Origin of the sequence: Pseudomonas pudica (assembly GCF_015680405.1) — a bacterium.
Lineage (GTDB): Bacteria > Pseudomonadota > Gammaproteobacteria > Pseudomonadales > Pseudomonadaceae > Aquipseudomonas > Aquipseudomonas pudica.
This window is the reverse complement of the sequence record NZ_JADLJS010000026.1, coordinates 1-57,120: the sequence shown is the minus strand read 5'-3', so window position 1 is coordinate 57,120 and position 57,120 is coordinate 1. Positions and strand designations below refer to the sequence as shown.

49 protein-coding genes and 1 riboswitch (1 of these 50 only partly in view) are annotated in these 57,120 nt (G+C 65.5%); of the genes, 11 read left to right on the top strand and 38 right to left on the bottom strand.

The window, feature by feature from the left end; genetic code table 11:
• From IRZ77_RS17965 to mdcA, 30 genes are all read right to left on the bottom strand, one after another.
• Positions 1-302 carry the 5' portion of an ABC transporter ATP-binding protein gene (locus IRZ77_RS17965; RefSeq protein ID WP_196174044.1) on the bottom strand. 1,432 nt of this gene lie to the left of the window's left edge, so the window shows 302 of its 1,734 coding nt (coding positions 1-302); the start codon lies at positions 300-302; its stop codon lies beyond the left edge, outside the window.
• Between the two features lies 1 nt (position 303).
• Positions 304-2,214 carry a sigma-54-dependent Fis family transcriptional regulator gene (locus IRZ77_RS17960; RefSeq protein ID WP_153670850.1) on the bottom strand — a complete coding sequence of 637 codons (1,911 nt, stop codon included), beginning with the start codon at positions 2,212-2,214 and terminating at the stop codon, positions 304-306.
• A gap of 773 nt (positions 2,215-2,987) precedes the next feature.
• Positions 2,988-3,836, bottom strand: a complete 849-nt coding sequence (locus IRZ77_RS17955) for a CsgG/HfaB family protein (protein WP_015270587.1) — start codon at positions 3,834-3,836, stop codon at positions 2,988-2,990.
• Between the two features lie 33 nt (positions 3,837-3,869).
• Positions 3,870-4,283, bottom strand: coding sequence for a curli assembly protein CsgF (locus IRZ77_RS17950; protein ID WP_046614342.1), 414 nt, complete (start codon positions 4,281-4,283; stop codon positions 3,870-3,872).
• The gene (gene csgE / locus IRZ77_RS17945) at positions 4,280-4,681 is read right to left on the bottom strand and encodes a curli production assembly/transport protein CsgE (protein WP_013972855.1); all 402 of its coding nucleotides are present in this window, start codon (positions 4,679-4,681) and stop codon (positions 4,280-4,282) included. Before csgE ends, IRZ77_RS17950 begins: the two co-directional genes overlap by 4 nt.
• Positions 4,678-5,205: a type II secretion system protein gene (locus IRZ77_RS17940; protein ID WP_196174043.1), complete on the bottom strand. Its 528-nt coding sequence runs from the start codon at positions 5,203-5,205 to the stop codon at positions 4,678-4,680. Before IRZ77_RS17940 ends, csgE begins: the two co-directional genes overlap by 4 nt.
• Positions 5,180-5,554 carry a type II secretion system protein gene (locus tag IRZ77_RS17935; protein WP_024087221.1) on the bottom strand — a complete coding sequence of 125 codons (375 nt, stop codon included), beginning with the start codon at positions 5,552-5,554 and terminating at the stop codon, positions 5,180-5,182. The genes IRZ77_RS17940 and IRZ77_RS17935 overlap by 26 nt, the downstream gene beginning before the upstream one ends.
• Positions 5,555-5,559: 5 nt before the next feature.
• Complete coding sequence (locus IRZ77_RS17930) at positions 5,560-6,039, bottom strand: type II secretion system protein (protein WP_046614344.1); 480 nt, start codon at positions 6,037-6,039, stop codon at positions 5,560-5,562.
• Positions 6,036-7,901 carry a secretin N-terminal domain-containing protein gene (locus IRZ77_RS17925; RefSeq protein ID WP_196174042.1) on the bottom strand — a complete coding sequence of 622 codons (1,866 nt, stop codon included), beginning with the start codon at positions 7,899-7,901 and terminating at the stop codon, positions 6,036-6,038. The genes IRZ77_RS17930 and IRZ77_RS17925 overlap by 4 nt, the downstream gene beginning before the upstream one ends.
• A complete protein-coding gene (locus IRZ77_RS17920; protein ID WP_085600770.1) occupies positions 7,898-8,410 on the bottom strand; it encodes a hypothetical protein in 513 nt (170 codons plus the stop codon). Before IRZ77_RS17920 ends, IRZ77_RS17925 begins: the two co-directional genes overlap by 4 nt.
• Entirely contained in the window at positions 8,410-8,973 is a 564-nt protein-coding gene (locus IRZ77_RS17915) for a GspMb/PilO family protein (RefSeq protein ID WP_153670849.1), read from the bottom strand. The genes IRZ77_RS17920 and IRZ77_RS17915 overlap by 1 nt, the downstream gene beginning before the upstream one ends.
• Positions 8,960-9,502 (bottom strand): PilN domain-containing protein, encoded by a 543-nt coding sequence (locus IRZ77_RS17910; protein WP_108481599.1) that lies wholly within the window; start codon positions 9,500-9,502, stop codon positions 8,960-8,962. Before IRZ77_RS17910 ends, IRZ77_RS17915 begins: the two co-directional genes overlap by 14 nt.
• A gap of 1 nt (position 9,503) precedes the next feature.
• Complete coding sequence (locus IRZ77_RS17905; protein WP_196174041.1) at positions 9,504-10,295, bottom strand: hypothetical protein; 792 nt, start codon at positions 10,293-10,295, stop codon at positions 9,504-9,506.
• Positions 10,279-12,084: a GspE/PulE family protein gene (locus tag IRZ77_RS17900; protein ID WP_230386509.1), complete on the bottom strand. Its 1,806-nt coding sequence runs from the start codon at positions 12,082-12,084 to the stop codon at positions 10,279-10,281. The genes IRZ77_RS17905 and IRZ77_RS17900 overlap by 17 nt, the downstream gene beginning before the upstream one ends.
• A 60-nt stretch (positions 12,085-12,144) precedes the next feature.
• The gene (locus IRZ77_RS17895; protein WP_046614351.1) at positions 12,145-12,678 is read right to left on the bottom strand and encodes a response regulator; all 534 of its coding nucleotides are present in this window, start codon (positions 12,676-12,678) and stop codon (positions 12,145-12,147) included.
• Between the two features lie 248 nt (positions 12,679-12,926).
• Complete coding sequence (locus IRZ77_RS17890; RefSeq protein WP_108481597.1) at positions 12,927-13,568, bottom strand: SurA N-terminal domain-containing protein; 642 nt, start codon at positions 13,566-13,568, stop codon at positions 12,927-12,929.
• 12 nt (positions 13,569-13,580) lie between these two features.
• Positions 13,581-15,071, bottom strand: coding sequence for a cytochrome c/ABC transporter substrate-binding protein (locus tag IRZ77_RS17885; protein WP_196174039.1), 1,491 nt, complete (start codon positions 15,069-15,071; stop codon positions 13,581-13,583).
• A 239-nt stretch (positions 15,072-15,310) separates the two neighbouring features.
• The gene (locus tag IRZ77_RS17880; RefSeq protein ID WP_046614353.1) at positions 15,311-15,976 is read right to left on the bottom strand and encodes an SCO family protein; all 666 of its coding nucleotides are present in this window, start codon (positions 15,974-15,976) and stop codon (positions 15,311-15,313) included.
• On the bottom strand, positions 15,973-16,629 hold the full coding sequence (locus IRZ77_RS17875; RefSeq protein WP_046614354.1) for an SCO family protein: 657 nt from the start codon (positions 16,627-16,629) through the stop codon (positions 15,973-15,975). Before IRZ77_RS17875 ends, IRZ77_RS17880 begins: the two co-directional genes overlap by 4 nt.
• Entirely contained in the window at positions 16,626-18,602 is a 1,977-nt protein-coding gene (locus IRZ77_RS17870) for a cytochrome D1 domain-containing protein (RefSeq protein ID WP_196174038.1), read from the bottom strand. Before IRZ77_RS17870 ends, IRZ77_RS17875 begins: the two co-directional genes overlap by 4 nt.
• Positions 18,603-18,622: 20 nt before the next feature.
• On the bottom strand, positions 18,623-24,463 hold the full coding sequence (gene mnxG / locus IRZ77_RS17865; protein ID WP_196174037.1) for a manganese-oxidizing multicopper oxidase MnxG: 5,841 nt from the start codon (positions 24,461-24,463) through the stop codon (positions 18,623-18,625).
• A 359-nt stretch (positions 24,464-24,822) separates the two neighbouring features.
• Complete coding sequence (gene madM / locus IRZ77_RS17860) at positions 24,823-25,587, bottom strand: malonate transporter subunit MadM (protein WP_196174036.1); 765 nt, start codon at positions 25,585-25,587, stop codon at positions 24,823-24,825.
• 2 nt (positions 25,588-25,589) lie between these two features.
• On the bottom strand, positions 25,590-26,012 hold the full coding sequence (madL, locus tag IRZ77_RS17855) for a malonate transporter subunit MadL (RefSeq protein ID WP_085600757.1): 423 nt from the start codon (positions 26,010-26,012) through the stop codon (positions 25,590-25,592).
• Positions 26,013-26,204: 192 nt separating this feature from the next.
• The gene (gene mdcH, locus IRZ77_RS17850; RefSeq protein ID WP_046614358.1) at positions 26,205-27,125 is read right to left on the bottom strand and encodes a malonate decarboxylase subunit epsilon; all 921 of its coding nucleotides are present in this window, start codon (positions 27,123-27,125) and stop codon (positions 26,205-26,207) included.
• Positions 27,122-27,736 (bottom strand): malonate decarboxylase holo-ACP synthase, encoded by a 615-nt coding sequence (locus IRZ77_RS17845; protein ID WP_108481591.1) that lies wholly within the window; start codon positions 27,734-27,736, stop codon positions 27,122-27,124. Before IRZ77_RS17845 ends, mdcH begins: the two co-directional genes overlap by 4 nt.
• Before the next feature lies 1 nt (position 27,737).
• A complete protein-coding gene (mdcE, locus tag IRZ77_RS17840) occupies positions 27,738-28,529 on the bottom strand; it encodes a biotin-independent malonate decarboxylase subunit gamma (protein WP_196174035.1) in 792 nt (263 codons plus the stop codon).
• Complete coding sequence (locus IRZ77_RS17835) at positions 28,526-29,374, bottom strand: biotin-independent malonate decarboxylase subunit beta (protein WP_085600748.1); 849 nt, start codon at positions 29,372-29,374, stop codon at positions 28,526-28,528. Before IRZ77_RS17835 ends, mdcE begins: the two co-directional genes overlap by 4 nt.
• Entirely contained in the window at positions 29,367-29,666 is a 300-nt protein-coding gene (locus IRZ77_RS17830; protein ID WP_024087234.1) for a malonate decarboxylase subunit delta, read from the bottom strand. Before IRZ77_RS17830 ends, IRZ77_RS17835 begins: the two co-directional genes overlap by 8 nt.
• Before the next feature lies 1 nt (position 29,667).
• On the bottom strand, positions 29,668-30,612 hold the full coding sequence (locus tag IRZ77_RS17825) for a triphosphoribosyl-dephospho-CoA synthase (protein ID WP_196174033.1): 945 nt from the start codon (positions 30,610-30,612) through the stop codon (positions 29,668-29,670).
• On the bottom strand, positions 30,612-32,273 hold the full coding sequence (mdcA, locus tag IRZ77_RS17820) for a malonate decarboxylase subunit alpha (protein ID WP_015270609.1): 1,662 nt from the start codon (positions 32,271-32,273) through the stop codon (positions 30,612-30,614). The genes IRZ77_RS17825 and mdcA overlap by 1 nt, the downstream gene beginning before the upstream one ends.
• A 394-nt stretch (positions 32,274-32,667) precedes the next feature.
• On the opposite strand from mdcA, the gene IRZ77_RS17815 reads away from it, so the two are divergent.
• On the top strand, positions 32,668-33,738 hold the full coding sequence (locus IRZ77_RS17815; RefSeq protein ID WP_196174032.1) for an enoyl-CoA hydratase/isomerase family protein: 1,071 nt from the start codon (positions 32,668-32,670) through the stop codon (positions 33,736-33,738).
• Positions 33,739-33,754: 16 nt separating this feature from the next.
• A complete protein-coding gene (locus tag IRZ77_RS17810) occupies positions 33,755-34,906 on the top strand; it encodes an acyl-CoA dehydrogenase family protein (RefSeq protein ID WP_196174031.1) in 1,152 nt (383 codons plus the stop codon).
• A gap of 167 nt (positions 34,907-35,073) precedes the next feature.
• Here IRZ77_RS17810 and IRZ77_RS17805 read toward each other — a convergent pair whose 3' ends face one another.
• Positions 35,074-36,006, bottom strand: a complete 933-nt coding sequence (locus tag IRZ77_RS17805) for a LysR family transcriptional regulator (RefSeq protein WP_046614367.1) — start codon at positions 36,004-36,006, stop codon at positions 35,074-35,076.
• Between the two features lie 125 nt (positions 36,007-36,131).
• Between IRZ77_RS17805 and IRZ77_RS17800 the strand changes: the two genes are divergently transcribed.
• Positions 36,132-36,395, top strand: coding sequence for a DUF2790 domain-containing protein (locus tag IRZ77_RS17800; protein ID WP_085602298.1), 264 nt, complete (start codon positions 36,132-36,134; stop codon positions 36,393-36,395).
• Position 36,396: 1 nt separating this feature from the next.
• Here IRZ77_RS17800 and IRZ77_RS17795 read toward each other — a convergent pair whose 3' ends face one another.
• On the bottom strand, positions 36,397-37,089 hold the full coding sequence (locus tag IRZ77_RS17795; protein ID WP_046614369.1) for a tRNA (adenine(22)-N(1))-methyltransferase: 693 nt from the start codon (positions 37,087-37,089) through the stop codon (positions 36,397-36,399).
• A 136-nt stretch (positions 37,090-37,225) separates the two neighbouring features.
• Between IRZ77_RS17795 and IRZ77_RS17790 the strand changes: the two genes are divergently transcribed.
• Together IRZ77_RS17790 and IRZ77_RS17785 are read left to right on the top strand one after the other, a co-directional pair.
• The gene (locus IRZ77_RS17790) at positions 37,226-37,606 is read left to right on the top strand and encodes a RidA family protein (protein ID WP_046614370.1); all 381 of its coding nucleotides are present in this window, start codon (positions 37,226-37,228) and stop codon (positions 37,604-37,606) included.
• 204 nt (positions 37,607-37,810) lie between these two features.
• Positions 37,811-39,811 (top strand): peptidase U32 family protein, encoded by a 2,001-nt coding sequence (locus IRZ77_RS17785; protein ID WP_196174030.1) that lies wholly within the window; start codon positions 37,811-37,813, stop codon positions 39,809-39,811.
• A gap of 119 nt (positions 39,812-39,930) precedes the next feature.
• Here IRZ77_RS17785 and IRZ77_RS17780 read toward each other — a convergent pair whose 3' ends face one another.
• Positions 39,931-41,256 (bottom strand): sigma-54 dependent transcriptional regulator, encoded by a 1,326-nt coding sequence (locus IRZ77_RS17780; RefSeq protein WP_108481843.1) that lies wholly within the window; start codon positions 41,254-41,256, stop codon positions 39,931-39,933.
• Positions 41,257-41,597: 341 nt separating this feature from the next.
• On the opposite strand from IRZ77_RS17780, the gene IRZ77_RS17775 reads away from it, so the two are divergent.
• Positions 41,598-41,864, top strand: a complete 267-nt coding sequence (locus IRZ77_RS17775) for a hypothetical protein (protein ID WP_013972506.1) — start codon at positions 41,598-41,600, stop codon at positions 41,862-41,864.
• 106 nt (positions 41,865-41,970) lie between these two features.
• Here the strand turns inward: IRZ77_RS17775 and IRZ77_RS17770 are convergent, their stop codons facing one another.
• The 4 genes from IRZ77_RS17770 to cobW all read right to left on the bottom strand — a co-directional run bounded on the left by IRZ77_RS17770 (position 41,971) and on the right by cobW (position 48,495).
• Positions 41,971-42,537 carry a vWA domain-containing protein gene (locus IRZ77_RS17770; RefSeq protein ID WP_108481847.1) on the bottom strand — a complete coding sequence of 189 codons (567 nt, stop codon included), beginning with the start codon at positions 42,535-42,537 and terminating at the stop codon, positions 41,971-41,973.
• 101 nt (positions 42,538-42,638) lie between these two features.
• Positions 42,639-43,661 (bottom strand): ATP-binding protein, encoded by a 1,023-nt coding sequence (locus IRZ77_RS17765; protein WP_108481844.1) that lies wholly within the window; start codon positions 43,659-43,661, stop codon positions 42,639-42,641.
• Position 43,662: 1 nt separating this feature from the next.
• Complete coding sequence (cobN, locus tag IRZ77_RS17760; protein ID WP_108481845.1) at positions 43,663-47,424, bottom strand: cobaltochelatase subunit CobN; 3,762 nt, start codon at positions 47,422-47,424, stop codon at positions 43,663-43,665.
• Between the two features lie 3 nt (positions 47,425-47,427).
• A complete protein-coding gene (gene cobW / locus IRZ77_RS17755; RefSeq protein ID WP_085602303.1) occupies positions 47,428-48,495 on the bottom strand; it encodes a cobalamin biosynthesis protein CobW in 1,068 nt (355 codons plus the stop codon).
• A 100-nt stretch (positions 48,496-48,595) separates the two neighbouring features.
• Positions 48,596-48,808: riboswitch (cobalamin riboswitch) on the bottom strand.
• 97 nt (positions 48,809-48,905) lie between these two features.
• On the opposite strand from cobW, the gene IRZ77_RS17750 reads away from it, so the two are divergent.
• From IRZ77_RS17750 to IRZ77_RS17740, 3 genes are all read left to right on the top strand, one after another.
• A complete protein-coding gene (locus IRZ77_RS17750) occupies positions 48,906-49,265 on the top strand; it encodes a hypothetical protein (protein ID WP_108481646.1) in 360 nt (119 codons plus the stop codon).
• A gap of 325 nt (positions 49,266-49,590) precedes the next feature.
• The gene (locus IRZ77_RS17745) at positions 49,591-51,168 is read left to right on the top strand and encodes an ATP-binding cassette domain-containing protein (protein ID WP_108481645.1); all 1,578 of its coding nucleotides are present in this window, start codon (positions 49,591-49,593) and stop codon (positions 51,166-51,168) included.
• Between the two features lie 136 nt (positions 51,169-51,304).
• A complete protein-coding gene (locus IRZ77_RS17740; RefSeq protein ID WP_046614378.1) occupies positions 51,305-52,324 on the top strand; it encodes a branched-chain amino acid aminotransferase in 1,020 nt (339 codons plus the stop codon).
• Between the two features lie 251 nt (positions 52,325-52,575).
• On the opposite strand, the gene IRZ77_RS17735 is transcribed toward IRZ77_RS17740, so the two are convergent.
• Positions 52,576-53,004, bottom strand: coding sequence for a multidrug/biocide efflux PACE transporter (locus tag IRZ77_RS17735; RefSeq protein ID WP_046614379.1), 429 nt, complete (start codon positions 53,002-53,004; stop codon positions 52,576-52,578).
• 92 nt (positions 53,005-53,096) lie between these two features.
• Between IRZ77_RS17735 and IRZ77_RS17730 the strand changes: the two genes are divergently transcribed.
• Both IRZ77_RS17730 and IRZ77_RS17725 read left to right on the top strand, forming a co-directional pair.
• On the top strand, positions 53,097-53,951 hold the full coding sequence (locus IRZ77_RS17730) for a LysR family transcriptional regulator (protein ID WP_196174029.1): 855 nt from the start codon (positions 53,097-53,099) through the stop codon (positions 53,949-53,951).
• A gap of 181 nt (positions 53,952-54,132) precedes the next feature.
• On the top strand, positions 54,133-57,120 hold a 2,988-nt coding region (locus tag IRZ77_RS17725), incomplete at its 3' end, for a T6SS effector BTH_I2691 family protein (RefSeq protein WP_196174028.1).

Genomic DNA, 57,120 nt, shown 5'->3' with positions numbered 1-57,120 from the left:
GACAAGCGCGTGTGCAGGTAGCGGTTTACCCCGGCCAGCACGGTACCCAGCAGGCCCGCGCCGATCATGATCGCGGCCATGTGCCAGAGGGTCTGGTAGTCCTTGGCCAGCAGCCCCTCGTCGATCAGCGTCTTGACCAGCCAGGGTTGCGCCAGCGCCAGCAACGAGGCGCCCAGCGACAAGCCAAGCAACAGGCCGATGGCGCGTCGATGGGGGCGCACGAAACCATACAGCCAGGCCAACGCCTGGCGCATGAGCACAGGGTCGCTGGATTCCACCAGCCGGGCGAACAGGCCGCCCACGTCAGCCGCGCAACTGCTTGAGCTTGCGGTACAGCGTCGCCCGGCTGATACCCAGCGCCTCGGCCGCCGCGGACACGTTGCCCTGATGGCGCGCCAAGGCGCCACGGATCAGCTCCAGTTCGTTGTCCTTGAGGCTGCCGGAAGGTGCCGTGCCACTGGCCAGGTCGTCCAGCAGGCAGTCGGTGAGGTGGTCGAGGGTCAGCACCTGCTCGCCGTCCTCGCGCATGGCCAGCGCGGTGCGCACGACCATTTCCAGCTGACGGATGTTGCCCGGCCAGTCGAAGCCTTCGAGCAGCGCGGTCAGGGCAGGGTCCAGCGTCACGCCCCGGGCATCTGACTTGTCCAGCAGCCCCTGGATTATCGCCGCCAGGTCATCACGCTCGCGCAGTGCCGGCAGGCGCAGCGACACGCCGTTGACCCGGTAGTAAAGGTCTTCGCGGAAGTGCTGCTCCTGCACCAGGCGCTTGAGGTCGCGGTGGGTGGCACAGATCAATGCCACGTCGATTTCCTGCTCGTCGCCCGCCCCCAGCGGGGCCACTCGCCGTTCCTGCAGTACCCGCAACAAGCGCGCCTGCAGTGCTAGCGGCATGTCGCCGATTTCGTCGAGGAACAGCGTGCCGCCATGGGCCTGCATCAGCCGGCCGACCATGCCGCCCCGGCGCGAACCGGTGAACGCGCCTTCACGGTAGCCGAACAGTTCGGACTCGATCAGCCCTTCGGGGATGGCCGCGCAGTTGACGGCCACGAACGGTTTGTCGGCACGCGGGCTGGCCTGATGCAGAGCCCGGGCGACGACCTCCTTGCCGGTACCGGTCTCGCCCAGCAACAGCACCGGCAGGCCATTGCCCAGTCCCTGGCGGGCCATGCGCAGGTTGCGCGCCAGGCGCGGGTCGCCACCGGCCAGGGCGTCGAGGGCTGGCGACTGCTTGCCCGGCGCCGGCTTGCTCACCGGCGTGCTGCCGTTGACCCGGCCATGGCGCGGCAGCTGCAGGGCGCGGAAGTAGAACTCGCCCTTGGCCGTTTGCACGCTGCTCACCCCGCCCTGCCACAGGCGGGCGATGAAGGCCGGTGACCGTTCACCCAGCAGGTCGCTGCTGCGCCGGCCCAACAGCTCATGGCGCGGCACCTGCAACAGCTGGCAGGCACTGTCGTTGGCAGCCAGCACCTCGCCGTCCAGGCTCAGCGCCAGCAGGCCATGCCAGGCACTGTTGAGGTATTGCGGGCGGCTATGGAAGGCCAGCACCAATTGCTCTGGGTGGCACAGGCCGAACATGCGGCTTTCGATGTTGCCGGCCGCCAGCATCAGCGTCGACAGGCTGTCCTGTGGTTGCGCCATCACCCCTTCACGGGTGATGTCGAGCACGCCGATCACCTCGCCGCGCGGGTCGCGCAGGGGTACCGAAGTGCAGGAGAACGGGCTGAGGCGGTCGAGGTAATGTTCGCCGCAGTTGATCAAGGTCGGTCGGCCTTCTACCACTGCCGTGCCGATGGCGTTGGTGCCGCGCAATGACTCGCTCCAGCAACTGCCCGGGTGCAGGTCACGCAGGCCCTCGCGTTGCAGCACGTGCTTCTGCCCTTCTATGGCCAGCACGTTGGCCTGGGCGTCGCCGAGGATGACGATGCCGGCCTTGCCCTGGCGCGCGACCAGGTAGTCCAGTTCGGGGGTAACGGCGTCGACCAGCAGGCGATTGCGCTCCAGCAGCATGCGCAGGTCGTGGCCCTGCTCCAGGCCCAGGCCGACCTGCTCGCCCTGCAGGCAATCCAGGCCATGGCCCAGGCTGCGGCGCCAGGAGGCATCGATCTCGTCGCGCAGCATGCCCAGTGGCAGCTCGCCTTCGCTGGCCAGCCTGAGGCGGGCCTGGCGGGATTCGTGCAGCGGGTCGTGGGCGTTTGTTATTAGTTGTCGCGCCATTTTCTACTCCGGCTGTGCCCCGCCAAGGTGGCGGGGAACGGGCTTGGGAATTTTCCGCAGTTTGCGGGAGAAATCCCTGGCCGTCATCAGGCTGCGGTAGAAGGTGGCATATGGTGACGTTTACGTAAAGGGACACGCAGGAGCGCCGCCTTGCTCAAGATCTGGAAGCTTGCGCAATATTTGTGGGAGCGGGCGCGCCCGCGAAGAGGCCCACGAGGTCAATCACAGCTGCCGCTTGATTTCAACAAAGCCCAGGTACCCGCCAGACACCCGGCACCGCCCCATTCGCGGGTAAACCCGCTCCCACAGGGCCGGCGTCGCACTTGAGATCACACGGTACCTGTGGGAGCGGGCATGCCCGCGAACACCGGCAAAGCCGGTGCCATCCACCGCGTCGTCTGCTTCGCGGGCGGGCCCGCTCCCACAGGTACTGCGCTGGCTTTGAGTTGGCGCTGAACCTGTGGGAGCGGGTTCACCCGCGAAGAGGCCCTCAAGCTCAATCACGGCTGCCGCTTGATTTCAACAAAGCCCAGGTGCCCGCCAGACACCCGGCACCGGCCCATTTGCGGGTAAACCCCACAGGGATGGCGTCGCACTTGAGATCACGCGGTCCCTGTGGGAGCGGGCAAGCCCGCGAACACCGGCAAAGCCGGTGCCATCCACCGCGTCGTCTGCTTCGCGGGCGGGCCCGCTCCCACAGGGACAGCGCGGGCTTCGAGTTGAAGCTGTACCTGTGGGAGCGGGTTCACCCGCGCAGAGGCCCTCGTAGCCAATCACGGCTGCTGATTCTGGCTCAGGTACTTGTCCACCGTAGCCTGCCCTTCCCCCGCATCCCCCGCCACCTGCCACAGCCGCCGTTCAATCCCCTGCGCCAGCAGATGCCCCACCGCCGCCTCGATCGCCGACAGCACGCACAGCTGCGCCGGTTCGTTGGTGGTGTACCCCACCTCGGCCTCGAGCAGCTTCTTGAACTCGATGAACTTGAACACCCCGGCACTGCGCCCGACCGAGTAGATGGTCTTGCTGGTCATCACATTGGCCAGCACCTGCCCGGTGCGCACGTCCACCGCACGCAGGTTAACGGTCACCTGGTCGACGCGGTACTCGCGGGAGATGTCTATACCCAGGTAACGAGCACCCTCGCCGCCGCTGCGCACGTTGGTGTCGTAGGCGATGATACCGCCCTCCAGCATCAGGTTGGCGGCCTGCAGCGGAGGCAGCTCGCCCATGATGTTTTCCGGTACATCAGGCTTTTTCTGCGAAGCACGGATGATCTTGCGCTCGGTCAACAGGTTCTGCAGGCCTTCACGCTCCAGTACCACGAACCAGCCGCTGGCGTTCAGGGCGTCCATCAGCATGCTTGCCGCGCCCTGGGTGACGCTGGTGGAGAACGAGCTGGCCGGGGTCGGCTTGTACTGCCCGGTCTGGTCGCGGAAGCCGTACACCACCGCCATCAACCGGCCCTTGGGCCGTGGCATGTTGATCAGGTCGTAGTAGGTCGAGGCCCGGGGGGTCAGGGTCGGGGTTTCCGAGTCCTGTTCGGCGGGCATCGGTTCGCGCAGGCCACAACCGTGCAGGCCCAGGGCCGTGAGAATCAGCAGTGTGCTCAGCAGACGTTTCATGGTGTTCTCTCCCCAACAAATAGCCCTTCCCCCTCAAGGGTTCAGGCCGCTGACCTCAATGATCGAGATTTCTCCTGTGGCGCGATCGGTGACCTTGATGCTCAAGGCCCCGGAATCGTCGATGACGTCGATGAGAAACGCATCGGTCGCCATGCTGCCGGTGTTGCCGTTACTGATGTTGTCCAGCAACTGCGACAACATCCGCGACTCCAGCTGGTTGCTGAAGCGCTCCAGGGCCGTGGTGCCGGCAAAGGCCGAGGAGCGGTCCTTGAGGTCGGGGTCGTCGTGGTCGTTCTGCGCCTGGGCGTTGTTCAGCAACCAGGTGCCATTGAGCGGGTTGCCGCCAAAGGCCGGGTTGACCGGGGTGTACACCAGCTCGGTGGCCTGGGCGGCACATGCGCTGGCAAACAGGCAGGCGGCGATGCAACGGGGTATGTGGTACTTCATAGCTCGTCCCTCTCCAGATCGGTGGTGTCCTGCAGCAGGCGTTGCAACTTGCGTTGGATGATTTGCTGCTTGACCAGGTCGGCTGCTGCAACGGCCTCGTCCTTGAGCTCGGTGGTGTTCGGTGGCAGAAAGCGGCGGTACACCACCTCACGCTCGAATTCCACGGTGACCAGGCTGCCCCAGCGGGCATCCGGGCGTTCGCGCACCACCAGGTTGAAATCCAGCCGGCTGGTGGCGCGCAGGCGGTCGGCGAAGTAGTAATAAAAGTCGTGGCCGATGTGCGAGATGGTGTTGTCGACGATGAAACCTTGCATCTCGTCCTCGTCCCCTGCCCTGGCCGAGGTGGCCAGCACTGCCACCAGCAGCAGGCCCAGGCACAGCGCGGCCAGGCGGCTCATGGCGTGTCTCCCGGGCCGGCATGGGTCTGCACGCCACCGGCACCTTCGGCAAAGGCCTGCTCGGCGACGAACTGCCAGTCGCTGTAGTTCTCCAACCCGTCGAAACCGCTCCATTCGGCGCTGAAGCCACTGCGCTTGAACGGGGTGGCGTCCGAGCGGCTGTGCACGCCGGTGATGCGGCCATCGATCGAGCGCAGCAGGCCCCAATCGTCACTGTTGGTGATGGGGTCGGGGTACAGCCGGCGAATGTGCCGCCTGGCCTGCGGGAAGCGGTTGTCCTGCAGCAGGTCGGCCAGCTCCTGGGGATACTGGGCCAGCCCCGGCGAGGCGCGGTAGTAGCTGCGCAGGGCCTGGGCATATTGGCTGCCCACCCACAACAGTTGGCGTTCGCGGTCACGCTGGGCAGCACTGGCCCAGAGCGTGCCGGTGGCGGCCAGGGCCACGCTGCTGACCGCAATCAGCAGCAACACGCCCAGGTAGGTGAAGCCGGCGTCGGCCTTACCATTCCGCGAACAGGCTGCCATCGCGCGCCCTCCCTGTGGCACCGCTCTTGATATCGGCCACGCCGCCGGCCACGCCTTCGGGCGGTGGCACCAGCTGCCAGGCATCGCTGCGCTCGGTGATCGGGTCTATCGGGGTGTTGCGCAGGTAGCGCTGCTCCACCAGTTGCTCCAGCGAGTCGGGGTAGTGGCCGGTGTCGCCGTAGTAATGGTCCAGCGCCTCGCGCAACACCGCCAGGCTCTGGCGCAGGGTGGCTTCGCGGGAGCTTTCCAGGCTGTTGAAGTAGCGCGGCATGGCGATGGTCATCAGCGTGGCGATGATCGCCAGCACCACCAGCAGTTCGATCAGGGTGAAGCCTTTGCTGCGTTTCATGGCTGTCACCATTGCCCGTAGGGGATGTTGTTCAGGCCTTTGCCGCGGGCCTTGGAATACACGTCGAACACGTCTTCGCCTTCGCGCGGGTTGTCGGGGCTGCTGTCGTAGGCGCGCAGCCCCCACCCGCCTTCGTCCTCACCCTTGGCCGCCACCAGCGGGTCGTGCGGGATGCGCCGCAGGAAGTAGAACTTGGCGCCCTTGGCACTGCGCACATCGCGCACGCCGTCGACCAGCACCTGCAGGTTCGGCGGGTAGCCACTGGCGTCCAGGCGCTTCTCGATGTAGCCGGCATCGAACGCGCGCTTGTAGGCGTCGATGGCATCGCGGATCTGGTACAGCGCCTCGCGCAGCTGCTGCTCCTTGCCGCGGCGCACCACGGTTTCGGTCAACGGTGCGGCCATGCTGGCAAGCATCCCGAGCAGTGCCAGGGTCAGCACCACCTCGATCAGGCTGAAGCCCTGCATGCGGCGCTGCGCGATCATGGCCGCGGGCTCCCTTTGGCCGGGGCGATCGCCATCTGGCTTTCCACCACCGGAGCGTCGGTGGCCGGGGCATTGCCAGGCACATCTGCCGGCGGCAACGGCGCCATCTGCCGCACCTGCATGGCCGACTCGGTGCCGGTGGCGAACTCCATGTCCGACGGGCTCTGGTACGGCAGGTTGCGCACGATGCGCGGGGTGATCGCCAGCACCAGCTCCGACTTGCTCATGTCGTCCTTGTTGCTGCCGAACAGCCGCCCCAGGCCGGGGATGTCGCCAAGGCCCGGGATCTTGTTGCCGCTGGCGTTGTGGTCGTTGCGCACCAGGCCGGCCAGCACCTGGGTTTCGCCATCGTGCAGGCGCAGGGTGGTCTGGGCGTTGCGGGTGTCGACCTGGACCGGGATGGTGCCCTGACGCGTGGCCTCCAGCGGGGTGGCGTTGCTCACCTCCAGGGCTACCTTGATCGCCACCTCGTTGTTCAGGTGCACGGTGGGCTGCACTTCAAGCTTCAGGCCGACGTCCAGGTAGGTGACGCTTTCGGTGATCACCGGGCCCTGGGTGGACGGCACCGAGGTGGCGCTGATGATCGGCACCCGCTGGCCGATGTGGATGCGTGCCTGCTCACGGTTGCTGACGCGGATCACCGGGCTGGCCAGGGTGTTGATGTCCTTGTCCTGGGCGTTGATCTTGGCCTGCGGCGCCGGCGCGATGCTGATGCGGCTGGAGTCGATGCCCTTGAGCTGGTCGAGCACGCTCACCGGCTGGCCGTCGGAGCTCAGCACACCGAAGGTGTTCGGCCATTGCAGGCCGAGGTCGAGGATGCGCGAGGTGGCCACTTCCATCACCTCCACTTCCAGCACCACCTCGGGGTTGGACTGGTCCTGCGACTGCAGCAGCTTCTCGGCCATGCGCACGGCATCGGGGGTGTCGCGCATGGTCAAGGTGTTGAGGCGTTCGTCGACGAACACGTCGCGCGTCTTGAGCATGGTCTTGACCATGTTCAGCGCGGTGTTGGAGTCGATGCTGGTCAGGTAGAAGGTGCGCATGACCAGTTCCTGGTAGTCCTTGGTCTTCTGTGGCGAGTCGGGGTAGATCATCAGGGTGTTTTCGTTGACGATCTTCTGCCGCAGCTGGTTCTGCTCCAGCAGCAGTGCCACGGCGTCCTCGATGCGCAACTCGCGCACGAAGATGGTGGCCTTCATGTCCGGGCGCATGTCCTTGTCGAAGATGAAGTTGATGCCGGCGACCTGGGACAGCACCTCAAAGATGGTCTTCAGGTTGGCATCGCGAAACTCCAGGGTCACCGGCCGCTCCAGCTTGCTGCGCAGCTGCGGGAACGGTTGCGCGGTGCGCGCCTGCACGTTCTCGATGTCGCTGCGCAGGGCAATGCCCTTCTGGTTCTGCGGGTCCAGGCGCAGCACTTCGCGCATGTAGCGCTCGGCACCGAACAGGTCACCCTGGCGCAGCGCCGCCTGGCCCAGCGCCACGCGCTCGTCGAGGGTACGGATCAGCTCCAGCTGGCGGATACCTTCCTGGGCGCGGCGGTTGTTCGGCTCCAGGGTCAGCACACGGCCATAGCCCATGCGGGCGCCTGCGAAGTCGTGACGGATGCGGTCGGCGTCGGCCTGGGTCAGCAGCGCCTCGACCGCGGCCTGGCGGCTGTGGGCCAGGGCGATGTTCAGTTCGGTGTCACGCGGGTCCTCGCGCAGGGCTTCTTCCAGGCGGGCAATGCCGGCTTCGTACTGGCCCTCCTTCATCAGCCGGTCGCTGTCCTTGCGTACCGCGCTGGAGCCGCAGCCGGCAATGGCCACGCACAGCGCCACTAGCAGGAACGGAGCCGGTTTGCACAGCTTTGACGACTTCATGGTGCGCTCCCTACAGACAAAGTCTGCGACTGATGCAAAGGCAGGTAGACCAGATGCAGCTCGCTGGCCGATACCCGTTCGAGGCGGTAGGTGTCTTCGATCACGTCGCCCTGGCGCACGACGTAGAGTTTTTCTCCGCTCTGCAGAAAGATCTGCAGGTCGTCGCGGTCGCCGATGCGGCCAATGAACTGGAATGGCAGAGCCGGGGCGGTCGGGGCTGAGGGGGCGACCGGGGCGGCGTTCACGGGTTGTTCGGTGACGGTGGCAAGGGCCTGGGGTCTGGTCCATTGCTGGGTTGGGAAGAGATCACCAGAGGCCTGTTCCGGCCTATTCGCGGGTGAACCCGCTCCCACAGGGGACGGGGACGCAGCCGAATCCTTTGTGGGAGCGGGCGCGCCCGCGAAGGGGGCCACGCCGTCTTCCTGGCCAAACCAGTGGCCCGGGGCCCAGGCCAGCGCCGCGCTCACGCCGAGGAAGCCAACCCAGATGACAGCACGTTGTGTGTTCATCACGACCTCGACAGGTAAAGGGTCATGCGCAGGCGGGCGTTGAGCTCGCTGTCGCCAATGCGTTTGCGTTGCAGCTCCAGGTCTTCCAGTACCAGGGTCGGCAACTGCTTGAGCAGGCCCTTGAGGAAGCCACGAATCTGCGGGTAGCTGCCGCGCACCGGCAGCACGATCTGGTAACGCGCCAGTTGCGTCCTGGGGTCGATGCCCAGGGCGTATTCGCCACGCGCGAGGCTGATGTGCTCGGCGCTGGCCAGGTGGTACAAGCGCTCGATCAGCGCACTGGCCTGGGGCTGCCCCGGCAGTTGCTGGCGCAGGCTGTCGAGGGCCTGCTGCTCGGGTTTGATGGCGATCTTCAGCTCGCCACGCCTGACCCGCTCGACCTGCACGCTGGCGTCCGCTTCGGCGGCGCGCAGCTCGCGCAGGTTCTGCCATTGCGGCAACACCCCGACGCACAGCACGCCCACGGCCAGCAGGCCCACCGCAACTGCAGCCAGGCCGACCGGGCCGATGCGACGCAGACGTTCCTGGAGGATCAGGCTGTTCAGCGATTCACGGGCGCGCATGGCCGGTCTCCCAGGTGGCGGTGAGGGTGAAGCGCACCGGGTGCTCGGGCTGGGCGGCCAGCACCTCGTGGTTGAGCAGCGACACATCGCTGAGCTCGGCACTGCCTTCCAGGCGCTGGTGGTACTGCAACATCGCTTCCAGGTTGCGCGCCTCGGCGGTAATGCGCAGCTGGCCTTTGCGCGCGTCAGGGGCCAGGCTGAGCAGGGCCACGTCGTCCTGTGGCTGCGCTTCGAGCATGGCGAACAGCTGCTGCCAGGGCCGTTGCAGCTGCTGCGACACGCTTTGCATCTGCGCCAGGCGCTCGGCCTGTTCGCGACTGGCGGCGCTGCTCAGCAGTGCGACAGTGGCTGGGCGACGGCCCAGTTGCTGCTCCAGGCGGTGCACGCTGGCCTCCACTTCGACCTGCTCGGCCTGCAAGCTTTGTTGCACCAGCACCAGGCCGGCGACCATGGCACTCGCCACGGCCAGCAGCGACCAGGCCAACGGGCTGCTGCGCCGGGGCTGGAATTCCAGGTCGAGACGGCGCATGTCAGGCCACCGCCCGCCACATGGCGCAAAGCGGGTCAACATCGCTGGCCGGCTGGCACAGCTGCACCGCCGCCAGTTGCGGCACCTCGCCCCGGCCCGGGGCATGCAGGTAGACCCGTGGCAGGTGCTCACCGTACAGCTCGCAGGTGCGCTCGATTAGTGCTTGCAGGGCCTGGTCGCTATCGGCGCAGCCTTGCGCCAGCACTTGCTGCCAGGCCCCTCCGGCGGCCAGCAGCAGCACACTGCGGCGCGGTTCGGCCAGGACGAACAGGAAGTCACCCTGCTCCAGCTGTGCCGAACAGCGGTTGTAGGCGGCCATCAGGTACGGCTGCACCGAGCGCAGGCTCAGGTGGCTTTCCCGGCCCAGCGCCTGCAGCCGCTGCAGCAAGGCTTCGGGCAGCGCCGTGGCGATGCGCGCGGCACCTGCCGGCTCGGGCGACAGCACGATGCGCCAGTCGTCCAGCGGCTGCCCGTAGAGGTTTTCGAAACAGGCCCGGGCGTAGGCGTCCAGCTCGCGCGGGTGGCTGATGGCATCACTCCAGGGCACCAGGCAGAAGCGGCTGTAGCGGGCCGACAGCAGTACCCGCAACTGGGCACCGCGCACAGCATGCTCGGCCAGCAGCGTGGCCAGGGCGTCGGCGGCGGCCTCCCAGGCCGGCTGGGTGGCATCGCAGGTAAAGTCGCGGCTGCCCAGCCATTGGTGGTGATTGGCGTGCCAGCTACCCAGGCCCACACCTTCGGCACCGAGTACGGCGCTGTATCTGTAAGCGCCACGATCAGATGAATGTGACACGGTTGATCTCCTCGAGAGTGGTACGGCCATCCCGGACCAGATCCAGGGCCGAGGCCCGCAGCAGGCGCAGGCCGCGCTGGCAGGCGAGGTTCTTGATTTGCGACAGGGGGCGGCGCTCGACGATCATCTGCCGCAGGTCGTCGTCCAGGTGCAGCAGTTCGGCGATGGCACTGCGGCCGCGGTAGCCACTGCCGCGGCACTGACCGCAACCCTGGGCGCGGACGAACTTCCAGCCGGCCACGCCCTCACGGGTCAGGCCTGCGCCGTACAGGGTGTCGTCGTCCACTTCGCACGGCGTGGCGCAGTGCGGGCAGGCCAGGCGGATCAGGCGCTGGGCCAGCACCGCATTGAGCGCGGAGACGAAGCTGTAGGGGTCGACCTGCATCTGGCTGAAGCGGCCGATCACATCGAATACGTTGTTGGCGTGGATGGTGGTGAACACCAGGTGGCCGGTGAGCGCCGACTGCACGGCAATCTGCGCGGTGTCCGGATCGCGGATTTCGCCGACCAGGATCTTGTCCGGGTCGTGGCGCAGGATCGAGCGCAGGCCGCGGGCGAACGTCAGGCCCTTCTTCTCGTTGACCGGGATCTGCAGCACGCCGGGCAGCTGGTATTCGACCGGGTCCTCGATGGTGATGATCTTGTCCACGCCGTGGTTGATCTCGCTGATCATGGCGTAGAGGGTGGTGGTCTTGCCGCTGCCGGTGGGGCCGGTGACCAGGATCATGCCGTACGGTTCGGCAGCCAGCCGGCGCAGGGCGCGCAGGGTTTCCTCGGCAAAGCCCAGGGCCTGCAGCTGCACGCCGCTGACCCGGTCGGACAAGTCCTGCTTGTCGAGCACCCGCAGCACCGCGTCTTCGCCGAAGATGCTGGGCATGATCGATACCCGGAAGTCGATTTGCCGGTCGCCCACGGCAACCTTGAAACGGCCGTCCTGGGGCACGCGTTTTTCGCCGATGTCCAACTCGGCCATCACTTTGATGCGCGAGATCACCTGGTCGGCGAAGGCGCTGCCGCTGGCCTTGCCGGCGCCGTTTAGCACACCGTCGATGCGGTACTTGATGGTCAGGCCCTGGCCGGTCATGCCCAGGTGGATGTCGCTGGCGTGCAGCTTGAGGGCGTCGTACAGGGTAGAGTTGACCAGCTTGACCACGCGGCTCTGGTCTTCGCTGATGCTGGCCAGCGACAGGCGCTGCAGCGGGTCGCTTTCGCTGCTGGTTTCGGCGTCGTGGTCAAGAGCGTCCACGGCGTGGAAGCTTTCTTCGTGGCGGGCCAGGAAGGTGGCCAGGTCTGCGGCATGGGCCAGGTACAGCGGTGCGCCTTGCAGCACATCGTCGATCCAGGCCAGGCGGGCGTGGTCGAAGGGATCGGCGAACACGCCCAGCAGTTGGCCGCCCTGCTCGATCAGCACGAATTCACGCTTCAGGCACATCGCCAGGCTGACCTTGTCGAAGCGTGGGGTGCTGGCCAGCAGGGTATGGCTGCCCAGCACCGGATAATGCAGGGTCAGGCCCAGGCGCTGGGTGAAGATGTCGGGGGTGTCGCAGGCCAGCTGTTCCAGGCGGGTGAGCAGGCGTTCGTCGCTGCTTTGCAGGCGGGCCTGGGCCAACAGGTCGCGGGGGTAGGCAGAATATGCTTTTACCTGTGCCGGCCCTTTAGCGGGTAAACCCGCCCCCACAGGATTTTCGATATCTTCAGGATTGCAGTGCCCCTGTGGGAGCGGGTGTACCCGCGAAGAGGCCGGTGCAGGCGGTAGAGCGTCCTGGGTTGCATCGAATGCTTCTGGCATGGCCTGCGACTCCGCTCAGGGGCGCGTCGCAGGTTGGCTCGGCCAAGGGTGCGGGCGCCGCTATTCCCCTGTGAGCAGTTGATCGTCGTCGGGCCCTGGAGGCTTGGCGCCGTTACGGCGGCGGTCGGCCAAAACCCAGCTTCCATCGTACAACTGCAGGGGGAACGATTCGTTCCTGTTCTGGCGTCGTTCGACGAACCCTTCAGCCGGGTTGTCCGTGGCCCTGCGCCGGCGCTCGATGCCCATCAGGTCGAAGATCGCACGGGCCAGTTCCACCAACGGGAACGGCTTGAACAGGACATGGCTCACACCCAGTTCGGCGGCCCGCTCACGCACCTCGACGGTGGGGTGGGCGGTAATCAGCACGAAGTGGCACTGCCTGTTCCTGCGTACGGTCTCCAGAACCTGAAACCCCTCCATGTCGGGCAAGCGGTAATCCAGCACGATCACTTGCGGTGCCAGGCTTGCAGCCTGCTCGATACCACTGGCACCGTCGTGGGCAACATGAACTTCCAGGCCTTGCGCCTGCAGGTACGCCTGCAGGTTCTGCGCAAGAGTCTGTTCGTCATCGACTACCAATACTCTGTTCACCAAGGTCGACTCCCAAGAACTGCCCGGTAACCCGGTCTGCGAAGTGCGCCCCTGTACAGGCTTGAGCAGGCTTCGTGCCAGGCGTGAATAGTCATGCTGAATAACCGTAACTCATTGATTTTGCAGGGGCGCCGATCACCACCCGCAACGCGGCAAACAGGCGCACCGGCCCCGTTCCCCACATGCGGGGAAACTGATGGCACACTGCCACTTCGTTATTCCCCAGCATTGGGGAAACGCCATCAGGGGCCTCAGTTGGCGATCTCAACGGTAGCGGACGCACGCAAACGTTGGCGCACGGCCTGGCGCGCCTGCGCCTCCCGCTGCCCGATGAGCGCGGCCCTGGCCAGCGCCAGGCCCTGTTCGCGTATGACCGAAGAGTCGTCACTTTGTTGCTGCACTCCTTGCAGTTTTCGCGAATTGGCATCATAGAATGCCTCCACTTCGGCCTGGCTGGGCGCGGCCACCGCGCTGAGCTGGGCATACACCTGCTGCGCGGCCAGCTCGCGCCGGGTGTACTCATTGTACTGTGCCCTATCGAAACCCGCTTCCGCCAGCCGCCGCTCAAAAATTGCCGGGCTGCCAAGCGCGGCCTCGACCTCGCCCACATGCGCCGATACCTGCTCATCGCTGACGGCTATGCCGCGGCGCTGGGCCTCCTGCCACAACAGCTCCTTGTCGATCAGCTCATCCAGGGCCTGGTCGCGCAGACGCTGATACAGGTTGGGGTTGCGGATACTGGCTACCGCGCGGCCCTGGGCGTCCAGGTATTCGCTGAAATAGCGCTCCAGGCGCATCGTCTCGATCTCCACACCGTTGACCCGCGCCACCGGCATGTCAGCCCAGGCTGCCTTGGCCAGCACCTGCAACAGGCACAACAACAGAACACGCATGGCAACCTCCGCTCAAGGGTTTTCCGGCAGTGGCCGGTACGGGGTGACTGCGGTAAAGCGCGGCCCGGGCAGGGCCACCGCCACCACATGGGCACCGGCCATGCCTTGCCGGCGACCTGGGCCGAAGCCCAAGGCCGGAGTCAGGCCGGTGGACACATCATGCAGGCCTTCCAGCGCGACAATCAGCTGCTCGCGGCTGGTGTCACGGCCAGTCTGCTTCAACGCTTCGCTCAACAGGCGCAGGGCGCACAGTGTGTTGACCTGCAACGACGCCTGGCGTGGGTCGAGGCCCTGGCGCTGCTGCAGGCCGGCCAGGGTCGCCAGGCCCTGTTCGGTCCAGTCCTCGGGCACGTACGGATAAGCCAGGAACACCCGTTGCGACCAAACCTCGGGCAAGCGCGCCACGGCGCCGGCCACCTGGCTGGAGGCGGCGAACAGGTATGGCTGGCGGCCGGCTGACTGCAGTGCCGAAGCCAGTTCGGCAAAGGCCTGGGCACGGCCGAGGAAGACAATGCCCCGCCCGTCCACGGGCTGGCCAGCAAAGGCCTGGGCCGCCGGTGGTACCCAGCCCTGCTGCTGCAAGCGTTCGCGCACCTGCTCGGCCAACGCCGCTTGTTCACTGCCGGCATACACCACACGCAGGTCGCCCGCTGCCAGGCCCAGCGCCGCGCGGGCGTGGCCGGCCAGGCTGAGCAATTGCGCGGGCAAGCCGGGCAACGGGTCGAAAATCTGTGGGCTGCCACCGCTGCGTGGGGTGCTGCCGATCAGCGGTACATTGTGTGGTGCCAGCAAGGTTGCCAGGCGCTGGTCGAGCATGGGTGCCAATGGCGCGATCAGGGCGAACACTCGCTCCTGCTCCAGCAACTGCTGCAGCGCCCGCTCGGCGCTGACCGGGTCGGGGCCCGGGTCGAGCACCACCAGTTCCAGGCGTCGCCCATGGATGCCACCTTGCTGGTTGAGTTGCGTCAGGCCGTCTTCCAGCACAGCACGCACCACCTGGCCGGCCTTGGCCAGCGGGCCGGATGCCGGCAGCAGGGTGCCCAAACGCAGCACGCCTTCCTCTACGCCGGGGTCGCGCTCCTGGCCCAGGCGCTTGAGGTAGGCCGTGAGGTTGCGCTGGTCGGCCAGGGTCAGCTCGAAGCGCGGCATGGCCGGGTCCAGGCGATTGCCGGCCGGGTCGACGCCTTGCTGAATGGCCCGGGCCAGGCTGCTGTCGGTGTATGCCGGGTAGCGGCGGCCGTTGCTTTCGCGTTCGCCTTGGCCTTGCGCCAGGCGCTGCCAGTCTAGGCTGGGTGGCCGCACACCACCTTCGGCACGACCGCGGCCATCGTTGCCGTGGCAGCTGGCGCAGGGCAGCACGCTGGCGGGGACCGTCATGTCGCTGGCGCCGACCCGGGCTTGCAGCTGTGCGTCACTGCTGGAGACGCCCTCGCGGTAGAGGCGTTTGCCGGCTTGTTCATGTTCGGTCAGGTCCAGGGCAAAGGCAGAAAAAAAGGGTGCCATGCCGAGCACGAACGCCAACCAGATCGCAAGCCCTGTGGGAGCGGTCTTTGTGGGAGCGGCCTTGCGTCTCGAAAGGGCTGCGCAGCAGCCCCAGCGATAGTTGCACCAGCCCAGAAAACGGGGAGCGCTGCGCGCTCCTTTCGCGACGCAAGGCCGCTCCCACAAAGACCGCATCCACAAAGGGAGTTCCCAGAGTGGCAGATGCCACAGAGGCCAATGCCGCAGGGATCGCATGATACTCACCGCCCTGCCAGAGGCAGTGCCAGCAACTGCATGCGCTGGGCAATCGCCGCCGGCGGTGCATCCGGGCGGATCTTGCTCCAGCGCTTGCCGGCCACGTCGCCGGCAATCAGCTGTGTGGAATGCTGCTCGGGGCTGGGCAGGAACTGGCCGATGCGCCCGAGCACCAGGTCGACATTGGCCTTGTCACCGGTCAGGAACAACCAGTTGGGCCCATCCACGCCCTGCTTCCCGGCAAACGCCTTGAGCACTTCGGGGGTGTCGTTGAGCGGGTCGCTGCTGATAGACACGAAGGTCACCTGGCTGGCCAGCTGCGGCCCCATGGTCTCACGCACTTCGCGCAACTTGCGGGTGATCAGCGGGCAGGCGTCGGTGCAGTGGGTGAAGATCACGTTGAGCATCACCACCTTGTCCTTGAGCACATCGCTGTAGAAGCGCAGCTCGCGGCCGTTCTGGTCCTTGAGCACAGTGTCGGTGAACCAGGCCTGGGCATCGCGGGTACCGCCGCCACTGGTCATCGCCTGCGGGGCCGGCTGCGGCTCTAGCGCCTGCGGAGCATGGCCTTCATGGGCGAGCGCCACCGAGGCAAGGATCCACAGGCAGCCACCCAGCACCAGCCAGTCAAAACCGCGCATGCCTACGCGGCGGGAGCTTGTCTGGCTCATGGTTGCACCTCGTGATGGTCGGCAATGGCCGTGCTCTTGGCATGCACCCGGCGGGCGCCGAGGCGGTTGATTTCATCGATCAGCACAGCCGGGTCGGTGAACCCGTAGTAGCGCGTCCAGTGCCCGGTGCGCCCGTCGCCCACCAGGATCAGCGGTGGGTGCTGGCTGAGGTCGGCGCTGAAACTACCCAGGCCCTTGAGGGTTTCGCTGATGGCGTATGGCGTGCCGGTCAGCCAGCTCCAGCCCGGCCCTTTCTGGAAGGCCTTGGCGTAATCCTGCAGGCGCTTGGCGTCGTCACGTTGCGGGTCGACACTGATCGACACCAGATGAATGTCTTGCCCTACCCGGCCACCCAGTTGCTGCTGGACCTTGCCCATGATCGACGACACCACGGGGCACACCGTGGTGCAGCTGGTGTAGATGAAGCCCATGACCACCAGGTGGTCGCCCACCAGGTCTTTTTCCAGGCGTACCGGCATGCCGTCCTGGTTCAGTAGCGAGACATCGGCAAAGCGCACGCTGGCCTTTTCCTGGCGCGCCGCCGGTGGCTGTTCGGCGTGGCCGTTGTGGTCGTGGCCACCATGGGCCTGGGCCAGGTTGCCGGCAAAAGCCAGGCTCAGGGCCAACAGTTTGCAAGCATGCTTGGCGTTCATCGCAGATTCCTCACGTCATTCTCGGAAACGGTGGACGTTGCGGCCGGCAGGACGCGCAGGCTGGTGTAGTTTTCCTCGGCGAACCTGCGCCCCAGCGACGGCGACTGCACGTGCAGGTACCAGGCACCGGGTTCTGGCAGGGTCAGGGCTGCCTGATAGATGCCCTCGCCCACTTCCTCCAGCCGCAGGTTGCGCGGCATCGACGAAGGCGCCAGGAAGTAACGCAGGCTCAGGTCGTTCAGGCCCAGGCGCGGCTGGCCATCGTCGCCAAGGATGCGCACCCGTGCATTAATGGCGCTGTGCTGCGACAACGGCCTGTCCAGGCCGATGAACTCGGCGTGCGCACCCTTGCGCTTGCCGGCATTCGGCGCTGCGGCCACGTCGGTGCTGAAGCAGTGGATGATCTGCGGCTGGTTGAGCAGGAAGGCCACGTCGAACTTGCCGGCCGCGGGCATCTTCACCGTCGAGCCGTACACGCCCGGTGCCAGTTCACGCAGGCTGCGGTCGACGACGATGGCGGCGCGGGCCTGGTGGCCACGGTTGTTGTAACCGGACATCGGTGCGTTCATGCCTTCGGCGTAGAAGTAGGTGGTGTTGTCCACCGGGTTGACCACGAACACCGAATTGTCGTCGCGCGATACCGAAAGCCCCTGGGCCAGCGGCAGGTCACCTGCCTGGCGTGGCGCCGCCGGGCCGGCCTCGAAGCCCTGGATGATCGGCGAACGCCCTTCGCCCAGGCTGGCCAGGTTGATCATGCTCACCTTCGGCGAAGCCAGGCCGCGCACGTAGGCATAGCCCTTGGTGAAGGTCAGCTGGTACGGTTCGGCCGCCACCGGGATCTGGTGGATCAGCTTGTCGGTACTGGCGTCGATCACCAGGGCCTGGTTCTCCAGGGTGTTGAGCACGATGCCGTAGCGGCCATCGCTGCTGAAGCGCATCGGCCCCAGGCCCGGATCGGCCTGGACCGTGTGCCGCAGCTGGTGGCTGCGGGCATCGAACACGCGCACGCTGCCCTCCTCACCGTCGACCACGTACACCGCCTGGGACAACGCCGAGTAACTGACCGACAGCGGGTGCGGGCCAACCTTGATGGTCTTGGCCAGGCGCATTTCCGGGATGTCGATGACGCTCAGGGTGCCACTGTCACGGTTGCTGACATAGGCGTAGCGCGAGTCGGCACTGAAGGCGATTTCGTGGTGCCCGCTGCCGGTGTTGAAGGTTTTAAGGGTGTTGCGACCCGGTACATCGATCACCGTCACCCCGCCCTTGGCCGGGTCGCTGCTGTTGTTGCCTACCCACAGCCGGTGCTGGTCCGGCTGCAGGGCCACACGCAGCGGCTGGTCGCCAGCGTCCAGGTCGGCCACGCGGGTGAAAGTCTCGGTGTCGATCACCGAGACCTTGCCGCGCTCGGGGATGGACACGAATACCAGCTTGTCGTCACTGGTGGCCACCCAGTCCATGGGCCGCCCGGGCAGGTCGATGCGGGCCATGGTGCTGGTCACGCCGCCCACCGACACGGTCGGGTCGATCACCGTCAGGCTGGCGTCTCTGTTCATCATCAACAGAAAGTAACCGTTCAGGTCGAGCAATGGCCGGGCGCCGATGCTGCTCTTGAGAAACAGCGCGACACGGGCCTTGCAGCTCTGGTCGCGGTCGCCCTCCGGGGCCGACTGCGTCGGGTCGATCCACGCCCCTGGGGCCATGCCCGACAACGGCTGGCCACTGGCCTGGTCACTGACCTTGAAACGAATGTTGGCAAAGCTGCCCTCCTGCAGCTCGCCCCCCGCCAGCGGCCGGGCCTCGAACTCCACGGTCACGCCGTCCCGGCTCAGCCGGTGCAGGGCCTGCGGGTCGTCAGCGTCCTGCAGATACTCGCGCGGATCGCACCAGAGGCTTTCATAGGCTACGCCCAGGCCGATCAGCACTGCCCCCAGTGCTACACCCATGCATGCAAGGCGGGTTTTCTTGTTCATGTTCGCGCCCCCATTTACCGTCACTGCGCCGGTGCCGTTGCCGGCGGCGCTTCATTGGTCACTCGCAAGATCCCCCACAGCCCCGAGAGGTTGCCGTAGGCGGCGTAGTCGCGGAACAGGTAGTCACCCGCCACCGCGTTGGCGCCGCCGGCACTGGGCAGCATGAAACTGAAGTGCGCCGCTGGCAGCACGCTTTCCTGGGCACCGATGTACATGGCCATCGGGTTGTAGCCGAAGCGCACCGAGCCGATGCCGGGCAGGCTCAGCGGGTAGCCGTCCACGTCGTTCTTCTCGGCCTGATAGTTGTGCAGTGGCCACAAGTGGCCATCCAGCTGATAGACCATGCCGCGGCTGCCACCACTGGGCATCACGATATGGTTGCGCACTGGCTGGCCGGGCTTGGCGTACAGCACCGGGGTTTGCGGGTCGCCACCGACCAGGGCGTTGGCGTAGGCCATATGGGCGTTGGGTACATCACCAAAGCCCAGGCCACCGGCGCGGCCGAAGGGTGAGTCGGGGGCCATGCCGAAGCGCAGCCACAGGGGTTCGGTCTTGTAGTTGACCGCCATGTTACCGTTGTCCTGAGGGTCGCCGGCGGCGCCGTTGCCTTCGGTATTGATGCCCTCCACCGGGCGACCGTCGGCCCAGCGCATGTTCAGCGCACGCTGCCATACCGTGACGAAGTCGCGGTAGTCCGGCTGGCCGGTGACCTTGACCGTGGCCTGGGCCCTTGTTGCGGTGTCCTCGGTCCAGGTGGCGGTCTGCGGCAGGATGCTCATGGCACCCACCAGGCCTTTCTGCGGCTGCTTGATGACGTCCGACGGGGTAAGGTTGAGGCCGCCGAATTCGATGGCCGTGGTGTTGATGTTGTCTACCGTGCGGCCCAGTTGCGACACCGGCTTGCCTTCACGCTCCAGGTGGCCGGCATAGTACTGATAGGTACGGGTCGGCCAGGCGCCGCTGGTGCCGGTACGCGGGGCCACGGTCTGCACCGGGTTGAGGCCGACGTTGGCGCCGTCGGACTTGGTGATGTCGTAGGCCAGCAACTGGGCATGCAGGCCCACGTGGCTGGATGGCCGCATCAGGTTGTTGGCAAACGCGGTGGCACCTTCGCTGTCGAAGCGGTCACGCTTGACCACGTTGTGCATCACCGCAGTGCTGGGCAAGTCCGGCATTACCAGTGGCAGGCGGTTTTCCAGGGTGATGCTGATGCACTCACCTGCGTTGGCGCGCAGCACCAGCGGCTCCACGGGCACGCCCGCCTTCAGCTTGCCGGTGGTGGCGTCCAGGTCGGCCTTGCGCACGTACAGGATCGCGGTCGGGTCGTGCAGCGGCGCGCTGTGGCCACCGATGGTGAAGGTTTCCCCATCTTCGGGGTCTACCCCACTGACCAGCGGGATGGCGGTCTTGCGGCTGTTGAACACCAAGGTGCCGCCGTTGGCCTTGAGCGGGCCGCCGACATGCTGGCCGACACCGGCCGGGTCGTTGATGCTGACACCGTTACGGTTCTCGAGGATATCGTTGGCCAGTGCCGCGACGATCTCGTAACTGCGCTTGACCGTGGGGCGGGTGCCGATGCCGTTGGGGTTGGCCGTGGTTTTCGGGCAGATGCCATCGAAGTTCACGGTGTTGCGCATGGCCACCGGCTGCGGGTTGTTGGGCAGCGGGAACAGGTCGGCACGCTGCGCGGTGTAGTTGCGCATGATGCCCCAGATGCCGTTCCAGTAGCCTTCCAGGGCCGCATCCAGCGAATACAGGTAGTCACCGTTGGTGGCCGCCGAACTGGAGATCATCGACACCGGCGCCATGAAACCCAGTTGCTCGGAAATACCGATCATCTGCGATGACTTCCAGCCCGAGTTGGAGCTGTTGCCGTAGCCGGTGCCGTTCTGCAGCCACTTCACGCCATGCAAGGTGATGTTGTGCTCCTCTTCATGGCCACCGGCGTGCATGCGCAGGCGCACGTTGTCGCCGGAGTAGGTGCGCAGCATCGGGGTGAACGGGTCGCCCGGTTCGCTGCCGGCCGCGTTGATGTGCGGCGGGAACAGCGTGGTGCCGCCAGTGGGGCCGACCGCCGAGGTGATCGCCGAGGGCGCCAGGTTCATTGCCGGGATGGCGCGGTCGGTACGGGTTTGCAAGGCGTAGCTCAGGTCGCCGGCCAGGCCGTCGGCCTGCATGCCACGCTTGCCGTCCGGGCCGACCTTGTTGGGGTCGTAAACACGCAGGGCCAGGGGCTCGTTGCGGTAGTTGACGACGAACATGCCCGGGTCGTCCACCGAGATGGCCTGTGGGCAGGGCCGGCTTGGGCAACCCGGGTTGATGCCACCGCGTTCTTCGACGATGGCCTCCAGCAGGTTCGATGCCTTGCCGCGCACGGGCGGGTTGATGGCGTAGCGGAAGCTGTCGGCAGTGGCCGGGTACGACTGGGCATTGGGGATGCCGTCCGGCCCGGCGCCGACGTACACACCGGCCTCGTACGCGTGCTGGAAGTCGCTGTATTCCAGGAAGAACTCTCGGTAGCTGTCGTTCTTGCCGTCGCCGTCGTGGTCACCGGTCTGGATCACCGCCTGCCACGAAGTCGGGCCACCGTCCTGCCGCGTGGCCGGGTTGTACAGCTTCTCGCCGGTTTCGGCGTGGTACCAGGTGGAGTTGGCCGGTTCGGCCAGCACGGTGGCATACAGCCCAAGCTGCTGGTGGGTCGATGGGCCGAGGTGGTCGTGGGTGAAGATGGTACCCAGGCCACGGTCGACGTTGTACACGTTCACCAGCGGGTCGGCGAACCAGCGCTGCATGGCCGTGCGTGCGCCCAGCCAGTCGGCCCTGCCAAAGCGGCCGAAGTACGGGTGCTGCCGGGCTTGCGGGCAGGCGGCGGTGCCGTCGCGGCTATCGCCCTGGGTGCAGCCGTTGTAGGCACGAATGGCCTGCACCCGCTCGACCACGCTGCCGGGCGATAAGATGCCGTCTTCGTAGTTCCAGCCGTTGGCCGAGCCGTCGGCGGCGGTCAGGTCCCACTTGGGCAGGTGGATGTGCTGGCCGATCACGTCGGTCGGGGTGCGCACCTGGTAGTCGTCCATCTCGTAGATGTTCGGGATCAGGTTGGTGTGCTGGTACATGGTGCAGTCGAAGGTGTTCATGCGCATCACCAGCGGCTCTGGCGGGCGCTGCTTGGTGATCACCGGCCAGGCGTCTTCCCACAGGGCGATGATGCGTGCCTGCGGGAAGTGGTAGCCGACCTTGTTGTACACCGCGTCGAACTGGATGTTGGCGCCCTTGTAGATGCGTGGGCGGTCGGCGGTGAAGGCCGAGGCGCCACGGAAGTTCAGGCCCGACAGGCTTTCGCCGCTGAAGTATTCGCCTACCCCGGAGGACTGGGTCAGGCGTTTGCCCCGGTCATCCATGCACGGCTCGTAGAACGGCGCGCCGGCAGTGGGCAATGCGCCGTTGGTGCGGAACGCCTTGGCCACCGGCTCGCTGCCAGGGATCAGGGCAAAGCTTTGGTGTTCGGCCTGGGCGTGGAACTGCATGGCCGCCTGCTCGACATCGGTGCCTTCTTCGGGCAGATAGATCGGCTTGGCCTTGTGTACCACCTTGGTGAAATCGAGCTTGGTGGTGGTGGTTTCGGCTTCGCCGCCGGCGGATACGCCGTCCAGCGCATGGCGCCCCAGGCCACCGTCCCAGCCATCGACCTGGTTGGGGTCGAGGTTGGCCCACAGAGCCTTGCCGCTTTCCTTGAGCTGGCGTGCCATGGCCGGGTCGAGCATGTCCAGTGGCGGGGTTGGTGGGCGGTTGCCCACGCTGCTTTCCATACCGCCGATCCAGAACGGATAGCCAGGGTTCTTCAAGGTGCCGTCGGCGTTGCGGTTGGCGTCGCTGCGGTCGACCAGCGCCAGCGAGCCGATGGCCTTGCGAACCGGCGCCTGGTTGGCTGGCTCGTCATCCTCTTCTTCGGGCTCGTCGTCATTGGCAGCAACCAGCTCTTCGGACAGCTTCGGTACCACCACCACCTTGCCTGGCATCGGCGCCATGGCCTTGCCGGGCAGCGGCACGATGGCCGGGATCGGCGTGCCGGCAACGATCTCGCCATCGGGCAGGGCCCGCGCGCCAACCGCCGGCTTGCCGCTGCGCAGGGCGAACGGGGTGCTGTGGTAGCCGTTTTCGCCCTGCCCGCTCACTTCAAGGCGGGTGCCTTCCTCGAACACGTCATGCACTCGCCACATGGCCCACATGCCCTGGGCGAAGTGCGGGTAGAAGTGGCAATGGTAGATGGCATCGCCCGCCACCCGGTTGCGGTTGCCCGCACCGCCGTTGGCGATTTCGTAGGTGTAGCCGACCCCCGCGCCAATGCCCTGGGCATCGATGTAGTCGGAATTGTCGTCATTGGGGTTGAACAGCCACTGGTGGCCATGCAGGTGGAAGATGTGCTGTTCATGGCCGTTGTGGGTGTTGCGGAACTTGGTGAAGTCACCGATGTAGCTGTGGTGCACGTTGGCCGGTTCCGCCGGGAACAGGGCCATGCTGGCCTTGACCCCGACGGCGCTGGCCGGTGGTACCTCGCCAGGACGGATGTGCTCCAGGCCGACGTTGGCCGGCACGTCCACCAGCGTACCGACATCACCGACCGTGTGCGAACTGAGGAAGAACTCCTCATAGGCGCACGACAGGCAGTCATGCATCGGCCCCACGCCCAGGCGGTTGGCCACCACTTCGGCGCCCATGCCACCGGAACCGTAGTTGATCATGAACGAGTCGCGGGTGGGTTCCAGCACATGGCCCATCACCGGGTCGGCCCAGTAGCCAGGGAACGCCTGGGTGCCGGCGACCTCGTCGGCGAACTGCGAGGCGAAGTCACGGAACGCCTCCAGGCGGTTGGGCAACGCCGGGTTGCGCTTGCCCAGGCTTTCCAGCGGGTAGGTGGACTTGGGGAAGCTGCCATCGGGGTTGGGGCCCATGACGATGGCATCGGTTTCGCTGTTGATGATCTGGTTGCCGTCGACCATGGCAATGATCGGCTTGCCGGCCTTGCCTTCGGCGATCCAGGGTTGCATTTGCGGGTAGCGGGCTTCGTAGTCGATCACCGGTTGGCCGGTGGCGGTACGGCCGGTGGTGGCCAGGCGCATTTCTTCTTCGGTAAGGGTATTGCGGTAGGTGCGGCCGAGTTTTGGCACCACCACTACCTGGCCGAACAGGCCGTTGGCAACGTTGCCCGCAGTGCCCTCGCCGCCGAATGTGGCGGCCTTGCTGGTAGCGGCAAAAGCGCCTTCGCGTTCGGCGTACAAGGTATAGCTGCGGGTGCTGCCTGGGCTGACGAAGAAGCTGCCATTGCGCCCGGTGTAGGCAGAAATATCGGCGATGCTGTTGACCGCCTGCATGCCGTTGACCTGGAAGCCGACCATGCGCTCGGCCACCTGCTCGTCGGCGACGAAGCCTTCGGCGGCGTCATTTTCGAGCTCCGGCCCCTCCTCTTCGCCCTCAGGCTCTTCAGCCTCGATGCCGTGCTTGTTGGGGTTGGCCTTGTAGTCGAGCAGGTTGGTCAGGTTGACGGTAAGGCATTCACCGGCGGCCACCCGCAGCACGATGGGCCGCGGGCGCTTGTCCGGGCGCAGGGTGACCTTGCCCGGGACCGCCGCCCCGCCGCTGCTGAGGGGGACCATCTTGTCGTCCACCACATCCTCGCGCAGGGCGAACATCATGCCGTTGGCGTTTTGCGCGCCAAGGCGGTTGAACATCAGTGGCTGGTCCAGCGCCACCACGTTGGCGACCAGGGTGCGCTGGCACTGCACGGCGGCTTCGCTGGTCGACTCCCAGCCGAGCAAGGCCAGTACGAGTGATGACAGGATGGGGCCTTTGAGTGGCATAGACATGCTGCACCTCCGGTACACAGGATCTCTGCGTGGAGCTGGAGCAAGGTGTATGCCAGGAACGGATTGCTTTTATTTTCAGTTGGTTGCAGCGGCAAACGAAACAGGTTGGGGAGGATTCCCCAGCGGTTTTCCCCGAAACGGGGGGTGGGTTGCAGGTGTTCGTCACGAGATATTCCCACAGGTACAGCATTGCTCTCGAGGTTGTCGCTGTACCTGCAGGAGCGGCCTTGTGTCGCGATGGGGCGCGCAGCGGCCCCAGGATCTTGACGGCGATGCGGATATCGCTGGGGCCGCGTTGCGGCCCGATCGCGACACAAGGCCGCTCCTACAAGGGGTCTGCGCAGTCCAGCAGATTGTTGTCAACCGACCAGGGCACGTACACAGAAGTACAGGATCGACGGGCCCATCAGGCAGCCCAACCCGGTATGGAAGGTGGCTGTCAGTGCCCCGTACGGCACCAGGCGCCGATCGGTCGCCGCCAGCCCGGCCGTCACCCCCGACACCGTTCCCGCCAACCCGCCGAACACCATCGCCGAACGTGGGTTGTCCAGCGCCAGCAGGCGCGCCGATACCGGGGTGAACACCATCACCAGGATCGCCTTGATCAGCCCGGTGGCAATCGACAGCGCCATCACGTCCGAGCTGGCCCCCAGCGCCGCCCCGGTCACCGGCCCGACGATATAGGTCACCGCACCCGCACCGATGGTGGTCATGCTCACCGCATCACGGTAACCGAACGCGTAGGCCACCGCCGCGCCGACAATGAACGGCAGCACCGTGCCGAGCAGCAGCGCCACCGCGCCGATCATCCCGGCCCTGCGCGCCTCGGTGGCCTGCACCTCGAAGGCCGTGGCGACAATGGCGAAGTCGCGCAGCATGGCCCCGCCCATCAGGCCGATGCCAGAGAACAGCGCCATGTCGGCCAGGCCTTTCTGGCCACCGGTTATGGTGCCACCGACCCAGGCCAGCACCAGGCCGATGACGATGGCGATGGCCGAGCCGTGCACGCGGCCGAAGGTCAGGTACTTCGACAGCACCACCGACAACCACATGATCGCGCCCACCACCGCGAAGGCAGTGATCAAACCGTTATGTTCCAGGGCATTGTCAATGACCGGCCACATGATCAACGCCCTCCTGCAGGGGCAGCCTGCACATTGCTTTCGGGGCCGGCCTTTACTGCCGGCAGGGGTTCGCCGCGGTGGCTGCGGCTGATCAGGGCAATGGTCGCACCGCACACCAGTACCGCGCCCACTGCCGCCAGCAACGCCACCGGCCCGCCGTGCAGGGCGGTGACCACGTTCTGCTGGGCTGCCATGGCCACCACCACCGGGATGTACATTGCGCCCCAGAACCCTACGCCGAACTCGCATTCCTTGCTCATGCCGCCGTTGCGGTGCATGTACAGGCGTGCGCAGATCAGCAGGATCATGGCGATACCGACCCCGCCCACATTGGATTTGACGCCCAGCAGCACGCCCAGGAAGTCGCCGACGATGACGCCGGCAAGCGTGCAGACCGCCAGCAGTGCCACACCATAGATGATCATTGTTGTTGTCCTCAGGTAGTGTCGAAGTTGCTTGTTGTTGTTCTTCGTAAACACACTTTTGTGCGGCTATCGCGGTCATTGTGGGAGCGGGCGTGCCCGCGAACACGGGCGACGCCCGTGCCATTCACCGAGGTGCCTGCTTCGCGGGCACGCCCGCTCCCACAGGGGTCACCATCCGCCGCAGTGCCGCTGTCATCGTTCGTTGGCCACCTCCTGGCGCAGCAGCGCATCCAGGGTGTCCCAGCGGGTGCCTTCGACAGCAACCACCCTGCCCTGTTCGAACACCGGTCGGGCCAGCCCGCCGAGCACGTTGCCGGGCGGCAACTCCAGGTGCAGACGCACGCCACGCTCATAGGCGTTGCGCAACGTGGCACGCCAGTCGACCAGCCGCGCCATGTTGCCGGCCAGGTCGTCGCGCAGACGCTGTGGGTCGAACACCGGCCGTGCGCTGCTGCCGCTGAGGTAGGTGATACGCGGTCGCTGCAGCTCGACCGTGGCGAAGGCACTGGCCAGTTCGGCCGCGGGGCCATCCAGCAACGGGCAATGCGACGGCACGCTGACCGCCAGCCTCCGGGCCACGCCCTGGCCCAGGCGGCGTGCCCTGGCGGCAACCGCAGCCATCGCGTCATCGCTACCGGCGATGACGATCTGGTTGTCGCTGTTGAGGTTGGCGACATACACCTCGCCGCCTGTATCGCTCAACAAGCGTTCGACACAGGCCAGGTCCAGGCCGCTGAGTGCGGTCATGCCATAGCCTTGCGGATAGGCGCGCTGCATCAGTTCGCCACGCAGGGCAACCAGGCGCACGGCATCGGCAAAGCCCAGGGCGCCCGCCGTGACCGCTGCCGGATAGGCGCCGATCGACAACCCCGCCACGTAATCCGGCGCGGGGCTGCGCTGCATCAGCCAGCGCGCCCAGGCCACGCCAGCCAGCAGCAGACACAGCTGCACGGCACGGGTCGTCTGCAGGGCCTGCTGGCTGTCCAGCGCCAAGGCCTGCTGGCCGAGGGTGTCACTGGCTTCTTCCAGCAATTGCCCGGCACACTCGGGCAGGCGCTGCAGCATGCCCACCTGCTGAGCGCCCTGGCCGGGGAAGGCGAACAGGCTGCTCATGCGGCACGCTCCATCACTGCCCATGGGTCGCTGACCAGGCGTGGGCCATCGGCCGACTTGAGCAGCACGCGGCGGGCGAAGCCGGCCCACTCGCGCAGGGCGACAGCGCCCGCCGGGGTTTCCAGCTGCAGGTCGATACGACAAGGCGCGCAATCGAGAATATCCAGCAGCGCACGCGCCTGCGCCCGGGCCAGTGGTTGTGGCGTGCGCAGCAGCAAGTCCAGGTCGCTCTCGGCGTGTACCACCTCCATACCGGTGGCGAGCTGATACCCCACCCCACCTGTCGGCCCCCAGGCCAGGCCGCTGGCATCCAGCACCGGGGCGACCGAGGCCAGGGCCTGCAATGCAGGCCAAGGGCTTTCCGCTTGCCAGCGCAGCGCTTCGGGGCCTTGCTGACATTGGATATCGGCCAGCCGCATCAGTACGCCCGACCGCTGCGCCCTGCCCTGGCCACGCAGCCCTACCGCCACCCAGCCGTCCGCACAGGTGGCACGGCGCACCACCACCGGCTGGCCGCTCAGCAGCACATCCTGCGCCCAACGCGGCGCATCGGCAGGCAGGCCAGATACGGGCATGCCCCAGAGCAGGTCGTGTGGCCTTGGCGCGTTCATCTCAAGCGCCCTGCCACTGGCGACGCAGCTGTTCGCGCACCTGGCGCGAGGCGCTGCGGTTTTCGCCCGCCAGCCGCGACGACAAGTCGCTCGAGCTGCCGATGTCGCGCACCGCATCTGCCAGGCAGGCACGTACCTGAGCGATGTCGGCACTGCTAGGCGTCTCGGGGTTGTCCACCGTCAGGCGGCGCCACAGCAGGCCAAGCGAGGCGTAGCTGGCAAGGTCGTAGGCCATTGGCGGCACCTCGGCGGCCAGGGCTTCCAGTTGCTCGACGCTGCGCAGGGTGATGCGCGCCGCCGCAGCCTTGCCCATGGCGTGCACCATGACCCCGGCATCGTCCAGGGCGATCAGGCGCTGGGCCTGGTAACCGTGCGCCAGGAAGGCACCAGACATGGCCTTGCCGACCAGCAGGCCGATCACCGGGTGCCCCGCCAGCCGTGCCTGGGCATAGGCCTGCACCGCAGCAGCCAAAGCCTGGTGGATCCCCAACGCCTCTTCACGGCGGCCATAGGCCTGGCTGGGCACGTCGATCACCGCGACGATGGCGCGCTTCTGGCCATGGCGGTCAGCCTCGACCGCTTCGCTCACGGCCTTGGCCAGGCCCCAGCCTTCCAGCAGGCCGACTTCGCCCGAGCGCGCACGGGGGAACGGGTTTTCGGCGTCCGGCACCACGGCGATGAAGCGCGCCAGGCGGTTGTCCAGTTCGCCATCCATTACCCGCAACGACGCGGGGTAGCCTGGCAAGGCTTGCCCGCCGGCCAGGCCCGGCAGCCAGTTCAAGGCACGGTTCATTCGGCATCTCCTTGGTAAAGGTCACGCACGGCAGCGGCATCCAGTTGCGGGCAGCCATCACCCAGCCGGGCCAGGCGTTGGAGGAACCAGGCGTGTTGACCGGCGCGATCCGTTGAAGGCTCGTCGAGCAATTGCAGCAAGCGTTCGCGCAAAGCCTCGATGTCATCGGCCACATAGGCGTCGACCAGGCCGCTGGCGTGGCGCTGCTCGCCGCCGGTCAAACTCCAGATGAAGGGGCGGTCCTTGGCATCGTATTCACCGATGCCCGCTTCCTGCTCGATCACCTGCGGGCCGTTGAGGCCCAGGCGGGCTTCGCGGGTGACCAGCAAGTGGCTGCACAGGCCGGCGGCGATGGACATGCCGCCGAAACAGCCGACCGACCCTGCGACCAGGCCGACTACCGGCTGCCAGGCGCGCAGCTCGACAATCGCCGCCTGTATTTCGGCAATCGCCGCCAGGCCCAGGTTGGCTTCCTGCAGGCGTACACCGCCGGTTTCCAGCAGCAGCACGGCGCAGGTGGGGATGCCGTTGCGATTGTCTTCGATGGCCAGTTCCAGCGCACCGGCGATCTTGGCCCCCCCCACCTCGCCCATGCTGCCGCCCTGGAAACCGCCTTCGATGGCGGCAACCACAGCGTTGCGCCCGTTCAGCAGGCCCTTGGCGATGACCACGCCATCATCGGCCTGGGGCACGATGCCCTGGCGCGGCAGCCAGGGTGACATAAGCCGGTCGAAAGGGCCCAGCAGTTCACGGAAGCTGCCCGGGTCGAGCAAGGCGCGGGCGCGTTGGCGGGCGCCGAGTTCGACAAAGCTGCGGCTGTGCAGCAGGCGCGCGATATCAGTCATGGGCGATCTCCTCGAAGCCTTGCTCCAGGCGCAAGCGCACCACGCCTGGGGTGGCGCCGAAATCATGGATGTCGATGTTCACGGCCGGCCAGGTGCGGCCCTCGAACAGGCGCTGGAACAGCTGCGCCCAGCGGGCAGCGCTGCCGTTGACCGAGGTCACCACCTGGATTTGCAGGCTGCCGGCGGTGCCGGGTTCGATCAGCACTTCAAGGTCGCCGGAGCTGACGCAGCCCACCAGCGTGCGGCCACGCCCAGGTGCGGCGGCGGGGAATTGAAAGGTCAGGGTTTCCATGTCACAGGCTCCCGGCTTTGTCGAGGAACAGGCAGGCGGCCAGCAGATCGGCGGCGCCGCCCGGTGAGGCATTCAGGTGCAGCAGGTGCTGGTCCAGCCGGCGCAGCTGCCGGCGCCCGGCCAGCGTGGCGCTGCCGCCTTCGCTCAGCACGGTACGGGCGCCGTGCTGGACGGCAGCCAGCCCGGTCGGGCCGCTGCGCCAGAGCACGCAGGTATCGTTGAGCACGGCCATGATCGCCAGCAGCGCGTCCAACCGGGCGTGCGGCTCGCTGGCACCGGCGGTGCGGCTGCGCTGCAGTTGCGGCAGGCCGTGGCCGATAACCGCCGGGAAACCTTGTTGCGCCTGTTCGCGGGCACCGCCAGTGCCATAGCGGCGGCGTACCTGCCGGCCATGGCTGTCTTGGGTGGTCATGGCGGGATCGTCGAACAGTGCGATGCGACCGGCACGGGCAGCCAGGGTGCTGGCATCGGCCTGGGTATCGAGGGCCTTGGATGCTACCAACAGGCCGAGGGCCCAGATTGCGCCGCGGTGGGTGTTGACCCCGCCGGTGGCGGCCAGCATTGCCGCCTCGCCTTCGCGGCCGAGCTGGCCCAGGGTGGTGCGCAGGGGCTGGCCGAGGGTGCCGATGGCCTGAGCGGCTTCGGCCATGTTGCGCAGGCAGGGCCACAGGGCCAGGGCCGAGGCATGCATCAGGGCCAGGGTCATGTCGTGGTGGGCGCCGTTGCCACGGCGGTCGACCAGGCCGGGTTTGGGGGACAGGTCGGCTTCGTCGATCAGGGCTTCCACGGCCAGGTCGGCCAAGTGGTCGGCCAGGGGTAATTCGGTTGCCTGCGCTGGCCTCTTCGCGGGTAAACCCGCTCCCACAAGGATTGCGCAATTTCCAGATGCATCACTATTGCTGTGCTCGCGAAGAAGCCCACGCGGTTGCAAGTCGAGTGCTTTCATCACCAGCTCCTGAACCGTGCAGGCGGGTTGTAGAGGCCGCCGGACCATTCGACCAGGTCGGCGATGCTGCGCGCAGCCAGCAGTTCGCGGCTGGCGTCGGTGCGGCGGATGCCGAGGTCTTCGGGCAAGGCGACCAGGCCTTGCTGGCGCAGGCGCTGAGTGTCCTTGGGGTCGTGCCGCAGGCCGATGGCGGTAACTCCGGCCACGGCGGCGATCATCTGCTGGCGCTCTTCCAGGCTGCGGGCCTTGTACAGGTAGGCAATGCCCTCCTCGGTCAGCAGGTGGGTGACATCGTCGCCATAGATCATCACCGGCGCCAGCGGCATGCCGGCTTTCCTGGCCACTTCCACGGCATCGAGGGTTTCCACGAAGGTGGGCTTGCCGCCTTCCTGGTAGGTCTCGACCATCTGCACCACCAGCTTGCGACCGCGTTCGAGCATGGTTTCCGGCACGGTCATGTCGAGCCAGGCCGGGGTCGCGTGGCGCCGGCCACGGGGGTCGTGGCCCATGTTCGGGGCACCGCCGAAGCCGGCCAGGCGGCCGCGGGTCACGGTCGAGGAATGGCCATCGCCATCCACCTGCAGGGTGGCCCCGATGAACAGGTCGACAGCATACTGCCCGGCCAGCTGGCACATCATGCGATTGGAACGCAGCGAACCATCACGGCCGGTGAAAAACACGTCCGGGCGCTGGGCGATGTAGTCCTCCATGCCCAGCTCGGTGCCGAAGCAATGCACGCTTTCCACCCAGCCGGTCTCGATGGCCGGAATCAGCGTCGGGTGCGGGTTGAGTGTCCAGTTGCGGCAGATCTTGCCCTTCAGGCCCAGGGACTCGCCATAGGTAGGCAGGATCAGCTCGATGGCGGCGGTGTTGAAGCCAATGCCATGGTTCAGCGACTGCACCTGGTGTTTTTCGTAGATGCCGCGAATGGCCATCATCGCCATCAGCACGTGCACCGGCTTGATATGGCGCGGGTCGCGGGTGAACAGCGGCTCTATATAGAAAGGCTGGTCGGCAACCACCACGAAATCGACCCAGGATGCCGGGATATCGACCCGCGGCAGGTCATCCACACGGTCCACCAGCTGGTTGACCTGGGCAATGACGATGCCGTCGCTGAAAGCGGCCGGTTCCACCAGTGCCGGGGTGTCTTCGGTACTGGGGCCGGTGAACAGGTTGCCATCGCGGTCGGCCATGAAACCAGCCACCAGGGTGACGTTGGGGATCAGGTCGACCAACAGCCGCGAGTACAGCTCGATATAGGTGTGGATGGCGCCGACTTCGAGCAGGCCGTCTTCCAGCAGTTGGCCAATGCGCAGGCTCTGCGGACCGGCGAAGGAGAAGTCGAGCTTGCGGGCGATGCCACGTTCGAACAGGTCCAGGTGCTCGGCCCGGCTGACGCTGGGCATGATCATGTGCAGGTCGTGCAGGCGCCCAGGGTCGACCTTGGCCAGCGCGCGGGAGAGGAAGTCGGCCTGCTTCTGGTTGTTGCCTTCTAGCACTACCCGGTCGCCGGGAGCCAGCAGCAGTTCAAGGGCTTCGACGATTCGCTCGGTGGGCAGCACCACGCCGTCGGCGAGGTGGCGGACCCGGTCAAGGCGACGCTGCTTTTCGGCGCGCCGCCGCGACCATTGCGGCGGTGGATTCTTGGTTGTTGTCATGGTGACTCCACGGGTTCGCTGTCGTGGGGGTCACCTTAGGGCTGGGGTGGTTGCGCATCAATCAAGCTCAGGCATTGATCGTTACGGTCAGGGTAACGATTTAGCATATGCGCTGTCGCTCATGACCCTATCGCAGGCAAGCCAGCTCCCACAGGTACAGCGCAGGCCTTGAAGGTTGTGCGGTATCTGTGGGAGCTGGCTTGCCGGCGATAGGGCCAGCCCGGCCAACCTGAAACCTTGCTAGAGTGGCGTTATCGCCCCACAAGACAAAAATGCAGAATCCCCCTGCAGATTTGTCGATTGTGCAAGGCAAATTCGCATGACAGGATCCTGCGATCCTCCAGCGAACTCCAGACTTCACTTGGAAAATCAATAACAAAGCAGGGAGAACGCAATGACTGCGCACGCTCATACCTCGGCAACAGACCATGTGCTGGCCGAGGTCCGCAACCAGGTCGGCCACCTGACCCTGAACCGCCCCGCCGGCCTCAATGCCCTGACCCTGGACATGGTCCGCAGCCTGCGCCAGCACCTCGACATGTGGGCCGATGATCCGCACGTTCGCGCCGTGGTACTGCGTGGCGAGGGCCCAAAGGGCTTCTGCGCCGGTGGCGATATCCGTTCGCTGCACGACAGCTTCAAGGCCGGCGAAACGTTGCATGAAACCTTCTTCGTCGAGGAATACGCCCTTGACCTGGCCATCCACCGCTACCGCAAGCCGGTGCTGGTGCTGATGGACGGCTTCACCCTCGGTGGCGGCATGGGCCTGGCCCAGGGCTGCGACCTGCGCGTGGTCACCGAACGCAGCCGCCTGGGCATGCCCGAAGTGGCTATCGGCTACTTCCCGGATGTGGGTGGCAGCTACTTCCTGTCGCGCATCCCCGGCGAACTGGGCACCTACCTGGGTGTCAGCGGCACGCAGATCCAGGCAGCCGATGCACTGTACTGCGGCCTGGCCGACTGGTACCTGGCCAGCGACCAGCTGGCAGCCCTCGACCAGGGCCTGGACCAGCTGCGCTTTGGCGACCACCCCCTCAAGGACCTGCAAAACCTGCTGGCCAGGCTCGGCACCCAGGTGCTCGCCGATGCGCCGCTGGAAAAACTGCGACCGGTCATCGACCACTTCTTCGCTCTGCCGGACGTGCCTGCCATCGTCGAGCAACTGCGTGCGGTGAGCATTGGCGACAGCCACGCCTGGGCCGTGGCCACCGCCGACCAGCTGGAAAGCCGCTCGCCGCTGGCCATGGCGGTTACTCTGGAGATGCTGCGCCGGGGTCGCCAGCTGGGCCTTGACGACTGCTTTGCCATGGAGCTGCACCTGGACCGCCAGTGGTTCCAGCACGGCGACATCATCGAAGGCGTGCGCGCGCTGATCATCGACAAGGACAAACAGCCACGCTGGAACCCGCCGACCCTGGCCGCACTGCAACGCCAGCGGGTCGACCAATTCTTCGAAGGCCTGTGAGCCCGGGAGTACACAGATGCAAGACCTGGAACTGAGCGAAGAACAGATCATGATCCGCGACATGGCCCGGGACTTTGCCCGTGGCGAGATCGCCCCGCATGCACAGGCTTGGGAAAAGGCCGGCTGGATCGACGATGGCGTGGTGCGCAAGATGGGCGAACTGGGCCTGCTGGGCATGGTGGTGCCGGAAGACTTCGGCGGCAGCTACACCGACTACGTCGCCTACGCCCTGGCGGTGGAAGAAATCGCCGCCGGCTGCGGCGCCACCGGAGCGATGATGAGCATCCACAACTCGGTGGGCTGCGGCCCGCTGCTGGCCTACGGCACGGCAGAACAGCAACAGCAGTGGCTGCCACGCCTGGCCACCGGCGAGGTGATCGGCTGCTTCTGCCTGACCGAGCCACAGGCCGGTTCCGAGGCGCACAACCTGCGCACCCGCGCCGAGCTGGTGGATGGCCAGTGGGTGATCAACGGCGCCAAGCAGTTCGTCAGCAACGCCCGCCGCGCCGGGTTGGCCATCGTCTTCGCGGTGACCGACCCGGAGCTGGGCAAAAAGGGCCTGTCGGCGTTCCTGGTGCCCACCGACAACCCGGGCTTCAAGGTCGATCGCAGCGAGCACAAGATGGGCATCCGCGCCTCCGACACCTGCGCGGTCACCTTCGACAACTGCCGCATCCCTGCCGCCAACATCCTCGGTGAGCGTGGCAAGGGCCTGGCCATCGCCCTGTCCAACCTTGAGGGCGGCCGTATCGGCATTGCTGCCCAGGCACTGGGCATTGCCCGCGCCGCGTTCGAGGCGGCATTGGTCTACTCGCGTGAACGGGTGCAGTTCGGCAAGCCGATCAACGAACACCAGAGCATCGCCAACCTGCTGGCCGACATGCAGGTGCAGGTGAATGCCGCGCGCTTGCTGATCCTGCATGCCGCACGCCTGCGCAGCGCCGGCAAGCCGTGCCTGTCGGAGGCCTCGCAGGCCAAGCTGTTCGCTTCGGAAATGGCCGAGCGGGTGTGCTCGATGGCGATCCAGGTGCATGGCGGCTATGGCTACCTGGAGGATTACCCGGTGGAGCGCTACTACCGCGATGCGCGGATCACGCAGATCTATGAAGGGTCTAGCGAGATCCAGCGGATGCTGATTGCGCGGGAGTTGAAGCACTATCCGCTGTAATCAGACGGGATACAGAAGCCGCTGTGCGGCCCTATCGCCGGCAAGCCAGCTCCCACAGGCACTGCACCACCTTCGCAACCTGTGGAGTACCTTGTGGGAGCCGGCTTGCTGGCGATAGGGCCAGTACAGGCAGTGCGAGAAGTTGCCAAAAAAACCAGATCAATGCTTCAACGCCAATACCGCGAATCATCCACCACCCTGGCATGCCCCTCGAACAGCGCCGGCAGTTGCTCCTTGAGGTAGTCGATCCAGGTACGCACCTTGGCATCCAGGTAGTGCCGTGACGGGTAGATCGCGTACAGCGCGCTCTCGCGCAGGCGATACGGCGCCAGCAACCGGCACAACCGCCCCTGCTCGATCGCCTGGCTGGCGGTGTAGAACGGAAGCAGACCAATGCCCATGCCCAGCTCGCTGGCCACCAGCATGGCGTCGGCGACGTTGGTGGAAAAACTGTCGCTCGGTGCGATCACGCACTGGTCCACCCCTTGCGGGAACACCCAGTCACCTTCGTACATCGGATAAGCCATGCGCAGGCAACGGTGCTGATGCAGGTCTTCCGGGCGCTCTGGCACGCCATGGGCCATCAGGTAGCTCGGGGCCGCGCAGGGGATGCTGAAAATGTTGCCCAGCGGCACGGCGATCAGCTGCGAATCCGGCAACGCACCGTCCACGGTAATCACCACGTCATGCCCTTCGGCCAGCGGGTCGGGGTTGCGCTGGGACAGGGTCAGCTCGATCACCACCTCCGGGCACAGTGCGTTGTAGCCGGCCACCAGCGGCATCAGCAACAGGCCCATGCCGTGCGGGCAATGCAAGCGCAGGTGGCCGCGGGGCGTGAGGTGCGCGCCACGGGCTTCGCCCACCGCCTCTTCGGTCAGCAACAGGATCTGCCGCGAGCGCTCGAGAAACCGCTCGCCTGCCTCGCTCATGCGCAAACGCCGCGTGGTGCGGTGCAGCAGGCGGGTCTGCAGCTGGTTTTCCAGCTCGGCAACGATGCGCGAAACCTGAGCCGCGGAAATGTCCAGGGCATTGGCGGCCGCAGCGAAGCTGCCGCATTCCACCACACGGGCGAAGGTACGCATGGCATGCAGCATGTCCATGAAGGTGTGCTCCTTGTTCGGTCTTATTCTTGCGTTACAGGCAGGAATCTATCACGAGTTAGCCCATTTATTGTGGATGACCAATGAATGGATCATTAGCCATACATTGAAAAAAGGAGCCTGCCATGAAACGTTCGATCGCTGTCCTTGCCGTTGCCGCTACTCTCGCCTCGTTCGGTGCCTTTGCCGACACCGGCAGCAACCAGCCGGTCAGCAGCAGCAATTATGAATACGGCATGCCGCTGGACGTGGCCAAGGTCATCTCCATCACCCCGGCCACCAACGCCGCCGACTGCCAGGTTGGTACCGCGCACATGGTGTATGTCGACCATCAGGGCCAGAAACACGAAATCGACTACCGGGAAATGGGCAACTGCTCGCAGCAGTGAGTCAGGCCAGCACCTCGGTGATCCAGCCGACCTGTTGCCTGAAGTCGTCGATTTTCGCCTGAGGCACCGCACCGCGGGCCCGCTCGAAGTTGGCCAGGGTCTGTTGCTTCTGCCGCAGCATGCGCCGCCACTTGACCAGGAACGCCTCGCTTTTCTCCTGCACCAGCACCGGGCCGAAATACAGCTGTTCAGCGCTGTACGCTGCCCCGCCCGGCTCGGCGACGATGATCTCGTAGTCGAAGCGGTTTTCCCGCAGCAGTTCTTCGCTGACGATCCGGTAGCCATTGCCCATCAGCCACTGGCGCAGTTCGCGCTCGGCGCCATTGGGCTGCAGCACCAGGCGGGTGACGCCAGCCAGGCGCTGCTTGCCGGCCTCGAGGATCTCGCACATGGTGTCGCCACCCATGCCGCAGATGCTGATCACCGAAATGCGGTCTTCCGGCTCGACCGCTGCCAGGCCATTGGCCAGGCGTACGCTGACCCGCCCTTCAAGGCCGTTCCTGCGCACGTTGCGCTGGGCCGAGGCGAACGGCGTCTGCGCCACCTCGCCCGCCACCGCCGCGTCCAGTACGCCGCGCAGCATCAAGGCCACCGGAAGGTAGCCATGGTCCGAGCCGATGTCTGCCAGGCGTGCACCTTGCGGTACTTGTGCAGCCACGCGCTCCAGGCGCCTGGACAATGTCTGTTCGTTCAACGTAAACCCCTGCTTTGCAATCGGCCGCGATTCTGACGGCGAACGCCGCGCATTTCAAACTCCGGGGTGCCCTCGACCGGGCCAGCGCGCTCGCGTAGGCTTGCCGCTTTCCTTCCGTAGCAAGGCAAAACACACAATGGCACAAGCAGACATCATCTACACCCCGGACCCGGACGCCGAGTCGATTTCCTCCGACGTCGCCGAATACAACGGCGTGCTGGTCACCACGCAGATCCCGACCCACGCCGATGGCAGCCTGGAACTGGGCGGCATCGTCGAGCAGAGCGAGTGCACCCTGCAGGCACTGAAAGTGGCGCTGGAGAAGGCCGGCAGCGGCATGGACCGCGTGCTGCACCTGACCATCTACCTCACCGACATGGCCGACCGCGCGGCATTCAACGAGGTTTACCAGCGCTTCTTCAGCAAGCCCTGGCCGGTACGCGCTGCCGTGGGTGTGGCTGCACTGGCGGTCGAAGGCATGCGCGTGGAAGTGACCGCAATGGCCGCCAAGCGCTGATTCACCTCCAAGGGCCTTATCGCCGGCAAGCCAGCTTGTGTCTTGAGAGCGCTGCCCTCAGGCCAGTGCAGTACCTGTGGGAGTTGGCTTGCCGGCGATAGGGCCGGTGCAGGCAGTACACCTCTCGGCACCCCGATGATGCCGCCAGCCCGTTTCGCCGCTACAATGCCCGCCTAAACCGTGACAGCCCGAACCTATAACGACATGTCCCTTCCAAAGAATCACCTGGAACTGCTCAGCCCTGCCCGTGACGTGGCCATCGCCCGCGAAGCGATCCTGCACGGCGCCGACGCCATCTACATCGGTGGCCCGAGCTTCGGCGCGCGCCATAACGCCTGCAACGAAGTCAGCGATATCGCCGAACTGGTCGAGTTCGCCCATCGCTACCATGCACGCGTGTTCACCACCATCAACACCATCCTTCACGACAACGAGCTGGAGCCCGCGCGCAAGCTGATCCACCAGCTGTACGACGCCGGTGTCGACGCATTGATCGTGCAAGACCTGGGGGTGATGGAGCTGGACATCCCGCCGATCGAGCTGCACGCCAGCACCCAGACCGACATCCGCACCCTGGAACGGGCCAGGTTCCTCGATCAGGCCGGTTTCTCCCAGCTGGTGCTGGCGCGTGAACTGAACCTGCAGCAGATCCGCGCCATCGCCGCAGAAACCGACGCTGCCATCGAGTTCTTCATCCACGGTGCGCTGTGCGTGGCCTTCTCCGGCCAGTGCAACATTTCCCATGCGCAGACCGGCCGCAGCGCCAACCGTGGCGACTGCTCGCAAGCCTGCCGCCTGCCCTACACCCTGAAGGATGACCAGGGCCGGGTGGTCGCGTTCGAGAAGCACCTGCTGTCGATGAAGGACAACAACCAGACCGCCAACCTGGCTGACCTGGTCGATGCCGGCGTACGCTCGTTCAAGATCGAAGGCCGCTACAAGGACGTGGCCTATGTGAAGAACATCACCGCCCACTACCGCAAGGAACTCGACGCCATCCTCGAAGGCCGCCCGGAGCTGGCCCGCGCCTCCAGCGGTCGCACCAAACATTTCTTCGTGCCCGACCCGGACAAGACCTTCCACCGCGGCAGCACCGACTACTTCGTCACCGACCGCAAGGTCGACATCGGCGCCTTCGACTCGCCAACCTTCACCGGCCTGCCGGTGGGCGTGGTGGAAAAGGTCGGCAAGCGTGACATGCTGGTAGTCACCGAGGTGCCGCTGACCAATGGCGACGGCCTCAATGTGCTGGTCAAGCGCGAAGTGGTGGGCTTCCGCGCCAACATCGCCGAACCGCGTGGGGAGTTCGAGGAAGACGGCGAGAAGCGCTACCGCTACCGCGTCGAGCCCAACGAAATGCCCGAAGGCCTGCACAAGCTGCGGCCCAACCACCCGCTGTCGCGCAACCTCGACCACAACTGGCAGCAGGCCCTGCAACGCACCTCGGCCGAGCGCCGGGTCGGCGTGCAATGGCACGCGGTACTGCGCGAGCAACGCCTGGCGTTGACCGTCACCAGCGAGGAAGGCGTGAGCGCACAAGTGGCACTGGACGGCCCGTTCGGCCCGGCCAACAAGCCGCAACAGGCGCTGGAGCAGTTGCACGATCTGCTCGGCCAGCTGGGTACCACCATGTACCACGCCGACAGCATCGAGCTGGACGCCCCGCAGGCGTACTTCGTCCCCAACTCGCAGCTCAAGGCCCTGCGCCGCGAAGCCATCGAGGCGCTGACTGATGCACGGGTTCAGGCGCACCCGCGTGGCGGGCGCAAGGCCGAGACCACGCCACCGCCGGTTTACCCGGAGTCGCACCTGTCGTTCCTGGCCAACGTGTACAACCAGAAGGCCCGCGACTTCTACCACCGCCACGGCGTGCAGCTGATCGATGCGGCCTACGAGGCCCATGAAGAGCATGGCGAAGTGCCGGTGATGATCACCAAGCACTGCCTGCGCTTCTCCTTCAACCTGTGCCCCAAGCAGGCCAAGGGCGTGACCGGCGTGCGCACCAAGGTGGCACCGATGCAGCTGATTCAGGGTGATGAAGTGCTTACCCTCAAGTTCGACTGCAAGCCGTGCGAAATGCACGTGATCGGCAAGATGAAAAGCCACATCATCGACCTGCCGACCCCGGGCAGCGCGGTGGCCCAGGTGGTGGGGCACATCAGCCCGGAAGACCTGCTGAAGACCATTCCGCGCGGGCCGCATTGATCGATAGCCTGTTCGCGGGCAGCCCCACCCACAGGTACTGCGCCAGCGTCACGGTCGATACAGTACCTGTGGGAGCGGGTTTACCCGCGAACACCAGCGTAGCCGGTGCCATCCACTGCTCAGCGAATCTGGTGCTTGTGCAGCAACCGATAGAACGTAGGCCGCGATATACCTAGCACCTTGGCCGCCACGCTCAGGTTGTCACTGTGCCGGCTGAGTACATCGCACAGCGCCTGGCGCTCGGCCCGGTGCTTGTACTCTTCCAGCGTGCCCAGCGGTTGCTGCACCTGGTCGAGGGTCTGCAACCCCAGGTCCTGCGCCTCGATTTGCCGGCCCTCGGCCAGCACCAGCCCGCGCCGCACACGGTTGGCCAATTCGCGGACATTGCCGGGCCAGTCATGCCGGCCCATGGCCGCCAGGGCATGGTCGCTGAACGAACGCGGTCGACGCCCGGTTTCCAGGCTGTAGTAATGGGCAAAATGGCTGGCCAGCATCGACAGGTCGCCATGCCGGTCGCGCAAAGGCGCGGTCACTACCTGCAACACGTTCAGGCGGTAATACAGGTCTTCGCGAAAGCGCCCTTGCTCGATGGCCCTTTCCAGGTCCACATGGGTAGCCGCCAGCACCCGCACATCCACCGGGATCGGCTGGCTGCCACCCACACGCTCGATGTGCTTTTCCTGCAGAAAACGCAGCAAGTTGGCCTGCAACTCCAGCGGCAGGTCGCCAATTTCATCGAGGAACAGCGTGCCGCCATGGGCCGCTTCGATGCGCCCGGCCTTGCGCTGATGGGCACCAGTGAAAGCGCCCTTTTCATGGCCGAACAGTTCCGACTGGATCAGGTGCTCGGGGATCGCTCCGCAGTTGATCGCAATGAACGGCTGCTCGCTGCGTTGCGACTGGCGATGCAGGGTGCGGGCCACCAGTTCCTTGCCAGTGCCGCTTTCGCCGCGGATCAACACCGGCGACTCGGTAGGCGCCAATTTGCCCAGCAGTTTGCGCAGCTCGCGGATCGGGCGGCTGTCACCGAGCAGCTCGTGGCTGGTTTCATCCACCCTCGCCACCCCTTTGCCGCGCAAGCGCGCCATGCCGAAGGCCCGGCCCAGGGTGACCAGCACGCGGGAAACGTCGAACGGCAAGGTGTGGAAGTCGAAGAACCATTCACAGACAAAATCGCCGACGGCCGGCATGCGCAGCTGTTCGGCGCTGAGCACCGCAATCCATTCGGTGTTGCTGCGCTTGATCAAGTCCTTGACCCCGTCCGGGCGCCTGAGATGTGACGCCTGCAAGCGCAGCAGGCCCACATCGCAGGGATGATCCAGCGCGGTTCCGAGCATGCAGCTGTGTACATCCCAGCCTGCGCTAGACAATCCAGGCAACAAACGGTGGCAGTCATCGCAGGGGTCGACGATGAGCAAACGGCGTTGGGCGGCAGGCTGCTGCATGACCGATCCTTGGCGCCAGTTTTCGGTTTTTTGAAATAAAACAGTAAGTTGTGGCGCCCGATTAACAGTAGCAACGAAGTTGACGGTTCCCAGTACCGTCTGTCTGCCGAATCATTTTTTTACAATCAATGACGGGAATTTTCGCACTTTATCGACATCACATGGCGGCGTGGGCAAGAACGGATTCGAACCTGGCAAATTTTTTTTCAACCAATGTGTGACTCGCCCCCGGACAACGAGCATCAGTACACATAACCCCGCGCTGCACTTCGCGATAACCGAGGCGACTTTGAAGCAACGCGGACTTACCTGAATGTTTGGGACCATAGAGAGACCGAACCATGAATGCCCCGCTCCGTGTCAACGAAGCACTGCTGATTGCCGACCACGCCTTCGAACCTTTCCAGTGCGTAGCCTGGGATGCACCCAACGGTACTGGTGAACTGAGCCTGGCAGTGATCGACCGGACCAGCACCCGCATCGGCAGCAAGCAAGTGTCCTCGCGTATCTACTCCGACCCGGCCCAGTGGGCCAGCCTGATCGAGGAAGTGCGCGCCGAGTTGTGCGAGAAAGGTTACGACCTGCAACCGTGGTCGATGCCGAAATAATATCGGCCGGCAAACCAAGTGCGTGCATCGCCACGCACTTGTACAACTTCCGGGTTGCTGTTCTGGCAACTTTTCTTATTGCGACATAGTGTCGCACCGATACTTTTCAATCCACCAAACTGAACTGTTGCAGATGCTGGTAATCAGCCTGAAGTTGTTGCGCCAGACGCTGCGCACGCCCCAGGCGCACTGGTGCCAGTTCCATATCTACCAGCAGAGTGGCACACGGCATCGGCTGCACGGTATTCCAGTGCTGCAGACGACCGTCGGTAAACACCAGGCAGCGTAGCGCTTCTTCGGGGTGGGCTCGTCGCCGCGCCTGCAACCATTGCCGGGCCTCTTCCAGTGCAGCGATCAACGGCGTGCCGCCACCGGCCCCCAAGGCTTGCAGCCACGGTTGCAAGGCGGCCGAGGCCTTCAGGCCGTGGCGCTGCCACTGCGGCGTACGCCCGCTGGCGGTAACCAGGGCCAGCCGGGCCCGCTGGCGGTAGGCGTGATCGAACAGCGCCGCCAGCAGCCCTTTGGTTTGTGTAAGCGCCTGGTGGCGGCGGGTCGAGGCCGACGCATCGACGATTATCAGCCACAGCTCTGCGGGCCTGGCCTGGCGTTGCTGCCAGCACAGGTCCTGGCGCTGGCGTGGCCGGCCCTTGAGCAGGGTCGGCAGCCAGGCCACCCGACCGGCCGCGGCATTGCGCGCCCGGCCTCGGCTGGCACCGTACTGCTTACCTGCGCCTGCTTTGGCATCCACCCCTTTGGCAGGTGGCTGGGGGATGCTCAGGGCTTTTTTGCCCAGTTCGGCACCTCGCGGCGGGCGCTGTTGGCCACCGGCTGTGCCGGCATTGCCCCCCAGTCGCCCTGCCCGCCCTGTTCGCCAGGGTTGCCCGCGCCTTGCCGGCCGGGCTGTTGCTCAGGCTGCTGCGGAGCTGAAGGCGGGTTGGCCTGGGGCGTAACACGGCGGCGATGGCGCAAGGCGAACTCGGCCACTGCATCGACATCGGCCTCCTCTATGGCCTCGCCGCCACGCCAGGCGCAGTGGGCGCGTGCAGCGCGCAGCCAGACCAGGTCGGCGCGCAGGCCGTCGACCCCGGCGGCGTAGCAGCGTTCGGTGATCCAGGCCAGCGCCTGGTCGTCCAGGGCAATGTCCGCCAGGGCGTGGCGCGCCGCCTGGCAGCGCTCGCGCAATTGCGCCTGGGCCTCGGCCCATTGCGCACAGAAGGCCTGCGGGTCGCTGTCGAAGGCCAGGCGCCGGCGAATGATCTGCTGGCGCGCCTCAGGCTCGGGCAAGCCTTCCAGAGCCACGTTGAGGCCAAAGCGGTCGAGCAACTGCGGGCGCAGTTCGCCCTCCTCCGGGTTCATGGTGCCGATCAGTACGAAGCGGGCACTGTGCCGGTGCGAGATGCCGTCGCGCTCGATGCGGTTGGTGCCACTGGCCGCCACGTCGAGCAGCAGGTCGACCAGGGTATCGGGCAGCAGGTTGACCTCATCGACATACAACACGCCGCCATCGGCCTGGGCCAGCACCCCGGGGGAAAACTGCGCCTTGCCCTGCCCCAGCGCGGCATCCAGGTCGAGGGTGCCGACCAACCGCTCTTCGCTGGCGCCCAGTGGCAGGGTGACGAACGGGCCCTCACCGAGCAGGTCGGCCAGGCCACGGGCCAGGGTACTCTTGGCCATGCCACGCGGCCCCTCGATCAGCACGCCGCCGATCCTAGGGTCGATGGCGGTCAGGCACAGCGCCAGTTTAAGGTCGTCGGCACCGACCACGGCTGCCAGTGGAAATTGCACGGGTTCACTCATTTCAAGCCTGTTCCTCGCCGTCGAGCAGTTGTTCCTCTAGGGCTTCGCGGTAGTCGCCAGGCGCCTGCCACAGGCCGCGCTGCTGGGCCTCCAGCAAACGTTCGGTAAGGTCGCGCAGGGCCTCGGGGTTGTGCTCGCGCATGAAGTCGCGGGTCGCCGGGTCGAGCACGTAGGCATCGGCCAGCGCCTGGTAATGATGGTCGTCGATCAGCTGCGTGGTAGCGTCGAAGGCGAACAGGTTGTCGACCGTCGCCGCCATCTCGAAGGCGCCTTTGTAGCCATGGCGCTTGACCCCGTCGATCCACTTCGGGTTCAGCGCCCGGGCGCGGATGACCCGGTTCAGCTCTTCCTTGAGGGTACGGATACGCGGCCGGTCGGCCTGGCTGTGGTCGCCGTGGTAACTGGCCACTGCCGCACCGGACAAGGTTTCCGACGCCGCCAGCATGCCACCCTGGAACTGGTAGTAGTCGTTGGAATCGAGCAGGTCGTGTTCGTGATTGTCCTGGTTCTGCAGCACCGCCTGCACCTTGGCCAGGCGCTGGGCGAACTGGGCGCGGGCCGGGGTACCGTCGTCACTGGCGCCGTAGGCATAGCCGCCGTGGTTGAGGTAGACCTCGGCCAGGTCGTCGCGGCTGTGCCACAGGCGCCCATCGATGGCGTTCTGCACCCCGGCGCCGTAGGCCCCGGGCTTGGCACCGAACACCCGCCAGCCAGCCTGGCGCGCGGCCTGCTCGGCGTCCACGCCCTGCGCCTGCAGCGCGGCGCGCTCGCTACGCACGCGGGCGGCCAAGGGGTTGAGATCGTCCGGTTCATCCAGCGCGGCCACCGCCCGCACTGCAGCATCGAACAGGCGGATGAGGTTGCCGAAGGCATCACGGAAAAAGCCGGAAACGCGCAAGGTCACGTCAACCCGCGGGCGGTCGAGCAGGCTGAGCGGCAGGATCTCGAAATCGTCGACCCGCTGGCTGCCGGTGGCCCATACCGGTCGCACACCCATCAGCGCCATGGCCTGGGCGATGTCGTCGCCGCCGGTACGCATGGTTGCCGTACCCCACACCGAAAGGCCGAGTTGGCGCAGGTGATCGCCGTGGTCCTGCAGGTGGCGTTCGAGGACCAGGTTGGCCGAGGCGAAGCCCAGGCGCCAGGCGGTGGTGGTAGGCAGGTTGCGCACATCCACGGTATAGAAGTTGCGACCGGTAGGCAGCACGTCCAGGCGCCCACGGCTGGGCGCGCCACTGGGCCCGGCGGGCACGAAACGCCCGGCCAGCGCCGATAGCAGGCCATTCATTTCGGCGCTGCCGCAGGCGTCCAGGCTGGGTGCCACCGCTTCGCGCAGCGCCTGCACCACATCGTGCACCGGCTGCCATTCGCTCTCGGCAGGCAACTGTGCGGTGCCGCCCAGCGCCTGGTCGATTACCTGCAGCGCCAGCAGTTCGAGGCGTTCGCGGGTATCGCCACAGGTGCGCCAGGGCTCGCTGCTCATGGCCTGCAACTGCTCGGGGCGTGCGCCCTGCCACGGCTGGCCGAGTTCGCAATCGAGCGGGTCGAAACCCGGCACCAGCGCCTTGGCCAGAACCCGCAGCAGGCTGGCATTGCCGCCGCGACCGTCGCCACGCTCGACCCGCGACAGCGCCAGCAAGGTATCCAGGCGCAGCCGGCCTTCCGGGGACTGGCCGAACACATGCAGGCCATCGCGAATCTGCGATTCCTTCAGGTCGCACAGGTAGGTGTCCAGGCGCGGCAACCACACCGCGGCATCGTCCAGTTGGCCTTCCAGTTGCAGTTCGCGGTCGATGTGGTTGGCCTTGACCAGTTCGAGAATGTCGCGCTGCAACTCGCGGGCGCGCCGCGGGTCGAGCAGCTGGGCCTCGTAGAACTCGTCGGCCAATTGCTCCAGGTGGCGCAACGGGCCATAGGTTTCGGCACGGGTCAGCGGCGGCATCAGGTGGTCGATGATCACCGCCTGGGTGCGGCGCTTGGCCTGGGCACCCTCGCCCGGGTCGTTGACGATGAACGGGTAGATGTTCGGCAGCGGGCCGAGCAAGGCGTCCGGCCAGCACTGCGCCGACAACCCGACGCCCTTGCCGGGCAGCCATTCGAGGTTGCCGTGCTTGCCGACATGGATCACCGCGTCGGCGGCAAAGGCATGGCGCAGCCAGAAGTGAAACGCCAGGTAGCCGTGCGGCGGCACCAGGTCCGGATCGTGGTACACCGCGCTGGGGTCCACCTGGTAACCCCGCGCCGGCTGAATGCCGACGAAGGTCAAGCCAAAGCGCAGGCCGGCCACCATCAGCCGGCCACTGCGGTACATCGGGTCTTGCTGCGGCGGCCCCCAACGCTCCAGCACAGCCTGGCGGTTGGCCTCTGGCAGGCGCTCGAAGGCGGCCTGGTAGTCGGCCAGGCTCAGGCTCTGCGCACAGGGGCGCAGGTCCAGATGGTCGAGGTCGTTGGTCACGCCGCCGAGCAACTGGTGGATCAGTTGCGTGCCACTGCCCGGCAAGTCGGCCAGCGGATAGCCTTCGGCCTGCAGGGCCTTGAGAATGTTCAGCGCCGCCGCTGGCGTGTCCAGGCCAACGCCGTTGCCAATGCGGCCATCCCGGGTCGGGTAGTTGGCCAGCACCAGGGCCACGCGCTTTTGCGCATTCGGCAGGCGCGCCAGCTCGACCCAGCGGCGGGCCAGTTCGGCGACAAAGTCCATGCGCTCGGGGTGGGCGCGGTAGCAGACCACGTCGGACTGGCTGCGCTCGCTGCGCCAGGCCATGTCCTTGAAACTGACCGGGCGGGTGATGATGCGCCCGTCCAGTTCGGGCAAGGCAATGTGCATGGCCAGGTCACGCGCCCCCAGGCCCTGCTCGCTGGCTTCCCAGCCGGGCTGGTTGTCTTGTGCGCAGATGGCCTGCAGCACCGGGATGTCGCGACGGAACGGGCGCAGGTTGGGGCGTTCGGGGCTGGACAGGGCAAAGCCGGTGGTGTTGACCAGCACTTCGGCCCCCACCTCGTCCAGCCAGGCTTCGACCTGCTCCAGGCAGGCGCTTTCCTTTAGGCTGGCCACCGCGATCGGCAACGGGTTGAGCCCGGCGGCCTGCAGGCGCTGGCAGAACACATCGATGAACGCGGTGTTGGCCGCCTGCAGGTGCGAGCGGTAGAACAGCAGCGGCGCCACTGGCTGTTCGGGGTGCCACTGCGGGTACCAGTCCTCCAGCGTGGCGCTGCCCTTGGCCGGGTGATACACGGCAGTGCGCGGCAAAGGCTGTGGTTCGTCCCAGGCATAGTCGCGGCCCAGCCACTGGCTGGCCAGGCAGTTGAACAGGTTGATGGCGTTCGCCTTGCCGCCCTGGCGCAAGTAGTGCCAAAGGCGTTCGGCCTGCTCGCCGCTGACACTGCCCAGGCTGGTCAGCTCCGGGTCCGGGCGGTCGTCACCCGGCACCAGGATCAGCTGCACACCACGACCGGCCAGCTCGACCAGTCGTTCGACGCCATAGCGCCAGTAGCCGACGCCACCGTGCAGCGACACCAGGATGACCTTGGCATGGCGTAGCACCTCGTCGACGTACAGGTCGACCGAAGCATGGTTCTGTACCTGCATCGGGTTGGCCAGGCGCAGGCTGGGGTAATCCTCGGGCAATTGCTCGGCGGTATCGGCGAGCAATGCCAGGTGCGAATCGCCGCTGCAGAGAATCACCAGCTCGGCGGGCGTCTGGCCGAGGTCGGCAATGCTGTCATCCGGCACGAAGCCGCCGGGCTGGGTCCGCAGCAGGTGCATGGGTCAGGCGCCCAGTGCCTGGCGCAGGCGCGCTTCCAGCTGGGCGGCGTCGAGGTCCTGGCCGATCAGCACCAGGCGGGTGATGCGCGGCTCGTCGGCGCGCCAGGCGCGGTCGAAGTGCTTGTCGAAACGGGTGCCCACGCCCTGTACCAGCAAGCGCATCGGCTTGCCCGGGATGGCAGCGAAGCCTTTGGCGCGCAGGATGCCGAATTCCACCACCAACTGGGTCAGGGCGTCAAGCAGCAGGCTTTCGTCGGCTTCTGGCAGGTCGATGGAGATGGAGTCGAAGGCATCGTGGTCGTGATCGTCATGGTCATCGCCGTCATGGTGCGAGTCGTGGTGGGTACGGCGGCCATCGATGTGCGCCTCGGACTCGGCACCCACGCCCAGCAGCACTTCCAGCGGCAGCTTGCCGCTGCTGGCTTCGATCACCTTGACCGCCGGCGGCAGTTCTTCGGCCACCTCGGCGCGGACCTTGGCCAGGCCTTCGGCGTCGATCAGGTCGGCCTTGTTCAGCACCACCAGGTCGGCGCTGGCCAGCTGGTCGGCGAACAGTTCGTGCAGCGGCGACTCGTGGTCCAGGTTGGGGTCGAGCTTGCGCTGGGCATCGACCTGGTCCGGGTAGGCGGCGAAGGTGCCGGCGGCCACGGCCGGGCTGTCGACTACCGTGATCACCGCGTCGACGGTGCAGGCATTGCGGATTTCCGGCCACTGGAAGGCTTGCACCAGCGGTTTGGGCAGGGCCAGGCCGCTGGTTTCGATGAGGATATGGTCCAGGTCGCCACGGCGTGCCACCAGCTCGCGCATCACCGGGAAGAACTCTTCCTGCACGGTGCAGCACAGGCAGCCGTTGGCCAGCTCGTAGACGCGACCGGTGGCTTCTTCTTCGGTGCAACCGATGCTGCACTGCTTGAGGATTTCGCCGTCGATGCCCAGTTCGCCGAACTCGTTGACGATCACCGCAATGCGGCGGCCCTGGGCGTTGTCGAGCATGTGGCGCAGCAAGGTGGTCTTGCCCGAGCCGAGGAAGCCGGTGACGATGGTGACGGGGAGCTTGGCCAGTGTTTTCATGTCGCATTGCCCTTGGCAGATTGGCGCGGGCATGCAGGACGACAGCCGCAGGCCAGGCCGGCCGGGCTTGTTCGCCACCGGATCACCCCGCCCGGTTGAAAGTCGAAAACGTGACGAGGCAGGTCTCCTGGCTCGCACCGTTCCATGTGCCCGCTGGTGCAGCAGGCTGGCGGGATGACGCCTTCCCGCGCGCGGGCGCAGTGGCTGTGTCGATCCGTTGTCGGTGCTTACAGTTGCGGGGGCAGCCGCGGCTTGTACCGCGTTCCCGTCTTAGCTTCGGCCTGGCCGAAGAACCTCGAAGTGGCAAGGCTACGCAGTGGCTGGCGGGTGGTCAACCATTGCTGTCGGGCTGGCCGACAACAAGCGCCGCAACTGCGTTAGAGTGGTGGCTTTGAGCAGCGAGGCCCACGGTGAAACCCCTGAACAAGCGCGATATGGCACGCCTGGAGCGTGAGCTGGTGGCTTGCCTGACCGAAGCCTGCGAAACCGCCAAGGCGGAGATCGTCGGTTTCAGCTGGCTTACCCATCGTCTGGCTCTCGAGGATTTTCCGGCCAGCCTGCGTATTACCTGGGTATTCGAGCGAGAGGCCGAAAAGGCCGCCGCCTTGGCGGGCGACGCCAAAATGCGCATGCTCGCGCTGACGGGCCTTGCGCTGGAGCAGGCCGGCATTCAGCTGGATCATCCAGCCTGGCATGTACGGTTTGACAGTGAAGAGGCGTGCCAGCAGAGCCACGGGGGCGATTGGACCAGGCGTTTGGTGGGGCGCTGAGCCAGGGGCATGCGCGGCCCTGCAGGTCCGGTGCACGCCTTAAGGGCGACGCCGGCCATGTGGGAGCGGGTTTACCCGCGAACACGGGCGAAGCCGGTGCCATCCACCGCGTCGCCTGTCTCGCGGGTGAACCCGCACCCACAGGGTCCGTGGCGCACTCGCGGAATGTGTTTTCCCGCGACAACAATGCCTCTATCCGTTAGGCTACGCATTCCCCTGTCACGAGGTATTCGTCCAATGCGCCATTGATGCCGCCGTCACTTTGACGGCCAGTCTTCAGCCTCCGGTTCGCTCCGGAGATGTCGCGGCATTTGTGGAGTTGTGCATGACGAACACGTCGATCCTGACGCTGGACAGCGTCTCCCTGGCCTTGCCTGACGGCAGGCTGTTATTTACCGACCTCAGCGAAACCTTCGACCAACGCCGCACCGGCCTGGTCGGGCGCAACGGTGTGGGCAAGAGCCTGCTCGGGCAGATACTTGCCGGCCAGCGCGAACCAAGCAGCGGCCAGTGTCGGCGCCTTGGGCGCGTCCATCTTCTGGACCAGCAGGTGATCGAGCACAGCGCCACGGTCGCCGACCTGGCCCAGGTGGGCGCGGTGCTCGCTGCGCTGGAGCGCATCGAGCAAGGCAGTGTCGCACCCAGTGACTTCGACGCCGTCGGCGAACGTTGGGATATTCGCGAGCGATTGCAGGGGCACCTGCAACGCCACGGCCTGGGCCAACTCGACTGGCACCAGCCCGCCCACAGCCTGAGCGGTGGTCAGGCCATGCGCGTGGCGCTGGTCGGCGCCTGGCTCAGCGAAGCGGACTACCTGATACTCGACGAACCGAGCAATCACCTGGACAGCGACGCCCGCGCCCAACTATTGGGCATGATCGAAGCCTGGGACCGGGGTTTGCTGGTGATCAGCCATGATCGCAGCCTGCTCGCGCACATGACGCGCATCGTCGAATTGTCCAGCCTGGGCTTGCGGGCCTATGGCGGCAACTACACCTTCTATTCGGCCCAGAAAGCCAGCCAGACAGCACAGGCCCAACAGCAACTTGCCCGGCTGAAACAGGAGCAGCAACGCCAGGCGCGCGAACTGCAGCGTCAGCGCGAAGACCTGGAACGTCATCAAGCCCGCGCCGGACGCAATGCCAGGCACGCCAACCAGGCCAAGATCCTGATCGACCGCCAGCAGGAGCGCAGTCAGGCCACTGCGGGCAAACAGCGCCGCGACCATCGCGACGCCCGGCAGGCGCTGCAGGGCAAAGTGCGTGACGCCGCCCGCGAAGTCGAGCAGGACAGCGCCATTACCCTGCATGCACCCACGCCGCAGCTTCATCCAGGCCGCGAAGTGCTGGCCCTGCAGGCGCTGCGCCTGCCACGCGGGACGCGCAAACTACTGAACCTGCGCGTGTGCCTGGGCCAGCGGGTGGGCCTGGTAGGCGCCAATGGCAGTGGCAAGTCCACCCTGCTCAGGCTGATGAACGGTGAGTTACCAGCACCAACCGAGAGCCTGCGCCTCAGTGGGGAAACCGCCCTGCTCGACCAGCACTGCAGCGCACTGCCAGGCAATACCAGTGTGCTCGAGCACCTGCGCCAGGCAAACCCGACGCTGGCCCAGGGCGACTTGCGCAGCCGCCTGGCGCAACTGGGCCTGGATGCGGCCCGCATCGAACTACCCAGCAGCCTGCTCAGCGGGGGTGAGCGGATGAAGGCGGCACTGGCCGCCGTGCTATACCGCGAACGGCCGCTCGACCTGTTATTGCTGGACGAACCCGGCAACCACCTGGACCTGCCATCGCTGGCCGCACTGGAACACATGCTCGGGCAGTTTCGCGGGGCGCTGGTGGTGGCGTCCCACGACCAGGTACTGCTCGACCAGCTGGCGCTGGACGAGTACCTGCACCTGTAAACGCCGCAATAAATGCATTGCAGGCTATCAATTCGTGACTGGCCGTTCCCGATCTGCCACGGATGTATTATGGTGGCGTGGTGCGCATATAACAGCAGCCCGAGCAATCGGGCACTTGCAAGACAATGAGGGTGTCATGAGCAACGAAAGCATTAATTGGGACAAGCTCGGTTTCGACTATATCAAGACCGACAAACGCTACCTGTCCGTATGGCGCAATGGCGAGTGGGACAAGGGCACCCTGACCGAAGACAACGTACTGCACATCAGTGAAGGCTCCACCGCCCTGCACTACGGCCAGCAGTGCTTCGAAGGCCTCAAGGCCTACCGTTGCAAGGACGGTTCGATCAACCTGTTCCGCCCGGACCAGAACGCCGCCCGCATGCAGCGCAGCTGCGCCCGCCTGCTGATGCCGCAGGTGCCGACCGATGTGTTCATCGAGGCGTGCAAGCAAGTGGTCAAGGCCAACGAGAAGTTCGTGCCTCCGCACGGTAAAGGCGCCCTCTACCTGCGCCCGTTCGTGATTGGCACCGGTGACAACATTGGCGTGCGCACCGCCCCCGAGTTCATCTTCTCGATCTTCGCCATCCCGGTTGGCTCGTACTTCAAGGGCGGCATGAAGCCGCACAACTTCCAGATCTCCAGCTTCGACCGCGCTGCCCCGCAAGGCACTGGCGCGGCCAAGGTCGGTGGCAACTACGCCGCCAGCCTGCAGCCGGGTGCAGAAGCGAAGAAAGCCAACTTCGCCGACGCCATCTACCTCGACCCGCTGACCCACACCAAGATCGAGGAAGTCGGTTCGGCCAACTTCTTCGGCATCACCGCCAACAACGAGTTCGTCACCCCGAAATCGGCTTCGGTGCTGCCAGGCATCACCCGCCTGTCGCTGATGGAACTGGCGCAATCGCGCCTGGGCCTGACCGTGATCGAAGGCGATGTGGAAATCAACAAGCTGGATCGTTTCGTCGAAGCCGGCGCCTGCGGTACCGCGGCGGTGATCACCCCGATCGGCGGCATCGAGTACAACGGCAAACTGCACGTGTTCCACGACCTGGAAAAGGTCGGCCCGGTTACCCAGAAGCTCTACAACGAGCTGACCGGTATTCAGAGCGGTGACGTGGAAGCACCGGCTGGCTGGATCGTCAAGGTTGCCTGAGACGCTTTAGCGGCTTGAAAAACGGGGCATGCCAGCGATGGCATGCCCCGTTTTTTATTGGCTGACGCGGTCAACTATGATGGCACCGGCTGCGCCGGTGTTCGCGGCTGAAACCGCTCCCACAGGTAAAGCGCAAGCCTGAAGCCTGCGCCGTCCCTGTAGGAGCGGCCTTGTGTCGCGAAAGGGCTGCGAAGCGGCCCCAGGATATCCGCACAATGCACAAATCGAGGGGCCGCGCAGGCAGGTAGTTCTCATGCAAGGCGACGCTGTATCAGCAGGTGCCGGGCTTTGTCGAAGGCCCAGTTGTACAGCACGGTGTAGGGCAGGATGATCACGAAGAAGCCCAACTCCACCATGAACGCCTGCAGCAACGAAATCTCCAGCATCCACGCCGCCACCGGCAGACACCACACCACCAGCCCGGCTTCGAAGCCCAGGCCGTGCACAAAGCGTGCGCTGGCTTTCCAGTGGATGCGCTCGCCGCGGACGTAGCGATCGACCAGCGCGTTGTAGACCATGTTCCACAGCATGGCGATCACCGACAGGGTCACCGCCAGCGCTCCCGCCGTCGCCAGCGACTTGCCCATGATCCAGGACAGCAGCGGCGCACACAGCAGCACGGCGAACACTTCATAACCGACGGCGTGAACCAGGCGCTCGGTGAAAGACACGTTTTTCATTGCAAAATCCATCCTTTGCGTGAGTCGTGCTTCCTATTTTCTTTGATAGAACTGATACTCGCGATATAGCTACCATCGATTTTATCAATACCATGCGCTACTCACCCGAAGCTCTGGTCGCCTTTGTCGAAGCTGCATCGCTGGGTTCGTTTTCCGCTGCGGCGCGCAAGTTGCGCAAAAGCCAGTCGACGATCAGCATCGCCATCGCCAATTTCGAGGCCGATGTGGGTTGCCCGTTGTTCGAGCGTGGCGGCCGTCACCCCACGCTGAACGAGGCTGGGCGACAGGTGCTGAGCCATGTCGAGGCGATTCTCGATGCCAGCGCCCAGCTCGATGCCCTGGCGGTGCGGCTGGCTGAAAACGTCGAGGCACTGGTCTCGGTGGTGATGTCGGACAGCTACAGCGTGACATTCCAGGGCGCGGTGATGGCCCGCTTCGCCCAGCACTACCCGCATACCGAGCTGCGCTGCGGCCCGTCGGAAGATGCCGACGTGATCGAGCTGATCCAGCAGGGCCTGGCACATGTCGGTATTCTCGCCACCCAGCCCAGCTACCCCGCTGACGTTGCCGTGGCACGCCTGCCCGAGCAGGCAGAGTTTGGTGTGTACGTGGCCAGCGGGCATCCGTTGGCGGCTTTGCCCCAGGTGCAGATGCAGCATCTGGAGAACGTCCGGCAGCTGTATATGAAGACCTATGCTCAAAGCTTGCACCAGGGGCGTGGCCAGGCCTGGTCGGCACCGGACTACCTCACCCTGCTGGAGTTCGCCGTGCGCGGGTTCGGCTGGGCCGAACTGCCCAGGGCACTGGTGGCACGCTTTGGCAGTGGGCTGGTGGAGCTGCAGGTGGCCGGGTACCCGCGACGGGTTGACATGGATGTGGCATGGTCGAGCCGGCGCGCGCTCGGGCCGGCGGGGCAGTGGCTGGTGCGGCAGATGTTGGGGCAATAGGCCTTTATCGCCTGCAAGATCCTGGGGCTGCTGCGCAGCCCGTCGCGACGCAAGGTCGCTGCTATAGGGGCACTAAAGCGAAAAATCCTACAACGTTTTAGGAAGCCCATTGCTCCCCCGCGAAGGCGTTCCTCGCTAGTGTTTTGGCCGTTGCGTCAAATCACTGGAAAAGGAACTCCTGATGAGCATCAGCAAAACCATCCACATCGCCATGCAGGAAGAAATCCCCAACACCTACGGCACCTGTAACGCCTGCGGACGCTCCGGCCTGCCAATTCTGCTGCTGCGCGAGGCCTACGCCCCGCGCCCGGATACAGGGCGCCCCTATCGCCTGGCAGACGATAGCGAAATCATCTTCCACCCGATGCACACCGACCAGTTGCGCCTCCTGCGCCAGGGTTATGTCTACGTACTGCTCGACCAGGAAATCTGGCAGGCCTTCGAGGTAGCGGCGGAAGGTACCTTGCAGCGCTTTCCGGTGTCGCAGATGCCCTTGGGGCCACCCAGGTCGTTACCCAAGGTATGCGCCACCGAAGGCCACGATGTGATCGCCTCGTTCATCAACATCGATACCCTGCTCTACCGCAAGGCCTGGATCGCCTTCGCCAACGACCCCTGGCCCCGTGCCGTACTCGACCGCTATCGGCAAGGCATCGTCGACAGTGACCCGGGCACCCTCGCCCGCTTCGTCGAGGTGGACCTGAACACCGCACGCAACGACCCTGCCAGCCTCGGCATCGCCATGACCGACAGCTTCCGCTTCGGCCTGGAACAGGTGCTGGAGTTCTCTACCTTTTCCTCTGCCAGGTTCACCAGCGCTCATGGCTTTTACAGCCGCCTGGGCCGCTGGCATGAAACCCGCACGCATGTGCGCAATGTCATCCAGCAGGAACAACTGCCCAATGGCCTGCTGGCGCTGACGCTGCCCGACCCGGTCGGCATGGTCATGGAGCTCAACGCGCAACGCACTGGCTGGGTGCAGGCCCTGCAGGAATGGCGGGCGCAACCGCAGCGGCACTTCGAATACTTCACCTCGCAAGCACTACTGGGCATCCGCGAACTGCACGCTGCCATGGCTGCCGCGCAGGGTGCCGAGGACGCGCAGCGGCAAGCCCGGCAGGTCGAGCAGTGGAACGACAGCCCGATCGCGGCCAAGGCGTATCTGCCTCCGGTGGACATCGACGCGCAGACCGAACGCAACATCGCGCGCAAACAGCAGGACGCCCGCGAGCGGCTGGAAGAGCGTTACGACGAAAGCGCCCGCGCGGCGTTCCAGGCCGATTACGACCGCGAACTGAAAAACTGGCAGTCGATGATCGACCAGGTTGGCGATCTGTATGCGCGGCACTATGCCAAGCGGGCGTTTCAGCAGATCGGCTACTACGACTATGACACGACCTCCCCTGTTTCGGTGGAGTACTTCATCCAGATGATGGCCGCCTGCCTGGCCGGCGGGCCCACTGAAACCCTGCCGCAGGAGGGTCAGCCGCTCGGGATCACCCAGCATATCTGGCAGCAGCTGCTGGAAGACGACCGCAGCCTGCTTTACCAGGCACTGCTGGCCAAGAACCAGAAGCTGATGCAGCAGGTGGCCAGCGCGCTGGCCGGGGATGACTTCGGCAAGGTGTACGACATCATCAAGGGCATCGCCGGCACCGCCGACGGCCAGCTGTTGATGATCAAGCCGATACAGGATGCCGTTGGCCAGTTGCTGGCCGCGACCAACAGCGCCGGGAATGCGCTCAGCCAGCACCTGAGTGAACGGACCAAGACCCTGATCGGCCATGTGCATCGCTCGGCGTTTGCCCTGTTTGCGGGGCAGCAGGTAACGCCACTGCGGGTGTCGCTGACAGTGGGCGAATACATGAGCCTGCTCAACGAAGCCCTGGAGGCGCGGACCGATGCGTTTCTGCAGCAGGTAGACAAGCAGTTCCGTGACCCACTGGGCCGCAAGGTGCGAGCCATGGTGCTGAGTGGCGCGATCAATATTGCGGCAGCGGGTAACCGTAGCCAGATGATCGAGGTGATGCTCTGGACGCTCGAAAGCGCCGAGAGTTTGCAGGCGCGGTTGGTGCAGTTGCGCGAGGGTGCAGCCGGTAGCGTCGGGGCGCTGGTACGCAATGTTGCGATTGGTGCGGGTACGCTACGTGCGCAGGTTACGAGTGGTTTGAAGATCAGTTCTACGGCCGCGCAAAGCCTGGCAAGCGATGCGATGCGCAGCCTGCGGGATGCTGCAGCGAGTAGCGAAAGCGTGAAGCTGCTGCTTGCCTTGGGGGGCATATGGTTCCAGCAGGATAGCCTTGGCAAGAACTATCGAGCGTTACAAGAAACGCATCAGAACAACCCGGAGGCGCTTGCGGCGATCTGGTCTTCTTCGCTTGGGTTGTTGGGAGTGAGTGTCGAAGCGGCAGGGCTTGCTGTCACACTTGTACGACCGAAGATACCGTGGCCGCGAACGGTAACCACAACTTTACTTGGAAAGAACCTAGCCAAGTATGGCGGCGCCATCACTGCACTCGCCAATGCCATGGATGCAGTGCAATACGTGAATGCGCTCACCAGAACTAATAACCAAGGGGACAGCACCTCTGCAAACCAGTACGCTCGCGCGGCCGTGCTTGCCGCAGTTTCCACTGTCTCTGGTATCTACTCGGCATTATTCGCAAGTTCGCTACTCGCTCCCTTAGGCTTTACAATTATCCTTGGCCTGGCAGCCTATACGCTGGCGATGGATGCCAAAAAACAAGAATCTTCACTATTAGAGCTTTGGTCCCGACACAGTAGATGGGGAACACCAGAGGAACATCGGCGCTGGACAAATCCACAAGATCTGGATACCGCAATTGGCTCACTGAACGCGGCAGCCTTGGGAGTTCAAGCGCGTGCTTCAATTGAGACAAGATTTCAACCAACTCATAGTACGCACACGCCAGACCAAACAAGAGCCTTCATCAGCGATGACGCTGCTGTCGCGGCAGGTTTTTATCTCGATTTATACATAAGCTTGCCAAACTTCAGTACTGAGGACGCACAGTACAAATGGCAACTGACCGTGTACCCAGCAGGGCAAAATCGACTGCCTTTTTATCTCTCCGGTAACAATTCACATCCAACAGTAGTCGAATACGTGCCCGAAGAAGCCCAAAAAATCTTTGCTAGCCCTGAAAGC

What these genes read in the sequence shown, in the direction of transcription:
- IRZ77_RS17960 (WP_153670850.1), bottom strand. Translation starts at nt 2,214, where the DNA reads ATGGCGCGACAACTAATAACAAACGCCCACGACCCGCTGCACGAATCC.
- IRZ77_RS17955 (WP_015270587.1), bottom strand. Translation starts at nt 3,836, where the DNA reads ATGAAACGTCTGCTGAGCACACTGCTGATTCTCACGGCCCTGGGCCTG.
- IRZ77_RS17950 (WP_046614342.1), bottom strand. Translation starts at nt 4,283, where the DNA reads ATGAAGTACCACATACCCCGTTGCATCGCCGCCTGCCTGTTTGCCAGC.
- csgE (WP_013972855.1), bottom strand. Translation starts at nt 4,681, where the DNA reads ATGAGCCGCCTGGCCGCGCTGTGCCTGGGCCTGCTGCTGGTGGCAGTG.
- IRZ77_RS17940 (WP_196174043.1), bottom strand. Translation starts at nt 5,205, where the DNA reads ATGGCAGCCTGTTCGCGGAATGGTAAGGCCGACGCCGGCTTCACCTAC.
- IRZ77_RS17935 (WP_024087221.1), bottom strand. Translation starts at nt 5,554, where the DNA reads ATGAAACGCAGCAAAGGCTTCACCCTGATCGAACTGCTGGTGGTGCTG.
- IRZ77_RS17930 (WP_046614344.1), bottom strand. Translation starts at nt 6,039, where the DNA reads ATGATCGCGCAGCGCCGCATGCAGGGCTTCAGCCTGATCGAGGTGGTG.
- IRZ77_RS17925 (WP_196174042.1), bottom strand. Translation starts at nt 7,901, where the DNA reads ATGAAGTCGTCAAAGCTGTGCAAACCGGCTCCGTTCCTGCTAGTGGCG.
- IRZ77_RS17920 (WP_085600770.1), bottom strand. Translation starts at nt 8,410, where the DNA reads ATGAACACACAACGTGCTGTCATCTGGGTTGGCTTCCTCGGCGTGAGC.
- IRZ77_RS17915 (WP_153670849.1), bottom strand. Translation starts at nt 8,973, where the DNA reads ATGCGCGCCCGTGAATCGCTGAACAGCCTGATCCTCCAGGAACGTCTG.
- IRZ77_RS17910 (WP_108481599.1), bottom strand. Translation starts at nt 9,502, where the DNA reads ATGCGCCGTCTCGACCTGGAATTCCAGCCCCGGCGCAGCAGCCCGTTG.
- IRZ77_RS17900 (WP_230386509.1), bottom strand. Translation starts at nt 12,084, where the DNA reads ATGCCAGAAGCATTCGATGCAACCCAGGACGCTCTACCGCCTGCACCG.
- IRZ77_RS17890 (WP_108481597.1), bottom strand. Translation starts at nt 13,568, where the DNA reads ATGCGTGTTCTGTTGTTGTGCCTGTTGCAGGTGCTGGCCAAGGCAGCC.
- IRZ77_RS17885 (WP_196174039.1), bottom strand. Translation starts at nt 15,071, where the DNA reads ATGGCACCCTTTTTTTCTGCCTTTGCCCTGGACCTGACCGAACATGAA.
- IRZ77_RS17880 (WP_046614353.1), bottom strand. Translation starts at nt 15,976, where the DNA reads ATGAGCCAGACAAGCTCCCGCCGCGTAGGCATGCGCGGTTTTGACTGG.
- IRZ77_RS17875 (WP_046614354.1), bottom strand. Translation starts at nt 16,629, where the DNA reads ATGAACGCCAAGCATGCTTGCAAACTGTTGGCCCTGAGCCTGGCTTTT.
- IRZ77_RS17870 (WP_196174038.1), bottom strand. Translation starts at nt 18,602, where the DNA reads ATGAACAAGAAAACCCGCCTTGCATGCATGGGTGTAGCACTGGGGGCA.
- mnxG (WP_196174037.1), bottom strand. Translation starts at nt 24,463, where the DNA reads ATGTCTATGCCACTCAAAGGCCCCATCCTGTCATCACTCGTACTGGCC.
- madM (WP_196174036.1), bottom strand. Translation starts at nt 25,587, where the DNA reads ATGTGGCCGGTCATTGACAATGCCCTGGAACATAACGGTTTGATCACT.
- madL (WP_085600757.1), bottom strand. Translation starts at nt 26,012, where the DNA reads ATGATCATCTATGGTGTGGCACTGCTGGCGGTCTGCACGCTTGCCGGC.
- mdcH (WP_046614358.1), bottom strand. Translation starts at nt 27,125, where the DNA reads ATGAGCAGCCTGTTCGCCTTCCCCGGCCAGGGCGCTCAGCAGGTGGGC.
- IRZ77_RS17845 (WP_108481591.1), bottom strand. Translation starts at nt 27,736, where the DNA reads ATGAACGCGCCAAGGCCACACGACCTGCTCTGGGGCATGCCCGTATCT.
- mdcE (WP_196174035.1), bottom strand. Translation starts at nt 28,529, where the DNA reads ATGAACCGTGCCTTGAACTGGCTGCCGGGCCTGGCCGGCGGGCAAGCC.
- IRZ77_RS17835 (WP_085600748.1), bottom strand. Translation starts at nt 29,374, where the DNA reads ATGACTGATATCGCGCGCCTGCTGCACAGCCGCAGCTTTGTCGAACTC.
- IRZ77_RS17830 (WP_024087234.1), bottom strand. Translation starts at nt 29,666, where the DNA reads ATGGAAACCCTGACCTTTCAATTCCCCGCCGCCGCACCTGGGCGTGGC.
- IRZ77_RS17825 (WP_196174033.1), bottom strand. Translation starts at nt 30,612, where the DNA reads ATGAAAGCACTCGACTTGCAACCGCGTGGGCTTCTTCGCGAGCACAGC.
- mdcA (WP_015270609.1), bottom strand. Translation starts at nt 32,273, where the DNA reads ATGACAACAACCAAGAATCCACCGCCGCAATGGTCGCGGCGGCGCGCC.
- IRZ77_RS17815 (WP_196174032.1), top strand. Translation starts at nt 32,668, where the DNA reads ATGACTGCGCACGCTCATACCTCGGCAACAGACCATGTGCTGGCCGAG.
- IRZ77_RS17810 (WP_196174031.1), top strand. Translation starts at nt 33,755, where the DNA reads ATGCAAGACCTGGAACTGAGCGAAGAACAGATCATGATCCGCGACATG.
- IRZ77_RS17805 (WP_046614367.1), bottom strand. Translation starts at nt 36,006, where the DNA reads ATGGACATGCTGCATGCCATGCGTACCTTCGCCCGTGTGGTGGAATGC.
- IRZ77_RS17800 (WP_085602298.1), top strand. Translation starts at nt 36,132, where the DNA reads ATGAAACGTTCGATCGCTGTCCTTGCCGTTGCCGCTACTCTCGCCTCG.
- IRZ77_RS17790 (WP_046614370.1), top strand. Translation starts at nt 37,226, where the DNA reads ATGGCACAAGCAGACATCATCTACACCCCGGACCCGGACGCCGAGTCG.
- IRZ77_RS17785 (WP_196174030.1), top strand. Translation starts at nt 37,811, where the DNA reads ATGTCCCTTCCAAAGAATCACCTGGAACTGCTCAGCCCTGCCCGTGAC.
- IRZ77_RS17780 (WP_108481843.1), bottom strand. Translation starts at nt 41,256, where the DNA reads ATGCAGCAGCCTGCCGCCCAACGCCGTTTGCTCATCGTCGACCCCTGC.
- IRZ77_RS17775 (WP_013972506.1), top strand. Translation starts at nt 41,598, where the DNA reads ATGAATGCCCCGCTCCGTGTCAACGAAGCACTGCTGATTGCCGACCAC.
- IRZ77_RS17765 (WP_108481844.1), bottom strand. Translation starts at nt 43,661, where the DNA reads ATGAGTGAACCCGTGCAATTTCCACTGGCAGCCGTGGTCGGTGCCGAC.
- cobN (WP_108481845.1), bottom strand. Translation starts at nt 47,424, where the DNA reads ATGCACCTGCTGCGGACCCAGCCCGGCGGCTTCGTGCCGGATGACAGC.
- cobW (WP_085602303.1), bottom strand. Translation starts at nt 48,495, where the DNA reads ATGAAAACACTGGCCAAGCTCCCCGTCACCATCGTCACCGGCTTCCTC.
- IRZ77_RS17745 (WP_108481645.1), top strand. Translation starts at nt 49,591, where the DNA reads ATGACGAACACGTCGATCCTGACGCTGGACAGCGTCTCCCTGGCCTTG.
- IRZ77_RS17740 (WP_046614378.1), top strand. Translation starts at nt 51,305, where the DNA reads ATGAGCAACGAAAGCATTAATTGGGACAAGCTCGGTTTCGACTATATC.
- IRZ77_RS17735 (WP_046614379.1), bottom strand. Translation starts at nt 53,004, where the DNA reads ATGAAAAACGTGTCTTTCACCGAGCGCCTGGTTCACGCCGTCGGTTAT.
- IRZ77_RS17730 (WP_196174029.1), top strand. Translation starts at nt 53,097, where the DNA reads ATGCGCTACTCACCCGAAGCTCTGGTCGCCTTTGTCGAAGCTGCATCG.